The following is a 45,693-nucleotide window of genomic DNA, read 5'->3' as shown; positions in this document are numbered from 1 at the left end:
CTTGGTGTCCTTCGGGAAGCAGGAGCCGCCGAAGCCGGGACCGGCGTGCAGGAACTTGGTGCCGATGCGGTTGTCGAGGCCAATGCCGCGCGCGACCTCCTGCACGTTGGCGCCGACCTTTTCGGAGAGGTCCGCGATCTCGTTGATGAAGGTGATCTTGGTCGCGAGGAACGCGTTGGCGGCGTATTTGATCATCTCCGCGGTGCGGCGTTCGGTGAACATCAGCGGCGCCTGGTTCAGCGACAGCGGGCGATAGATGTCGCCCATCACCTTGCGGCCACGCTCGTCGGAGGTGCCGACCACGACGCGGTCGGGGAATTTGAAGTCGCGGATCGCCGCGCCCTCGCGCAGGAATTCAGGATTCGAGGCGACGACGACGTCGGCCTTCGGATTGGTCTCGCGGATGATGCGCTCGACCTCGTCGCCGGTGCCGACAGGCACGGTCGACTTCGTCACCACGACGGTGAAGCCGGACAGCGACTGCGCGATCTCCTTTGCCGCGGCGTAGACATAGGAGAGATCGGCGTGGCCGTCACCGCGGCGCGAGGGCGTGCCGACCGCGATGAAGACGGCGTCGGCATCCGCAACGGGCTTCGACAAATCGGTGGTGAAGTCGAGCCGCTTGGCCTTCACGTTGGTTGCAACCAGCTCGTCGAGGCCGGGCTCGTAGATCGGAATCTCGCCGCGATGGAGCGCCGCGATCTTCTTCTCGTCCTTGTCGACGCAGGTGACGTCGTGACCGAAATCCGCAAAGCAGGCTCCGGACACCAGTCCCACATAGCCCGTTCCGATCATCGCGATTCGCATGAAAAACCCTGTTTTGGCTTGGTTAACGAAACCCCAATGCGGGGCGGTTTAGCACTTTCCTGACCGGAGGGAACAGTCCGCAGACAAAAACCGGCACGCGAATTGTACCGGTAAAGAAATCGTAAACCGCAAGGCCCCACACTGCATCACGCTCGCACAGAGTCGGGCGGAACACGCCTCGAAACGGGACAGCATGGCACCATCAGGCACAATCGCAGCGAGTGGAGGCGTTAGCGCCCCGGCTGCCGCGCGTGTCGACTGGGTCGACTATGCCAAGGGCATCTGCATCGTTATGGTGGTGATGATGCATTCGGTGCTGGGGGTCGAATTCGCCGCCGGCGAGACCGGTTTCATGCATGTTCTGGTGGCCTTCGCAAAGCCGTTCCGGATGCCGGATTTCTTCCTGATTTCGGGCCTGTTCCTGCCGCTGGTTATCGATCGGGACTGGCGAACCTATCTCGACCGCAAGGTGGTGCATTTCGCCTATTTCTATGTCGTCTGGGTGACAATCCAGTTCGGCTTCAAGGCGCCCGCCTTCGCCGCCGAAACCAGCTGGCGCGACGCCGGCCTGCTGTATCTGGAATCCTTCATCGAGCCATTCGGCACGCTCTGGTTCATCTACCTGCTGCCGATCTTCTTCGTCGTCACAAAACTGACACGACGCATTCCGCCGCCGGCGATCTGGCTCATCGCCGCCGCGCTCGAGACGGCGCGCATCTCGACCGGCTGGACCGCGATCGACGAGTTCTGCGCGCGCTTCGTCTATTTCTATTCGGGCTATCTGTTCGCGCCTTACGTGTTCGCGCTGTCGGATCGCGCGCGCAGCCACCCTGCGCTGGCGCTCGTCGCGCTTGCGACGTGGGGGGTGGTCAATGCCGGCCTCGTCGCATTTGGCGCGAGCGAATGGAAGATCGTATCGCTCGTGCTCGGTTTCGCCGGCGCCTGCGCCATCATCACAATGGGCACGTTGCTCGCGCGCGCGCAGTGGCTCAACGTCTTCCGCTTCTGCGGCGAGCATTCGATCGTGATCTATCTCGCCTTCTTCCTGCCGATGGCGGCGACACGGACGTTGCTGCTGCACACCGGCATCATCCCTGACATCGGCACGGTGTCGTTGATCGTCACCATCGTGGGGGTGATCGGATCGCTCGCGATCTGGCAGGTCGCGTTGCGGCTCGGCGGCAATTTCCTGTTCGAGCGGCCGGAGGCATTCTGGATAGCGCCGAAGAAGGCTGGCGTGCGGTTGCAGGCGGCGGAGTAGCTGCACTCTCGTGTCGTCGCCCGGCTCGACCGGGCGACCCAGTACGCCGAGACGCCAATGATTGAACCGAGAAGCCACGGCGTACTGGATTCCCCGCTTTCGCGGGGAATGACAGCAGGGGATGCGGGGAACGACAGTGGGGATAGCGGCATCCGCAACCCAAAAATCCCCCTTCGAAGGCTGTCAAAACCCGCAAAAATTCATACATTGCGGCCATGCCCAAAACCTCCCCGAAGACCACCGCCAAAGCCGACACCAAGCCCGCTGCCGCGACAGCTGCTGCCAAACCCGTCGCGGCGAAGGCGGCCGGCAAGGGCGACCACATCTTCCTGGTCGACGGTTCCGGCTACATTTTCCGCGCCTATCACGCGCTGCCGCCGCTGAACCGCAAGTCCGACGGTCTTCAGGTCAATGCCGTGCTCGGCTTCTGCAACATGCTGTGGAAGCTCTTGCGCGACATGCCCGCGGACAATCGGCCGACGCATCTGGCGATCGTGTTCGACAAGTCGGAAGTCACGTTCCGCAACAAGATCTATCCCGAGTACAAGGCGCACCGGCCGCCGGCGCCTGACGATCTCATTCCGCAATTCGCGCTGATCCGCGAGGCCGTGCGCGCCTTCGACCTGCCCTGCCTGGAACAGGGCGGCTTCGAGGCCGACGACCTGATCGCGACCTATGCGCGGCAGGCCAGCGAGCGCGGCGCCACCACGACCATCGTGTCCTCCGACAAGGACCTGATGCAGCTCGTGAACGACAAGATCACGATGTACGACACCATGAAGGACCGCCGCATCGGTATCCCCGAGGTGATCGAGAAATTCGGCGTGCCGCCGGAGAAGGTCGTGGAAGTGCAGGCGCTGGCCGGCGATTCCACCGACAACGTGCCTGGCGTCCCCGGCATCGGCATCAAGACCGCGGCGCAGCTGATCGTCGAATATGGCGACCTCGAACAGCTCCTGTTCCGCGCCACCGAGATCAAGCAGCCGAAGCGGCGCGAGGCGCTGATCGAGAATGCCGAGAAGGCGCGGATCTCGCGCCAGCTGGTGCTGCTCGACGACAAGGTCGAGCTGGAGGTGCCGCTGGACGATCTCGCCGTGCACGAACCCGACGCGCGCAAGCTGGTCGCGTTCCTGAAGGCGATGGAGTTTTCCACGCTGACGCGCCGCGTTGCCGATTACTCGCAGATCGATCCAGCCAATGTCGATGCCGATGTGGCGAACAGCAGCGAGGCACGTGGCGGCGACAGCGCACCCAGGACGACGTCGTCCGCGACATCGGGCGATCTCTTCGCCGCTCCTGCGGCGACCGCGACGGGCGGCGACAAGGGCGACAAGTCGGCCAGCGTCAAGGGCGCGCCGATCTCACTCGCAGCCGCGCGCGAAGAGGCCTTGCGAAAACTTCCGGTCGATCGCGGCAGGTATCAGGCGATCAAGACACTCGACGAGCTCAACGCCTTCATCGCCCGCATCCACGATGCCGGTCATGCCGCGATCGAGATCCGTGCGAACTCCATCGATCCGATGCAGGCCGATCTCTGCGGCATCGCGCTGGCGCTGGCGCCGAACGAGGCCTGCTACGTGCCGCTCGCGCACAAACAGTCCGGCGGCGGCGCCGGCCTGTTCGACGCGGGCCTTGCACCCGATCAGGTCAAGCATGCCGATGCGATCGAGGCGCTGCGGCCGGTGCTGGAATCGGCGGGCATTCTCAAGATCGGCTTCGACGTCAAGTTCACCGCCGTGATGCTGGCGCAGCACGGCATCACGCTGCGTAACGCCGACGATGCCAAGCTGATCTCCTATGTGCTCGATGCCGGGCGGGGCTCGAATGAACTCGACTCGCTCGCCGAGCGCTGGTTCGGCCATGCCATGCTGAAGGAGAGCGAGCTGCTCGGCAGCGGCAAGGGCAAGATCACCTTCGACCAGGTGCCGATCGACAAGGCCGCGCCGCTGTCGGCCGAAGGCGCCGACATGGCCCTGCGCGTCTGGCGCGTGCTCAAGCCCCGCCTCGTCGCCGAGCACATGACCACGGTCTACGAGACGCTGGAGCGGCCGCTGGTGTCGGTGCTCGCGCGCATGGAGCGGCGCGGCATCTCGATCGACCGCCAGGTGCTCTCGCGGCTTTCCGGCGACTTCGCCCAGACCGCCGCGCGCGTCGAGGCCGAGATCCAGGAGATCGCGGGCGAGCCGGTCAATGTCGGAAGTCCAAAACAGATCGGCGACATCCTGTTCGGCAAGATGGGTCTCTCCGGCGGCACCAAGACCAAGACCGGCGCGTGGTCGACCACCGCGCAGGTGCTCGACGAGCTCGCCGAGCAGGGCCACGACCTGCCGAAGAAGATCCTCGAATGGCGCCAGGTCTCGAAGCTGAAATCGACCTATACCGACGCGCTGCCGACCTATGTCAATCCGCAGACCCATCGCGTGCATACGACCTACGCGCTGGCCGCGACCACCACGGGCCGGCTGTCGTCGAACGAGCCGAATTTGCAGAACATCCCTGTGCGTACCGAGGATGGCCGCAAGATCCGCCGCGCCTTCATCGCGACGCCAGGGCACAAGCTCGTCTCCGCCGACTATTCGCAGATCGAGCTGCGCCTGCTCGCCGAGATCGCCGACATTCCGGTGCTGAAGCAGGCGTTCAAGGACGGGCTCGACATTCACGCCATGACGGCGTCGGAAATGTTCGGCGTGCCGATCGAGGGCATGCCGAGCGAAATCCGCCGCCGCGCCAAGGCGATCAATTTCGGCATCATTTACGGCATCTCTGCGTTCGGCCTCGCCAACCAGCTCGGCATCGCGCGCGAGGAGGCCTCGGCCTACATCAAGAAATATTTCGAGCGCTTCCCCGGCATCCGCGCCTATATGGACGAGACGCGGGACTTCTGCCGGAGCCACGGCTACGTCACCACGCTGTTCGGCCGGAAGATGCACTATCCGGACATCAAAGCGTCCAATGCCTCGGTGCGCGCCTTCAACGAGCGCGCCGCGATCAACGCCCGCCTCCAGGGCACCGCCGCCGACATCATCCGCCGCGCCATGACGCGGGTGGAGGAGGCGCTGGCGCAGAAGAAGCTCTCGGCGCAGATGCTGCTCCAGGTGCATGACGAACTGATCTTCGAGGTGCCCGACGCGGAGGTCGCCGCGACGCTGCCCGTCGTGCAGCACGTCATGCAGGACGCGCCGTTCCCGGCCGTGCTGCTGTCGGTGCCGCTGCAGGTGGATGCGCGCGCTGCAACGAACTGGGACGAGGCGCATTGAGGCTACTTTCCCCGGATGCTGTGCAGCGCGCCGCCCTTCGCGGCGTGATGCGCTGCTGATCCGGGGCCTGTGCCGCGCCTGCTGGGTCCCGGACGCGGCGCACCGTTTCACGCTGCGCCGCGTCCGGGACACGAGAGATCGAATTGTCCTCCGAGCAATTGCGCGATGGCGAGGCGATCACTCGCATATTAGAACGGTGCCATCTCCCGCCCCGGTTCATCCATGCCCCACACCTCCGCCCTGCTCGGCTTCGCCTTCGTCTCGCTCGGCCTCGTGCTCACGCCCGGGCCGAACATGATCTATCTGATCTCGCGCTCGATCACGCAGGGACCGGCGGCGGGCATCGTTTCGCTCGGCGGCGTGGCGCTGGGCTTCGTGTTCTACATGCTGTGCGCGGCATTCGGCATCACGGCGCTGCTGCTGGCCATTCCCTTTGCCTATGACGCGCTGCGCTTCGCCGGCGCCGGCTACATGCTCTGGCTCGCCTGGCAGGCGGTGAAGCCGGGCGGACGCTCGCCGTTCCAGGTGAAGCAGCTCGCGATCGACAGCCCGCGCAAATTGTTCGCGATGGGGCTCGTCACCAATCTGCTCAACCCGAAGATCGCGATGCTGTATCTGGCGCTGCTGCCGCAGTTCATCGATCCAACTGCCGGCAGCGTGCTGACGCAGTCGGTGGTGCTGGGCGCGATCCAGATCGCGATCAGCGTCAGCGTGAACGCGATGATCGCGCTCGCGGCAGGATCGATCGCGCTGTTCCTGGCGAGCCGGCCGAGCTGGATGCTGGTACAGCGCTGGCTGATGGGCACGGTGCTGGCCGGGCTTGCGGTGCGGATGGCGGTGGAAGCGCGGAAGGTGTGAGGGGCGTCGCTGTCATGCCCCGCGAAGGCGGGGCATCCAGTACGCTGCAGCTTCTCGGCTCAACCACCAGCGTCTCTGGAATACTGGATCGCCCGCCTTCGCGGGCGATGACACCGTCAGCTCAATCCAGCTTCGCGTCCATGCCCCGCTTCACGGCCGGGCGGGCCAGCAGGGTCTCGTACCAGCGCCTGACGTTGGGGAAATCGACCAGATCAACCTTGTGGCGAGGGTGGCGCCAGGCCCAACCGAGAATGGCGAAATCGGCAACCGAGAGGTCGCCGGCGACGAACTCGTGGTCGGCGAGGCGGCGGTCCAGCACGCCGTAGAGCCGGCGGGTCTCGGCCATGTAGCGCTTCAGGCCGTAGGCGCGGTCCGGCTCGTTCTCGAGCGCGATGAAATGATGCACCTGGCCCGGCATCGGCCCGAAGCCGCCCATCTGCCACATCAGCCATTCATAGACGGGGATGCGTCCGGCCAGCGATTTCGGCAGGAATTTGCCGGTCTTTTCGCCGAGATAGAGCAGGATCGCGCCGGATTCGAAGATGCTGACGGGCTTGCCGTCGGGGCCCTCGGGGTCGAGGATCGCGGGGATCTTGTTGTTGGGGCTGAGCTTGAGGAAGCCGGGCGCCATCTGCTCGCCCTTGGTGATATTCACCGGGATCACCTTATAGGGCAGCCCCATTTCCTCCAGCGCAACCGAGATCTTGCGGCCGTTCGGCGTGTTCCAGGTGTGCAGCTCGATGGTCATGCCTTATTTCCTTCCCCAACAGGTTGCCCCTCCACTACTCCAGAAGGTTGCACCCCCACAACCGGCGGGCCGGGATGGCCGACCGTCGGCCGATCCCTGTTGACTGGACCGGTCCCCTCTGGAATGTCGCGGCCTTCGCGGATAAATTCCGCCACTTTCCAAAAATGCTCCCGAGGGACCGCCGTGTCGAAATCTGCCTCCCGCGCCCGCCTGTTCGAAATCATCCGCCGGCGCTCCTTCGGCCGCGGCGAGGTGACGCTCGCGTCGGGCCGCAAGAGCGATTTCTACTTCAACCTCAAGCCGACCATGCTGGATCCGGAGGGCGCCACCCTGCTCGCCGAGCTCACCTACGAGGCGCTCAAAGACGACAATCTCGATTTCATCGGCGGGCTCGAGATGGGCGCGGTGCCGCTCGCCGGCGCGCTGGCGCAGATCTCCTGGATCAAGGGCCATCCGATTGCCGCGTTCTTCGTGCGCAAAAAGCCGAAGGAGCACGGCGCCAAGCTCGCGATCGAGGGCCTGCCCAGGGGCGAGACGCTGGAAGGCAAGCGCGTCGTGATCGTCGAGGACGTCACCACGACAGGCGGCTCGGCGATGAAGGCGGTTGAATCCGTGCGCGAGACCGGCGCCGAAGTGGTGCTGGTGCTGACCATGGTCGACCGCGAGGAAGGCGCCACCGACACGTTCGGCGCGGCCGGCCTGCCGTTCCGCTCGCTGTACAAGGCCTCGGAATTCTTGAAGGCGTAACCCAGCTCTCGTGTCCCGGACGCGTCGCGGCACGAAGTGACGCGCCGCAGAGCGTCCGGGGCACGAGAGTTCGCCAGGAACTGCTCCCTCAACCCCTCATTTACCATCCCGCTCTATGGTGAATCATTCGCTGAGACCACGTTGGTCCCGGCCCGGTTCAGTAGCGTCGGGTGGAGTAAGCGTTGCGTACAGTCATGTCTCCTGCGCGCCGGCGGCGTCGCGCGATGCTTGTGGCCGCCACCCTCGCAGCACCGCTGCTTGCAGCGCCGGCCCCGGTTTCGGCCGAAGGCCTGTTCGACTTCTTCTTCGGGGGCGCGCAGCAGCAGCGGCCCCAGCGTGAGGTGCCGCCGCAGGCGAGCTCCTACGCCGATCCCTTCACCGGCCAGCAGAACGCAGCAACGCCGCAATATGTGCCGCCGACCCGTTCGGCCGCGGCCGGCGGCTCGGGTCCGGCCTTCTGCGTCCGCAGCTGCGACGGCAAATATTTTCCGCTGATGCGCGGCCTCGCTTCGCCGGCGCAGATGTGTCAGGCCTTCTGTCCCGCCAGCACGACCAAGGTCTATTTCGGCTCCTCGATCGACGGCGCCGCGTCGCAGACCGGCGAGCGCTATGCCGACAGCGAGAACGCGTTCGCCTATCGCAAGGCGCTGCGTTCGGACTGCACCTGCAACGGCCGCGAGCCGGTCGGCCTTGCCCCGGTCGATCTCGCGCTGGATTCCTCGCTGAAAGCCGGCGACGTCATCGCCACCACCGACGGCCTCGTCGCCTATACCGGCATCCGCGTCGGCAACGACCAGGCAGCCGACTTCACCCCGGTCGCCTCCTATCCCGGCCTCACCGCGCAGGTCCGCGCGCGCCTCGGCGAGATGAAGGTGGCGCCGGTGCGGGCGGAGACAGTGTCAACGGATGCGCCCGCCTCGGCCGAGATTGTGCGCGAGGCGCTGCCTGACGTGACGGTGCCGAAGACGACGGCGAAACCTGCGAAGCGGGCGGGGTTGGAGTAAGGCCTACCTGTAACCACACCGTCATTGCGAGCGCAGCGAAGCAATCCAGAAATGCCTCCGCGGAGACACTCTGGATTGCTTCGTCGCTTCGCTCCTCGCAATGACGGAGGTTGTTGCACTACCTCCCGATAATCACCCCGATCACGTTCGGCGCGGCGAGATATTTCTCCTCGATCGCCGCGCGCGCCGCGGCGCGGTTTTCGGCCGTGAGCAATCCGCGCTTCTCGGCCAAGATCATCCAGCAAAAACCCCACCAGTCCGTCAACATGCCCTGATCGCCGACGAGGTCATAACCCTGCTCGGCCGCGAAGATGCGCGCCTGCGCCTCATCCAGCGTGTCGAGAAACAGATGGTCCTCGACCGCGAACAGATCGTCGCTGACGTCGTCGATGGTGTAGCCCCAGATCGACTGGCAGACCGCGTTGAACTCGCGGTCGAACTGGTCGTCATCGATCCTCTGGCGCCGCGCGGCCTGGTGCAGCCGCGACAGCGAGCGGGCGAAATCGGCAATCCGGGTGAGGGCAAACTGGTCGAAGGCAACGGTGGACATGTAGTCCTCGCAGAATCTGACAGACGCTAGATATTGTGTCGGCAACGCGCCGAATCACAATGATATATCAAAGACTTGCTAAAGTGTTCTTAATTTGTTCCGAAAGCCGCCGAAATCTCAATAGCAGCGCGAGGCCGCAATGGCGTGGACGCGGCGGTCGCCGAGCAGATGGGCGACAAAGCCGTTCTTCGGAAAGATCTTTGTAAAGGCCGCGTCGCGGATGCTGAGGCCGCCGGCATAGGCGCCGAAGGCGGGCATCACGGCGCGCATTCCATCGCTGGCGAAGCAGCGACGCTCCATCGAGCGGCCACGCGCGGAGACGCGGGCCTTGGGATGGAGATGGCCGGCGATCTCGCCGGGCGCGCCGGTCGGCTCATGGCGGAAGGTGATCGGGCCGATCGCGACTTCGTCGGCGATGGTGCCGCCGAGATCGCGCGGCAGCACCGGATCGTGATTGCCGGAGATCCAGATCCAGTCGCGGCCCGACTGAAGCGCGCCGACCGCATCGCGATCCTCCGGCGACAGACGTCCATGCGCGGTGCGATCGTGAAAACTGTCGCCGAGCGCAACAACAACGCACGGATTATGGCGGGAGATGACAGCAGCCAGCCGACTGAGCGTCGCGATGGTATCGTAGGGGGGCAACAGCACGCCGCGTGTGGCATAGCTGGACCCTTTTTCAAGATGCAGATCGGAGACGACGAGCAGGCGGTGCTCTTCCCAGAACAGCGCGCCGGAGAGGTCGGCTGCGAAAGTCACGCCTGTAATGGTGACATTCGAAACGCGCATGTCGTCGACATCCCCTGAAACCAGCGCGCCTGCCGTCACGTCAAAACCTGCTTCTATCCCATCGCCTCTTTGACCAGCTCGTCGGCGGCTTCCGCCAACAGCTCGTCTGCAGCTTCGCCATAAACTGACTCGCGGCCGATTTCCAGCATCACGGGCACGGCAAGCGGGGAGACACGGTCGAGTTCCCGATGCGTGATGCGGCCCTGGATGCGGGTGAGCATGTCGCTGAGCCGTCGCAGATCGAGCAGGCCGGTGGCGGCGTCCGCTCGCGCGGCGCGCAGCAGCACGTGATCGGCCTGGTGCTTGCGCAGGACGTCGTAGACGAGATCGGTCGAGAACAACACCTGCCGGCGGCTCTTCTCTTCGCCGGTGTGGCGACGGGCAATCAGGCCGGAGATGATCGCGCAGTTCCGAAACGTTCGCTTCATGAGAGCGGATTCGGCGAGCCAGGCCTCCAAGTCGTCGCCGAGCATATCGGGGTCGAACAGCGCATTGAGATCGAGCTTGCCGTTCCGGATCATGAAGGACAGATCGCCGAGCGCCCAGATCGCGACCGCATATTCATTGGCGACGAAGCCGAGCGGCCGTGCGCGGGCGCGCTCCAGCCTGCGCGTCAAGAGCATGCCGAGCGTCTGATGCGCGAGGCGTCCCTCGAAGGGATAGCAGACGATGTAATGCTTGTTGGCGCGTGGAAAGCTCTCGACCAGCAACTCGCGCACCTCCGGCACGCGCGAGACGTCTTTTTGCAGCGACAGCCAGTCGCGCACCTGCTCCGGCAAACCGTTCCACGCACGGCTGTCATCCAGCAGCCGGCGCACGCGCTCGGCGAGATAGGTCGAGAGCGGGAACTTACCGCCCATATAGGACGGCACCTTCGGGTCCTTGTCATGCGCGCGCGAGACATAGACCTGGTCCTCGACCAGGGTTTCGTAGCGCACCACCTCGCCGCTGAACACGAAGGTGTCGCCGGGCGAGAGGCCCTCGATGAAGGCTTCCTCGATCTCGCCAAGCAACCTGCCGCCGCGCGCGATCACGCCGGTGGAACCCGTGCCGCCACCGCGCGAACGCACGAGGCGCACCTTCAGCATGTCATCCTCGACGATGGTGCCGACATTCATGCGATAGCTCTGCCGCACTTTTGGATTGGCGACACGCCACCGTCCTTCCTTGTCCTGCTTGATGCGCGCGAAGCGCTCGTAGGTCTTCAGCGCGTAGCCGCCGGAGGCGACGAAATCGACGACATCGTCGAAATCCTGCCGCGCGAGAGCCGCGTAAGGTGCGGCGGTGCAAATCTCGCCGTAGAGCTCGTCCGACAGGAATGGTTCGCCGCAAGCGCAGCCGAGCACGTGCTGGGCCAGCACGTCGAGCGCCCCGGTGCGGAGCGGCGGCGTATCCTGCGCATTCTCGGCAATGGCGTCGATCGCGACACGGCACTCCAGCACCTCGAAACGGTTCGCCGGCACCAGCACCGCGCGGGAGGCTTCGTCGAGACGGTGGTTGGCGCGGCCAATCCGCTGCATCAGCCGTGACGATCCCTTCGGCGCGCCGATATTGACGACGAGATCGACGTCGCCCCAATCGACGCCGAGGTCCAGCGAGGAGGTACAAACCACGCCGCGCAGTTTCCCGGCCGACATGGCATCCTCGACCTTGCGGCGCTGCGCGACGTCGAGCGAGCCGTGATGCAGCGCGATGGCAAGGTTATCGTCGTTCATGCTCCAGAGATTCTGGAACAGCATCTCGGCCTGGCTGCGGGTGTTGACGAAGACCAGCGTTGTCTTGTTCGCCTTGATCATCTGGTAGATTTCGGGGAGCGCGTGACGCGCGCTGTGGCCGGCCCAGGGCAGTCGCTCTCGCGTATCCAGCATCTCGACCAGCGGAGGTGCGGCGCCGCCGGCGATGACGATGTCGGCCGATTCGGATTTGTCTTTGGGCTGCGGGACGAGAAAACGCGCCAGCGATTCCGGCTCGGCCACGGTTGCCGACAGGCCGATCGCACGCATCTGCGGCGCGAGGCGCCACAGCCGTGCAAGGCCGAGCGACAACAGGTCACCGCGCTTCGACGTCACCAGCGCATGCAACTCGTCGAGCACGATGCGCCTCAGCGAGGAGAACAGGAACGGCGCGTCGTCGGAGGAGAGCAGCAGCGCGAGCTGCTCCGGCGTCGTCAGCAGGATGTCCGGCGGATAGCGCCGCTGGCGTTGGCGCCGCGACACCGGCGTGTCGCCGGTGCGGGTCTCGACCTTGATCGGCAAGCCCATCTCGGCGATGGGACGCTCGAGGTTGCGGGCGATGTCGACCGCGAGCGCTTTCAGCGGCGAGATGTAGAGGGTGTGGAGGCCGGCACTGCGCTGAACGGAACGGCCGGTGGAGACGACGGACTTCGCAGGAGCCGCAGGCGCGGAACTCAACTCCACCAGCGTCGGCAGAAATCCCGCCAGCGTCTTGCCGGCGCCGGTGGGCGCGATCAGCAGCGCGGAGCGATCCTCGCGCGCCTTCTCCAGCAGCGCGAGTTGATGCTCGCGCGGCAACCAGCCGCGGGCCGCGAACCACGCGTTGAAGCGGTCGGGCAGCAGCACGGCCGGCGTGGCCGGGATTTTGAGGATACGGGGCGGCACGGCATCACAGGTAAGCCGTGGGGGTGGGTTCGTCGAGGGGGAGGATATGTGAATAGCAGGACGCCGCTTCCCCTCTCCCCTTGTGGGAGAGGGTGGCTCGCCGCGATAGCGGCGAGACGGGTGAGGGGCTCTATCCGCAATTCAATCTCTTTCGAGTTTGCGGAAAGAACCCCTCATCCGGCGCTTCGCGCCACCTTCTCCCGCAAGGGGAGAAGGAAAAAAGAAACCTACTCCGACATCGGCTTGTCGGAGATGTCCCAGTCCTTGCCGGTGAAGGTGGAGATGAAGAGCGTCTTCATCGGCGTGTAGTCGTCCGGCGTATAGCTGTAATTCACGCCGTCGAGGAAATAGGGCGAGTGGAAGCCGTTGAGGTTCGACGCCTGCTTCAGCACGTTGGCGCGGGTGAGGTCGTCGCCGCAGCGGCGCAGGATCTCACCCATGGTCACGGCCTGGCCGTAGCCGGCGAAGGCGATGGTGTTGTCGGGGTCGATCGCCGGCGTGTACTTCTTGCGCAATTCCTCGAACGCCATCACGTCGGGGTCCTTCTCCCATTTCGGCAGGCCGACTTCCTTGTTGTAGCGGATGGCGACGATACCGGTGGCATTCTCCAGCCCCGCGGCGTTGAGGATCGAGCGGCCGGTCGAGCCAGCCGACAAGAGTTGCAGCGGCTTCCAGCCGAGCTCGACGACCTTGCGGATCGACTGCGACGTCGCCTTGCCGGTGGTGATGTTGTAGAAGACGTCGGCGCCAGACTTCGAGAGATTGATCAGCTGGGAATCGACGGTCGGCTCGGTGAGATCGTAGGTCTGCTCCATGATCACCTGCGCGGTGCCGCCGGCATCGGCCAGCACCTTCTTGAAGGGACCGAGGAAGTCGCGGCCGAAATCGTCGTTCTGGTAGAGGATGCCGATCCTGGCGTTCGGCTTCACGGCAACGACGTGCCGCGCCAGGATGCGCGCCTCGGTCGGATACAGCGGCAGGCCCGCCATCGTCCATTTGAACTCTTTCGGGTTATTCCACTTCGACGCGCCGGTGTTGAGCAGCAGCTGCGGCACGCCCTTCGAGTTCAGGTATTTGTGCACGGAGGTCTGCGGCGCGGTGCCGAGCGAGCCATAGAGCGCGAGCACTTCCTCCTGCTCGACCAGGCGCCGCGTCGCCTCGACGCATTTCGGCGCGCTGTAGGCGTCGTCCATGGTGAGGAACTTGACCTTGCGTCCGTTGATGCCGCCCTTCTCGTTCAGCATCTGGAAATAGGCTTCGCCGACGCGACCGAGCACGCCGTAGAGCGAGCCGGGGCCGGAATGCGGCACGGTCTGCCCGATTTTGATCTCGGTATCGCTGGCGCCGGCATCGTATTTCTTCTCCGCGGCCCAGACATAAGGCGCGGGCAATGTCGATGCCGCGATGGTGGCGAGCGCGCCGGCGCTGAAATCGCGCCGCGATGGATTCTTCGTCATTGTTGTTCTCTCCCTAATGCGCGCATTGTGCTGGCATGGCCGCACGGCTCGCAAGTGGGAAGTCGCAGCTTTGCGACGCAATGACGCCCAAATCACGGAGCGTTAGCGCCTAGACTCAAGTTTTCTCGGCGACGATAACCAGGCCGCGCACAGGCTCGTTGTTCTCGATGCGCGGTGACGCCGGCTCCAGCGTCAGCAGCTTGAGGCCGGCCTCGGCAAGGGCGCCGCGCACATATTCCGCAGAATGGGCATAGCGCAGGCCTTCGCCGAGAACGATGCCGCTGCCGTCATGCGTCTCCAGTGTGAAAGCAAGCACGCCGCCGGATGCGAGCACACGCCTGGCTTCATTCAGCACCGGCGCGAGGTCGGAGAGATAGACGAATGCATCCGCGGCGACGATGAGGTTCGCGCTCGCATCACTCCTGCTACGCAGGCCTTCGATCATGTCGGCGACCTCGAGCTCGGCGTAGAGATCGGTGGCGCGTGCCTCCTTGATCATGCCTGGCGACAAATCGATGCCGGTGAAATGATCGACCTGCTTGGCGAAGGCGGCCGCAGCAAGCCCGGTGCCGCAGCCCAGATCGATGGTGCGCTTGAAGAAAGCCGGCTTCTTCGCGGCAACGCGCGCGGCCAGCACCGCCTTGAAGATCAGGCTGGGTGCACGATAGCCGAGATCGTTGATCAGCGCGTGCTCGAAGCGCGGCGCGTACTGGTCGAACAGCGCCTGCACATAGGCCTTCGGCATTGCGGAGAGTTGAGCATCGCCGAGCCTGATCAGGTGCAGGCCGGCGCCGTGCTGGTCCTCCGGATCGCAGTCGCGTGCTGTCCGGAACGCCGCGATCGCCTTGTCGCGCTCGCCGAGCTGCTGGCGGATTTCACCCAGCGTGAACCAGGCCGAGGTGAAGTTCGGCGCAAGCTCGATCGCCTGCTCGATGAGGTCCGCGGCCGCCGCCAGATCGCCCTTGAGCTGGAGGTCACGCGCGAATTCGAAGCGGCGGTCGGCCATGAGATCGCCGGAGGAGTGGAACAGGCGGAGGGGCATTGGGAACCAGGAAGCGAAGTGGGTGGATGACTCGAAGATGCGGGGGCGCAACCTATATATCAGGCATGCGTCCGCAAGACATCCTGTTGCCAGCTGCTGCCGGCCTGTGCTGCAAGCCCGGCGGTTTCCATATCGATCCTGTCCGCCCGGTCGAGCGGGCCGTGATCACACACGGCCATTCCGACCATGCCCGCGCCGGCCATGGCGCGGTGCTGGCGACGCAGGAAACGCTCGACATGATGCGGCTGCGCTATGGCGAGAATTTTGCCGGATCGACGCAAGCGATCCGCTATGGCGAGGAGATCCGGCTCGGCGATATCAGAGTGAAATTTCACCCCGCCGGCCATGTGCTGGGCTCCGCGCAGGTCGCGGTGACCTGCAAGGATACCTGCATCGTCGCCTCCGGCGACTACAAGGACGCGCCGGACCCGACTTGCACGCCGTTCGAGCTGGTGCCCTGCGACGTCTTCATCACGGAAGCCACGTTCGGCTTGCCCGTGTTCCGGCATGGCGATGCCGCGGACGAGGTGAAGAAGCTGCTCGCCTCGGTCGCACTGTTTCCGGAGCGTGCGCATCTGGTCGGCGCCTATTCGCTCGGCAAGGCCCAGCGCGTGATCAAGCTGTTGCGGCAGGCCGGCTATGACGCGCCGATCTATCTGCATGGCGCGATGGAAAAGATCACACACTACTATCAGAGCCGCGGGATCGACCTCGGCGAGCTCAAGCCGGCGGCCGGGATGAAGAAGGCAGCGCTCGCCGGCACCATCACGCTGGCACCGCCCTCGGCGACGTCGGATCTCTGGACACGGCGCTTTCCCGATCCCGTCACCGCCTTCGCATCGGGCTGGATGCGCGTGCGCGCCCGGGCGCGGCAGCGCGGCATCGAGCTGCCGCTGGTGATTTCCGACCACGCCGACTGGGACGGCCTCACCGCAACCATCGCCGCGACCGGCGCCGGCGAGATCTGGGTCACCCACGGCCAGGAAGATGCGCTGGTGCATTGGTGCAAGTCGCAAGGTCTTCGCGCGCAGCCGCTCGATCTCGTCGGCTATGGCGACGAGGAGGAAAGCGAGACGCCGCTTCAAGGCGAGGCCGAAGCATGAACCGCTTCGCCGAACTTCTGGACCGCCTCGCCTACGAGCCCGGCCGCAACAACAAGCTGCGGCTGATCACCGGCTATTTTCGCGAGGTCGGCGATCCCGACCGCGGCTACGCGCTGGCGGCTCTCACGGGCGCGCTCAGCTTCAAGCACGCCAAGCCCGCGCTGATCCGCGATCTCATCGCGTCGCGGACCGACGAGGTGCTGTTCGGGCTGAGTTACGACTATGTCGGCGACCTCTCGGAGACGGTCGCGCTGATGTGGCCGAAGGCCGCGCTGGCAGCTCACAACAACCCGCCGCCGCCAACCCTCACCGAGGTCGTCACCACGCTGCGCACGCTCGGCAAGACCGAGCTGCCAAAACAGCTCGAACGCTGGCTCGACGAACTCGACGAGACCGGCCGGTGGGCACTTTTAAAACTCGTCACCGGTGCACTGCGCATCGGTATCTCCGCACGCCTTGCGAAAACTGCCGCTGCGGCGCTCGGCAGCAAGGATCCGCATGAGGTCGAGCTGATCTGGCCCGGGCTCGCGCCACCCTATCTCGACCTGTTCGCCTGGCTGGAGGGCCGCGGCGAGAAGCCGGTCAATCGCGACCCCGCGCCGTTCCGGCCGGTGATGCTGGCGCATGCGATCGAGGAGACGGATTTCCAGAACCTCGATCCTGCGGACTACATCGCCGAATGGAAATGGGACGGCATCCGCGTGCAGGCCGTGGCGGGACGCGACGAGCACGGCCACATCACGGCGCGGCTCTATTCGCGCACCGGCGAGGACATCACGGGAAGCTTTCCGGATCTCGTGCCGTCGCTGCGGCTGGCGGGCGCAATCGACGGCGAGCTTCTGATCCTGCGCGAGGGCCGTGTGCAGAGCTTCAACGTCCTGCAGCAGCGCCTCAACCGCAAGGTCGTCTCGCCGAAGCTGATCAAGGAGTTTCCGATCCACCTTCGCGCCTACGATCTGCTCGGCGACGACGAGAACGATCTGCGCGAACTGCCCTTCGCGGCGCGGCGCGCACGGCTGGAGACATTCATCGGCAAGCTTGGCGATCCCCGCATCGATCTGTCCCCCACCGTCCCCTTCGCAAGCTGGGACGCACTCACAGCCGCGCGCGCCGATCCGGCCAGTGCCGGCGCGGGCGAGGATGCGGACGCCGTCGAGGGCGTGATGCTGAAGCGGCGCGATGCGCCGTATCTGCCGGGACGGCCGAAGGGCCAGTGGTGGAAGTGGAAGCGCGATCCGCACATCATCGATGCCGTGCTGATGTATGCGCAGCGCGGCCACGGCAAGCGCTCGTCCTATTATTCCGACTACACCTTCGGTGTCTGGACCGCAGGCGCGGATGGCGACGAACTGGTGCCGGTCGGAAAAGCCTATTTCGGCTTCACCGACGAGGAGCTGTTGCAGATCGACCGCTTCGTCCGCCGCAACACCACCGAAAAATTCGGCCCCGTGCGCCATGTCGTGCACGAGGGCGACAAGGGGCTGGTGCTGGAGGTCGCCTTCGAGGGGCTCCAGCGCTCGCCGCGACACAAATCCGGCGTCGCCATGCGCTTCCCCCGCATCAGCCGCCTGCGCTGGGACAAGCCGCCGCGGGACGCCGACCGGCTGGAAACGCTGGAAGGGATGCTGAAGGCGGAGGTGGCGGAGATTGAGGCGTGAGGCAGTCGATCTCGCCGCAACGGCAGTGCGCCCCCTCTCCCGCTTGCGCGAGAGGTGACCGCGCCCGCGGCTGGCGGCGTGCCCAAATCCAGACGCTGGCGCTTGCCCGAATTAAAATCCCGTAAGCCGATTGACGGCCGGTTACGGGTTCCCCATGTGCCTCGCCGTGCCCTATAATGGGGTCGAATCCGCCAAGGAGTTCGTGATGGTCCAAGACGTCAGAGATTTGCCGGCCGGCCGCAGCGACGGCCTGAACCGCTTTCTCGGCGGCTCGCCGCTGGCGGTCGCGTTCCGCCTGGCCCTGCTCTCGATCCTGGTCGGCGTCGTGCTGGCCACGATCGGCTTCGATCCCTGGAACATCATCTACAGTATCCGCCTCCTGTTCCAGCGGATCTGGGATCTCGGCTTCGATGCCGTGAACTGGCTGTGGCGCTACTTCCTGCTTGGCGCCGTCATCGTGATCCCGATCTGGCTGCTGATGCGCGTGTTCGGCACGCCGCGCCGGTAGAGTTTCGGGAGCCCGCAGCCGATGCAACTGCGTTTCGTCGGCTGCGGTGACGCCTTCGGCTCCGGCGGCAGGCTCAACACCTGCTTCCACGTGTCAGGGCGCGCTGCGAACTTCCTGATCGATTGCGGCGCGTCGGCTCTGCCGGCGCTGAAGCGGCTGGAGATCGACCGCGACGAGATCGACCTGATCCTGATCACGCATTTCCACGGCGATCATTTCGCCGGCCTGCCCTTCTTCCTGCTCGACGCGCAATTCTCGCGGCGGACAAGGCCACTGACGATCGCGGGCCCGCAAGGCATCCAGACGCGGCTGGCGCAGGTGATGGAGGCGCTGTTCGAGCATTCCTCCAGGACCAGGCAGCGCTTCGCGCTGGACGTCGTTGAGCTCGCGGCGGAGCAAAGCCAAAGCTTCGGCCCGGTGAAGGTGACGCCCTACCCGGTCGTGCACGGCGAATCCGGCGGTCCCTTCCTGGCCTATCGCGTCGAGGCCGAGGGCCGCACACTCGCCTACAGCGCCGACACCGAATGGACGGAGGCGCTCATTCCGCTGGCGCATGGCGCGGACCTTTTCATCGCGGAAGCCTATATGTACGAGAAGGTGGTCAAGAACCATCTCAGCCTGAAGACCTTGGAACAGCACCTCCCCGCAATCGGCGCCAAACGCCTCGTCCTCACCCATATGAGCGACGACATGCTGTCGCGCCTGGATCACATCGACCATCTCACCGCCGAAGACGGCATGGTGCTCGTGTTCTGACATGCACGCGCCAATTCCCCTCAAGATCGGCTCCCGCCAGGTGTTCGCCATCGCCGGTCCCGCGATGGTCGCGAACCTGACCACGCCGCTGATCGGCGTGGTGTCGACCACCGCGATCGGCCGGCTCGACGATGCCGCACTGCTCGGCGGCGTCGCGATGGCGTCCGTGATCTTCGACTGCCTGTTCTGGCTGTTCGGCTTCCTGCGCATGAGCACGCTGGCCTTCACCGCGCAGGCGCTCGGCGCCGGTGAGACGCGCGAGCAGACCGTGATCCTGGTGCGCGGCTTCATCGTCGCCGGCCTGATCGGCGCGGCCCTGATCGTGCTGCAATTGCCGCTGGCCGGCGCGCTGTTCGACCTCATGGGCGGCAGCGAGGGCGTCACCCGCGCCGCCAAGACCTACTTCATGATCCGGATCTGGTCGTCGCCGTTCGCTTTCGCCAACTACGTCATTCTCGGCTGGCTGGTGGGACAGGCACGCGCCAATCCGGCGCTCGCGCTCCAGGTCGTCATCAACCTCATCAACATGGCAGCGACGATTTTGCTGGTGCTGGTCTACGATACCGGCATCGCGGGCGCGGCGGTCGCGGCACTGCTCTCGGAAACGACAGGCTTCGTGCTCGGCGTGATCGTGTGCCGGCGCCATGCCGACGGCGGCTTTGCCGTTCCGCGCGCAACGCTGTTCGATCGCGCAAAACTGATGCGGCTGCTGGCGGTGAATTCCGACATCATGATCCGCACCGCGGCGCTGATCGCGGTGTTCCTGTTCTTCACCGCCAAGGGCGCGCGGGCCGGCGACGTCACGCTGGCCGCGAACTCCGTGCTCAACAACTTCCTCCTGGTCAGCGCCTTCTTCCTCGACGGCCTTGCGAATGCGGCTCAGCAGCTTTGCGGCCGCACCTTTGGCGCGCGCGACGCCAAGGGCTTTGCGGATTCGACCCGGCTGGTGCTGCTCTGGGGCCTCGGCTTCGCGCTGGTCGTCGCGGTGCTGTTCGCGCTGCTGGGAACGTCGCTGATCAATGTCATGACCGCGAGCGAGGATGTCCGGCGCGCCGCGCGCGAGTTCCTGCCGTTCATCGTGCTTGCGCCCATCCCCGGCGTGTTCGCCTTCGGCTTCGACGGCATCTATGTCGGCGCCACCTGGGCGCGCGAGATGCGCAATCTGATGCTGGCCTCGCTCGCGATCTTCTTCGGCATCTGGCTGGCGCTGCAATCCCTCGGCAATGCCGGGCTGTGGTGCGCGCTGATTGCATTCTACGTCGCACGCGGCGGCCTGCAGGGCGCACGCTATCCGGCGCTGTACAGGGCGACGTTCGCCAAATCGTAACTCTCGTGTCCCGGACGCGCTGCAGCGTGAAACGGTGCGCAGAGCCGGGGCCCGAGAGCTACACTCCCGGCCAGTCTTCCGCCGTCAGCGTCGCAGCATCCGCACCGACGATTTCGGACAGCGAATCCCGTCCCGTCCGCAGCAGCGTCGACGTCAGGTCGCGCTTGATCTCGTCGACGAGGCCGAGGCCCTTATAGACCAGCGACGAATAGAGCTGGATCAGGCTCGCGCCGGCGCGAATTTTTGTCAGCGCGGCACCACCGGAGTCGACACCGCCGACGCCGATCAGCGGGAACGCACCCTCGACGCGCACATAGGTCTCCGCGACCATGCGCGTCGACAGGCGGAACAACGGCCGGCCGGACAGGCCGCCCTGCTCCTTGGCCCGCATCTCCTCGCGCAACGTGCTTGGCCGCGCGATCGTCGTGTTCGACACGATCATGCCGTCGACCCGGCGCGAGCGCGCCACCTGCACGACGTCGTCGAGCTGGGCGAGGCTCAGATCAGGGGCGATCTTGAGCAGCACCGGCGTGTCGCCGGCCTTCTGCCTGACACGCTCGCGCGCGTCGATCACGCGTGCGAGCAGCTCGTCGAGCAGCGCGCCCTCCTGCAAATTCCGCAGGCCCGGCGTGTTCGGCGAGGAGACGTTGACGGTGAAATAGCTCGCGACCGGCGCGAAGGTCTCGATCAGCTTGACGTAATCGGCGACGCGGTCGGCTGAATCCTTGTTGGCGCCGACATTGACGCCGACGATGCCGCCATGCTGCGCGCGCGCGGCGAGCCGACGCAGTGCGACTTCCGCGCCGTCATTGTTGAAACCCATGCGGTTGATCACCGCCTCGTCACGCTCGAGGCGAAACAGCCGCGGCCGCGGATTTCCGGCCTGCGGTTTCGGCGTCACCGAGCCGATCTCGACAAAGCCGAAGCCGAGCCGCAGCAGCGCGTCCGGCACTTCCGCGCTCTTGTCGAAGCCCGCGGCCATGCCGATCGGATTGGGAAAGTTGAGCCCGAAGGCGCGCACCGCAAGCTTGGGATCGTCAGCGCGCGGCTTGACCGGCGGCAGGAAGCGCAGGCCCTGGATCGCCAGGCGGTGCGCATCCTCCGGATCGAGCCAGCGCAGCACCGGCAGCGAGAAAGCGTCGAAAGCACGGATCACGGCAGGAGCTCCGGAACGTCGTGGCCGCCGTCGGAGCGCATGTTGAGATTCATCACCGAGAGCACCGCGCCGAGATCGAGCTCGCCATAGAGATGCGGAAACAGCTCCTCATTGCGCGAGCGCTCCCAGCGCAATTCGCCGCCAAGCGCATCGCCGTCGACCTCGATCAGAAACAGCGCGCGCTGCCCGGAATAGTGCTTGCGCAGGGTCTCGGGAACCTGGGAGGCGGTCGAGAAATGGATGAAGCCGTCGCGCGTATCGTCCGCGCTGCCCCGGTACACGCCCTGCCGTTCCGCCTCGCGCCAGGCCGAGGCCGGACAGATTTTGTAGATCTTGACCACCGCTTGCGGAGCCCTTTGAGTCTTTTGGGTTTTTTCGTCTATTGCGGGTCTTAAAACCCGGGCGCGACCGTAAAGGCCACCCCCTCCGAACTCAAGAGTTAGCCGCCGCCCCTTGCGCGAAAAACGGAAAACCGGTTGATTTGAGGATAGTTTTCCTGAGTTGCGACGGGCTGGACCTTCCATGGTCAGACAGGCCAAAGCGCAGAGGATACTCTCTCACGACCAGATCTGGGTCGCACTGGATCGGCTGGCGGAGCGCGCCGGGCTGTCGCCCTCGGGCCTCGCCAAGCGCGCCGGGCTCGATCCCACCACCTTCAACCGGTCCAAGCGCGTCACGCCCGACGGCCGCGAACGCTGGCCGTCCACCGAATCGATCGCAAAGGCGCTGGCGGCGACCGGCGCCTCGCTCGACACCTTTGCCAGCCTGATCGGCGATGAGGCCGGCGACGCCCGTTCGGTGCCGCTGCTCGGCTTCGCACTGGCCGGCACGAGCGGCGCTTTCGACGAGTCCGGTTTTCCGGCTGGCAAGGGCTGGACCGAGACCGCGCTTCCCACCGCCGAGGACCCCAATACGTTTGCGCTTCAGATGTCCAGCGATGCGCTGGCGCCCGTTTATCGCGACGGCGACGTCATGCTGATCTCGCCCGGCGCGCCGATCCGCAAGGGGGACCGCGTGGTGGTGAAGACCAGGGCAGGCGAGGTCGCGGTCGCGACGCTGACGCGCCGCACGGCCAAGGCGCTGGACTTGCAGCCGCTCGTTACCTCCCAGACCGGGCGCACCATCGCTGCGAGCGAGGTCGCGTGGGTCGCGAGGATCGTGTGGGTGAGCCAGTAGGTTCGCAAGCGCGATCGCCGTTGCGACTCACCGCGGCTCTCGCCTAGGTTGCGCACACATTGCCGATCAAATTCATCTTGGGGGGAATATGATGAATCGCCGCCACGCATTGAAAGCGCTCGCGGGTCTCGCGCTGTGTCCGCTGTGCAAACCGGCCTTTGCCGCCGAAGGCATGCATTGGGGCTATGAAGGCGCCGGTGCTCCTGCCAAATGGGGCGACCTCGACGCGGCCAACAAGGCCTGCGCGGTCGGCCTGCAACAATCGCCTATCGACATCGAAGCGACGGTGAAATCGCAATTGCCCGCGCTGAAGCTGAGCTGGGGCAGGAGCGCCGACACCATCGTCAACAACGGACACACCATCCAGCTCAACTTCGCCGAAGGCAGCACGCTTCTTCTCGGCGACGTCAAGTACAAGCTGCTCCAGGTACATTTCCACCGGCCGAGCGAGCACATGATCGGCGGCAAGAATTTTCCGATGGAGGCGCATTTCGTCCATCGCAACGATGCCGGCGGGCTCGCCGTGGTCGGCGTGCTGATGGCGGAAGGCAAGCCGAACGCGGCTTTCGGCAAGATCGTCAAGACCATGCCGGCGGCGGAAGGGCCCGCGGTGAAAGCCGACGCAAGCATCGATCCTCACGCCATGCTGCCGCAAAAGCTCGGCTATTTCCGTTATCCCGGCTCGCTGACCACGCCGCCCTGCTCCGAAGTGGTCGAATGGCTGCTGCTGACCACCCCCATCCAGGTGTCGGCGGCCGACGTCGCGGCGTTCGCAAAGCTCTATCCGATGAACGCACGCCCGGTGCAGAAGGACAACCGGCGTTACGTGCTGCGCTCGATCTGAGCGGGACACTTCGGATTTTTAGCCCGGATGGAGCGAAGCGCAATCCGGGCTACGGCCTCACGCGCTCCGCGCCAGCGCGCCGTCGATCATGTTGACCGCGTTCTGCACGCCATAGACCGCGACGAAGGAGCCGAAGCGCGGACCCTTCTCCTGGCCGAGCAGCACCTGGTAGAGCATGTTGAACCAGTCGAGCGTGACGCCGGGGCGGCCGTCCTTGCCCTTCTTGACCTGGTCGAGGAACGGCTCGCGGCGGCCGATCTCGTAGACGACGTTCTGGATGTCTTCGGCCGACGCGTCCTGCGCAAGCTGCGACAGCGCATCGCGCAGGTCCTGCAACGCGGCGCGCTCGGTGTCCGTGGGCACGCGGAACGTCTTCGTCGGCGCGACGAAGTCGCGGTAGTAGTTGATGGCATAGCCGACCATCGCATCGAGCTTGGGATGCGTCTGCGGGCTCACGCCGGGACGATAGCGTCCGATGAAGCCCCACAGCGTCTCGGCATTCTCCGCGTTCGACGACGACACCAGCGTCAAGAGCAGCTGGAACGTGACGGGCATGTCGCCCTTCGGCGGGTGCCCGCTATGGACGTGCCAGACCGGATTGCCGAGCTGCTGCTTGCCGTCCTGCTTGGCAAAGCCATCGATGAACTGCTGGTACTCGTCGACGTTGCGCGGGATGACGTCGAAATACAGCCGCTTCGCCGCCTTCGGCTCGCGGTACATGAACAGCGACAGCGATTCCGGCGAGGCGTAGCGCAGCCATTCGTCGATGGTGAGGCCGTTGCCCTTCGACTTCGAGATCTTCTGACCCTTGTCGTCGAGGAAGAGCTCGTAATTGAAGCCTTCGGGCGGCGTGGCGCCAAGCGCCCTGGCGATCGCGCCCGACAGCTTGACCGAATCGATCAGATCCTTGCCGGCCATTTCATAATCGACGCCGAGCGCGACCCAGCGCATCGCCCAGTCGGCCTTCCACTGGCATTTTACATTTCCGCCGGTGACGGGCGTTTCGACTTCCTGGTTCGTATCCGGATCGACATAGGTGACCGTGCCCGCGGCAACATCGCGGCGGATCATCGGCACCTGGAGCACAACACCGGTGGTCTTGCTGATGGGCAGGAACGGCGAATAGGTGGCGCGGCGATCGGGGCCGAGCGTCGGCAGGATGATCGCCATCACCTTGTCGTAGGCGGCCAGCATCTTGAGCAGCGTCGCGTCGAACCGGCCGGAGGTATAATAGTCGGTCGAACTCGCGAACTCGTAGTCGAAGCCGAAATGATCGAGGAAGGCGCGCAGGCGCGCATTGTTGTGCGCGCCGAACGAGGGGTACTCGTTGGAGAACGGATCCGGCACCCGCGTTAGCGGCTTGCCGAGATGCGCGGCCAGCATCTCCTTGTTGGGAACGTTGTCGGGCACTTTCCGAAACCCGTCCATATCGTCGGAGAAGGCGAGCAGGCGCGTCTTGATCTTGTCCTCGGTCAGCACGCGGAAGGCGTGCCGCACCATCGAGGTGCGCGCGACCTCGCCGAACGTGCCGATATGCGGCAGGCCTGACGGACCGTAGCCGGTCTCGAACAGCACCTCGTCCTTCGGACTTTTCTTCAGCCGCGCGACAATGGCCTTCGCCTGCTCGAACGGCCAGGCGTTGGATTGTTCGGCGAGCGCACGCAGGTCGCTCGGATTCGCGGCGAGATCGATAACGGACATTGAGGAGCCTCCGGGCCGCGGAAAATAGCGATTTTCGCGCGGAATGCAAAAACGGTCTTAATCGTCATTCCGGGGCGCGCCACTTGGCGCGAGCCCGGAATCCATACTCCCGACTGGTGGTTATGGATTCCGGGCTCACGCTTCGCGTGCCCCGGAATGACGACCGATGGCTAGAACGGGCTCACCGAGAAATACCGCAGCCACAGGTCGGTATAGCGGCCTTTTTCCCAGACCCGGAACATCGCCCAGTTCAGCGCCTGGCGCAGCACGTCGTTGCCCTTGCGGACGGCGATGCCGATGCCCTCGCCGAAAAAGCGGCTCTCGACGAAGGGGCCGCCGGCAAAGGCGCAGCAATCGCCGGAATCCGTGCCATTGATCCAGAACGCCAGCGAGATGGCGTCGCCAAAGATGAAGTCGACCTCGCCCTTGCGCAAAGCGGAGCGCATCGCGTCGTCGTTGGGATAGGGGTGCAGCTCGGCGTCGGTGAACATCGCCTTCAGATACGCCTCATGCGCGGAGCCACCGATCACGCCGACCTTCTTGCCCTCGAGATATTCCGGGCGGATCTCCGGCATCACCGCATCCTTGCGCGAGGCGAAGCGCGCCGGCACGCGGTAATAGGGATCGGAGAAGTCGACGCGGGCGCGCAGCTGCGGGCTCACCGCCATCGAGGCGATGATGGCATCGCCCCGGTTCGAGGTGAGCGCATCGACCAGGGTCTCGAACCGGCGCATCTGCACAGTGCAGGTGACCTTGATCTCCTCGCAGAGCGCGCGGGCGAGATCGACGTTGAAGCCGGCCGGATTGCCGTCGGCGCCGGTGTAGTTGAACGGGGGGTAATCGGTCTCGGTCAGGAAGCGGATCACGGTCAGGCGCGACAGGTCTGGCCGCTCCGGCCGCCGCCGCGGGTCCCAGAAGCCGGGCACGGCCTGCGGAGCCGCCTGGGGCGCGACCTGCGGCGTGGCCTGAGGGGCAGCCGGAGGCTGCTTGGCGGGGGCCTGGGCATGGGCGGCCGGCAGGCCTGCGAGCAGGCAGGCGCCAGCGACCAGCCCGAGCAGGACACGGCGCACGATTCTGGGCGATTTTACCTGTCGCGACGGGGCCATCGGCGGGAAATGAACGAATTTCATTGGGATCGGAGGGCGTTATAGACCATCCGGCCGGGAACGCGAGTGGGGAATGCGGCCGTGGTGAAGGTGAACTCCCTCTCCCGCTTGCGGGAGAGGGTCCGGAAGTGCCTCCACGAAGGGACTCCCCCAGAGGAGAGAACCCTCACCCGGCGCCTCGCGCCGACCTCTCCCGCGAGCGGGAGAGGTTACACCGAGGACGCCGCGCGATAAGTCCGCCAAACTCAGAGATACCGCTTCAGATCCGCCGCGGCCTCTTCCGGGGTCCGCTTCAGGTTGAACGGCGAGACGAAGCGGCCGTCGCGGTCCATCAGGTAGATCAGCGCGGTATGGTCCATGGTGTAGTCGCCATCCTTGGTCGGGACCTTCTTGGCGTAGACCCGGTAGGACTTGATGACGCCTGCGATCGCGTCGGGATCGCCGCTGAGGCCTTCGAGATGCGGATCGAAACTCGACAGATAGTCCTTCATCGTCGCCGGAGTGTCGCGCTCGGGATCGACCGAGATGAAGACGGCATTGACCTTGTCGGCGTCCTTGCCGAGCGCGCGCAGCACTTCCGAGATCTCGAACAGCGAGGTCGGACAGACGTCGGGGCAGTGGGTGTAGCCGAAGAAGATCAGGGTCGGTCTGCCCTTGAGGTTCTTGTCGGTAACGGCCTTGCCGTTCTGGTCGGTGAGCTGGAACGGGCCGCCGATCGCGGCCGGCTGCGCCACCTTGCTGACCCCGCCCATGGCCCAGAACACGATCAGCAGCCCGACGACGAGGCTTGCGGCGAAGGCGGTCGCGATCACCAGCGGACGGGCGGTGGCATTCATGAGCGGAAAACTTCCTGTCGCGGGTCAGAAGCAGGCGGCAAAGCCGGTCCTGATCATTTCGAAGAACACCTGGCTGCCGTAGTGGAACCACAGCGCCAGCGCGCCGAGTACGACGAGACCGCCAACGCCCGCGCCAATCAACAGCAGCACGGACGGCAGCCGGCCGGCAGTGGGCGAATTGTCCGATACAGGATGTGCCGGGTGCAGTGGTTGAGCCATGACAATGGTCGGAGCAAAGGGTTCCCTGCCTCTGAAATAGGCGTTCGCGCGGGGCCGGGCAAGCGCGGCGGGGGCGGCCGGGATCACGTGGTGGTGCTCTCCGTCGCCCCGTTCTTGCGGGGGAGGATCGGGGTGAGGGGCTCTCTCCATACGGGAGGTGTTGCCGATAGACCTGTACCCCTCACCCGGATCGCATCTTGCGATGCGATCCGACCGCTCCCCGCAAGCGGGGAGAGGTGAAACGAGAGTCCTGCAAACGAATGAGCCTTACCTTGACGGCGGCTTGTTGGCCGAGGCCTGCGCGTCCAGATAGCAAGGCTTGTACATGGCCTGGAGCTGCTTGCCCTTCAGGAACAGCATGTGCGGGGTGAGGCCGCCGCGCTGGTTGATCCAGCGCTTCACCTGCGAAGGGTACATCGCATAGAGCATCTGGGTTGCTTCGGAATTGGTGACGGCGCGGCCGTTGGTGCCGAAATCCCACGCGGCGTGGAAGCCGAGCGTTGCGTGCGAGGTCACGCAGATCCGGTCAGCCGGGATGGCGCCGAGCACGATGGTGCACGCGGAGGCGCAGAGACCGTCGATGATGACGGTTTCGCCGGATTGCCTGAGGTCCTGGTATTTGTCGACGTAGGTTCCAATCCGGCCACCGCGGTCATCCGCGATCCGAACCACTGCGTGAGAAGCCCCCATGCCCGCGATCAGGAGAACCGCCGCAAGCAACCCCGTCAGAAACTTCATTGTCCCCCGCCCCAGTCGAATTCGAATCTGCGTGTCAGGTGGTGATGCAAGGCCAGCGTCTGTCGTAACCGCGGTTTTGTCTAGGCAGGCCGGCTCGCTCAAAACAAATTCAAATCCAGTGTTGCGTCGGCGCTGCACTCAGGCCCGGCTCCATCCCAAAGTGGAACAAGTTAACGGTGTCTTACGCGACAAACCCTTGATCTCAGTTGCAACCGCTGGCTTCAATCCGGGCAACTACAGGGGGGAACTCAATGACTGAGCAGGCGGACGTGATTGTCGTCGGCGGAGGACTATCCGGACTGGTGGCGGCAACCGAGATCGCCGATGCCGGCAAGCGCGTGATCGTGGTCGACCAGGAAGGCGAGCAATCGCTCGGTGGCCAGGCGTTCTGGTCGTTCGGCGGATTGTTCCTGGTCGATTCGCCGGAGCAGCGCCGTCTCGGCATCAAGGACTCCTACGACCTCGCGATGCAGGACTGGCTCGGCACCGCCGGCTTCGACCGCGACGAGGATTTCTGGCCGCGCCAATGGGCCGAGGCCTATGTGGCGTTCGCGGCGGGCGAGAAGCGCGACTGGCTGCGCGCGATGGGGCATCGCATTTTCCCCGTGGTCGGCTGGGCCGAGCGCGGCGGCTATGACGCGATGGGTCACGGCAATTCGGTGCCGCGCTTCCACGTCACCTGGGGCACCGGCCCCGGCATCGTCGAGCCGTTCGAGCGCCGCGCGCGCGAGGCGGTGAAGAGCGGCCGCCTCACCTTCAAGTTCCGCCATCGCGTCGATGCGCTTTCCATCACCAACGGCACCGTGGACGGCATCAGCGGTGCGATCCTCGCCCCTGACACGAGCGAGCGCGGCAAGAGCTCGTCGCGCAACGTCGTCGGCGAGTTCGCACTGAAGGCGCAGGCCGTGATCGTGGCGTCCGGCGGTATCGGCGGCAATCACGAGCTGGTGCGGCAGAACTGGCCCAAGCGGCTTGGCGAGCCGCCGAAATTCATGATCTCCGGCGTGCCCGAGCACGTCGACGGCCGCATGATCGGCATCACCGAGACATCGGGCGCGCGGCTGATCAACCGCGACCGCATGTGGCATTATGTCGAGGGCATCCAGAACTGGAATCCGATCTGGCCGCGCCACGGCATCCGCATTCTGCCCGGCCCCTCCTCGATGTGGTTCGACGCCACGGGCACGCGGCTGCCCGCTCCGCTGTTCCCCGGCTCCGACACGCTCGGCCAGCTCCAGTACATCATGTCCACGGGCTATGATTATTCCTGGTTCATCCTGACCCAGAGCATCATCAAGAAGGAATTTGCGCTGTCGGGATCGGAGCAGAACCCCGACCTGACCGGCAAGAGCTGGCGCATGACCCTGCGCCGCGCCACCAACAAGGGCGCGCCGGCGCCGGTGGAGGCGTTCAAAAGCCATGGTGTCGACTTCATCGTACGCGACAAGATCGAGGATCTCGTCGCCGCCATGAACAAGCTCGCCGGCAGCGACCTCCTCAAGCTCGAGCACATCAGGATGCAGATCGAGGCGCGCGACCGCGAGATCGCCAATCCCTATGTGAAGGATGCGCAGGTGATGAACATCCACAATGCGCGCCGCTACATCGGCGACAGGCTGATCCGCACCGCCTCCCCGCACCGCATCCTCGATCCCGCCCAGGGGCCGCTGATCGCGGTCAAGCTCAACATTCTCACCCGCAAGACACTCGGCGGCTTCGAGACTGATCTGGACTCCCGCGTGTTCGGCGGCGAAGGCAGCGTCATTCCCGGCCTCTATGCGGTCGGCGAAGCCGCCGGCTTCGGCGGCGGCGGCGTGCACGGCTATCGCTCGCTGGAGGGTACATTCCTCGGCGGCTGCCTGTTCTCGGGCCGCAATGCGGGCCGCGCAGCGGCGAAAGCGGTGGGCTAGATCATGCGGCGGTGGATGCAGGTCGGAGCGATTCTTGCGAGCCTCGCAGCCGCCCCGATGGCGTCCGCCGACACCATCGACGTCAACGGCGTGATGCGCTCCTACACCGTGCAGTTGCCAACGAAGCGACTCGTACCGCTGGTGATCGTGCTGCATGGCAAGACCCAGCGCGGCGCCGACATGGTCGCGCGGACGGCGTGGCCCCAGGTCGCAAAGCGCGAAGGTTTTGCCGTGGCCTTTCCCGATGGGCTCAACCATGCCTGGGCCGATGCGAGGACCAAGGCGGGACCCGCGCTCCGCGGGCCGCCCGAGGGCACCGACGATGTCGCCTTCATCGCGAAGCTCGTCGAGAAGCTGGTGACGAACGGCACGGCCGACCCCGGCCGCGTCTATGTCGCCGGCATCTCCAACGGCGGCGCCATGGCGATGACGCTCGTTTGCGCCCGCGCCGATCTGTTCGCGGCGGGCGCGAGCGTGATCATGAACCTCACTGACGAGGCTGCGATCACCTGTCATCCGTCGCGGCCGCTGCCGATGCTGATCATGAACGGCACCGCCGATCCGCTGGTCCCTTACAAGGGCGGACGCGGATCGAGCTATTTTGCCGCAGACGGGTTCTGGTCGACCGAGGAGACACTCGCGTTCTGGCGCAAGCTCAACGGCTGCGAGACCGATGATGCCGAAACGGCTGAAATGCCCGACAAGGCGCCCGCAGATCAGTCAACGGCCACGCGGATTTCCTCACGCTGTCCCCAGGGGCACGACGTCGTGCTCTATCGCATCAATGGTGGCGGCCACCGCATGCCCGGATTTGCGCCGGATGCCCGCTTCCCGAAGGTCGCAACCGGCCTGCTCGGGCCGCAGAATGGCGACATCGACGGCGCCGAGACGATCTGGGCGTTTTTCAGCCGGTTTCCGTGACGCATGCATCGGCGACAACGCATGCGTGCCCGGGGTGGCAGAGCGCGAGGCACTGCGCTAGACAGGGCCGCCATTCCATCAGGAGACCCCCAATGAGCATTCAGCGTTTTGAAACCGGCCCGCGCATGAGCCAGGCCGTCGTGCACGGCAACACCGTCTATCTCGCCGGTGTCGTCGCCAGCAACGCCGCCGGCGAAAGCGTGACCAAGCAGACCCAGGACATTCTGAAGACCATCGACGGCCACCTCGCCAAGGCCGGCACCGACAAGTCGAAGCTACTCTCGGCCACGATCTACATCACCGACATGAAGACCTTCGGCGAGATGAACGCGGTGTGGGACGCCTGGGTCTCCCCCGGCAATACCCCGGCCCGCGCCACCGTCGAGGCCAAGCTGGCCGCGGCGCAGTACACCGTCGAGATCATGGTCACGGCCGCGAAGTAATCTTCACGAAAAAAATCGCGCGCGCTGATGACCTCCGAGGTAATCGATCAGCGCGCGTGAACCTTCGATAGTCAGGGACAGCCGAACCAACGGCGTCTATCGAAGGAGAAGACCATGACCGACCCCGTCACCATCGCCCGCCGCTACATCGAACTCTGGAACGAACGCGCGACGAGCCGCCGGCGCGAACTGCTGAGCCAGAGCTGGACGGCGGATGCAAGCTACGTCGATCCCCTGATGAAGGGCGACGGCCCTGATGGCATCGACGCGCTGATCGCGGGCGTGCAGCAGCGCTTTCCCGACTTCAGTTTCAAGCTGATCGGCGAGCCCAACGGCTACGGCGACCATGTCCGCTTTTCGTGGGGGCTCGGCCCTGACGGCGTGGACAGCCCGATCAAGAGCACGGATTTCGCCGTGCTGAAAGACGGACGTATCAGGAGCATCACGGGATTTCTGGATCAGGTACCCGCGGGTGCGTGAGAGGCACGCATTACTGTGCCCTCTCCCCTTGCGGGAGAGGGCAACTCCGCTGGCAGACACAGGCTCACCGGGATGAGGGGTATCTCTCGGCACGCTTGTCTTGAGAGTTGAGTTCGCGGTTCACGCTATCGGCAACCGATACGCAGCCTTCGCATTCACCCCGAACGCCTTCTCACACACCTGCGCACCCAGCTTCGCCAAGCACGCCTCCAACGCGCCCTTGATCTCGCCGTAGCTTCCAGCCAGCAGGCACACCGGCCAGTCGGAGCCGAAGATCAGGCGATCCTCCCCGAAACAATTCGCGGCATGTTCGACGAACGGAAACAGCCGCTCCGCATCCCAGTCATTCCATTTCGCCTCCGTCGCGAGGCCCGAGATCTTGCACCAGACGTTGCCGCAGGCCGCCAACGCCTTGATGCGGTCGGACCATTCGGCGCTGCCGCCATCTGCGATCGGCGGCTTGGCGGCATGATCCAGCACGAACCGCGCTTTCGGAAACGCTTGTGCCGTCGCGATCGCGGCGGGCAGCTCGCGGGCGCGGACGAGGAAGTCGTAAGTGAGATCGCGGGCGGACAATGCGGTGAGGCCGCGCTGCACGTCCGCGCGCAGCAGCCAGTCGGGATCGGCCTCGTCATGGACCTGGTGGCGGATGCCGACCAGCTTGTTGCCGCCCGGCGAGGCGCGCAGCCGGTCGAGGGTTTCGCCGACGGCGCCGTCGGTCAGGTCGACCCAGCCGACCACGCCGATCACGAACGGCGTCTCGTGCGCAATCCGCAAAAATTCCTCGGTCTCGTCCAGCGCGGAGCGACACTGCACCACGATGCTCGCGTCGATGCCGTTGGCTTTCAGCAGCGGCGCGAGATCGGCGGGACCGAAAGCGCGGCGGATCGGCGCGAGCTCGGGCGCGTCCATCCAGGGATAGTCGGCGCGCGCGGGGTCCCAGAAATGCTGATGACCGTCGATGACCATCTTTACGCTCCGCCCGGAAGCGGCGCGCGTGCGTCGACGAGGTTTCGCGCGCGCAATTCCTGCCAGAAGGCCGGCGGCACCGCCGTCTCCGACATCGCGATGTTGTCGGCGACCTCACCGGCGTTGCGCGCGCCCATCACGGCGACCGTGACCGCCGGGTGGGCCATGCAGAACTGGAGCGCGGCGGCTTTCAGCTCGGTGCCGTGCTTGCGGCAGAGCGCGTCGAGCGCGAGCGCGCGCGTCACGAGCGCCGCGTCGGCATCCTGATAATCGAACTTTGCGCCCGGATGCGGATTGGCCAGGATGCCGCTGTTGTAGATGCCGCCGAGCAGGATGCCGATGTGCCTGGCCTGGCAGACCGGAAACAACGCATCCAGCGCGCCCTGGTCGAGCAATGTGTAGCGTCCGGCGAGCAGGAAGCAGTCGACCGGCACAGCCTCGGCGAAACGCACGAGCATTTCCGACTGGTTCATGCCGGCACCGATCGCCTTGACCGTGCCCTCGCTGCGCAGCCGCTGGAGCGCACGGAAGGCGCCGGCGACGGCGTCGTCATAGTGATCGTCGGGATCGTGCACGAGCAGGACGTCGACACGGTCGAGCCTGAGGCGACCCAGGCTTTCCTCGACCGAGCGCATCACGCCGTCATAGGAGAAGTCGAACACCGGACGCTCGCGCTGCCCGCTCTTGTAATAATCGTCCTCGGCTGCGCCCCCATCGGGCGCGCGCAGCAGGCGGCCGACCTTGGTCGAGATGACGTAGGAATCGCGGGGCTGCTGCCGCAGGAACGCACCGAGCCGCCGCTCGGCCAGGCCGAAACCGTAGAGTGGCGCGGTGTCGTAGAAGCGGATCCCGGCCGACCAACCGCGTTCGAGCGTGGCATGCGCATCGGCATCGCTGACGGGGCTGAACAATCCGCCGAGCGGGGCGGAACCGAGGCCGATTGAGGTGACGTCGAGGGTGCCGAGCCGCGATCGTTTCATTCCAGGTCCTTCCAACAGTCCAAAATCATCTCTCCCGCTTGCGAAAGCCGCAAGCGGGAGAGGCTCGCAGGAGCGCGGGGCTGGCGGCGCTCCTACTTCAACATCTGCGCGACGTTGTCCTTGGTGACGAGATCGAGGCCGGTATAGACGATCTCCGGCACCTTCTCGCCCTTCTTGATGGCGAGCAGCGTGTCCATCGCCTTCTCGCCCATCTCGAACGGACGCTGGCCGACCAGCGCATTGGCATAGCCGTCACGCAGCAGCTCGAGCTGCATCTTCAGCGTATCGGCGACAACAAGCGTGAACTTGCCGCTGTCGATGTCTTTCTTGGATCTCGAGGCAAAAGCCTTGAAGCCCTCAGGGGCGAACATCGGCCAGCCGCCGATGGGGACGATCGCGGCAAGGTCAGGCGTCGAGGTCCGCACGTCGGTCATCTGCTGGACCGCCAGCGCGGGATCGTCGTTGCAGAAGGTCGGGGAGCCCGCGACCTCGGTCCATTTCGAGCCCTTCAGCGCCTCGCGGACGCCGTCGACGCGCTCGGCGAGATTCTTGGCGCCGGGACCGCCCGAAACCATCGCGTACTTGCCGCCATCGGGCCGGAGTTTCAGCAATTGCTTGCCGAGCGCGACGCCAAACTCCTTGTTGTTGGTGCCGATATAGGCGATGCGCTTGGAGCCCGGCGCATCGGCATCGAATGTGATGACGGGAATGCCGGCCGCGGTGGCCGCCTCGATCGACTTGGTCATGGCGGCAACGTCGGCGACCGAGATGGCGAGGCCGTCGACCTTCTGGGTGACGAAGTCCTGGATGATCTGCGCCTGCGTCGCAGGCTCGTGCTCGACCGGCCCCTTGTAGATGCACTCGATATTGCCGAGCTCCTTGGCGCGCTTCAGACAGCCGTCGCGCGCGAAGTCGAAGAACGGATTGTTCATCGCCTTGGGCACGATCACGAAGCGGTAGTTCGCGGCGAACGCCGGTGTCGCCATCAGCGCGACCGCGATACCGGCAAGAAGAAATTTCCTCATGGTCTCCTCCACCCTTGCTTGGCGCCCGTCCTCTCAAGATCGTCCGGGAAGCGGACAGGCGGCATTTTCATTGTCCTCCCGAACGACGTCACTTTCAGATCATCTTTGAGCGGACGCGGTCGACCAGCACGGCCAGGATGATGATCACGCCCACCAGCGTCTGCTGCCAGTAGGAGGAGACCTGCGCCAGCACGAGCCCGTTACGGATCACTTCGAGCAGCACGCAGCCGACGATGGCCCCGAGCGGGCCGCCGATGCCGCCGGCAAGGTTGGCGCCGCCGATCACGGCCGCCGCGATCACGTTGAGCTCGTAGGATGTCGCCATGTTGGCCGGCGCCGATCCGAGCCAGCCGGAGATGATGATGCCCTGAAGGCCCGCGGCGAGCGCGCAGATCACGTAGACCTCGATCTTCACCCGCACCACCGGAATGCCGGTGAGCTCGGCCGCCTTCTCGTTGCCGCCGAGCGCGAAGACATGCCGGCCGAACGCCGTGTGGTGCAGGACCACGGCCATCGTCAGGGCGAGGACCACGAGATAGATGAACGGCACGGGCACGCCGAGCACGTCACCGGAGGTCGCCGCATAGAAATAATCGGCGTCCGGCCCGCCCGGAAAGCTGCCGCGACCGTTGGAGACGACATAGCCGAGCCCGCGCAGGATCGAGAGCATGCCGAGCGTGGTGACGAAAGGCGACAGGCCGAGCACGGCGATGCAGAAGCCGTTGACGAGACCGGCAATCAGCGCGACGCCGAGGCCCGCGACGATCGAGACCAGCAGGATGAGGCCTGGCACGTTGGCCAGCACGGTCTTGCCATCGGCCGCCATATGCACGAACAGCGAGGCGCCGAGCCCGCCGGGCGTCGACACCTCGGTCATGACCATCGAGGTGATCATGGCCGAGAAGCACATCATCGAGCCGACCGAAAGGTCGATGCCGCCGGTGATGATAACGAAGGTGACGCCGAGGGTGGCGATGGCGATGAAGGAAAAATTCTTCGCCACGTTCTGCATGTTGCCTTCGGTGAAGAAATAGGGGCTGGCGAAATGCATGACCACCAGCAGCACGGCGAGTGCGAGCAGCACATAGCCGGTCTGGGAGGCGAAAATGCCGCGCTGCCACCATCTGATCTTGCCGACATTCGAGAACGTGATCGGGGATTCCAGGGGCATGGCCATTACGCCGCCTCCTTCGCGCCGGTGATGAGGGCGGTGACTTCCTCGGGCGAGGTTTCGTGGATCGGCTTGTCGGCCCGCTTCTCGCCGCGGCGCATGACGATGACGCGGTCGCACACCGCGAACACGTCGGGCATGCGGTGCGAGATCAGCATCACCGCGACGCCCTGCTCCTTCAGCCGGTGGATCAGGCCGAGCACCTGCTCGACCTGGCGGACCGAGATCGCGGCGGTCGGCTCGTCCATCATCACCAGCCTCGCATTGGAAAGGCGCGTTCGCGCGATCGCCACCGCCTGGCGCTGGCCGCCCGACATCTGCTTGACGAGATCGTCGGGCCGCGTTTCCGAGCGCAGCTCACCGAACAATTCCAGCGCACGCGCCGCCATTGCCTTGTGGTCGAGCAGGGCGAGCGGACCGAACTTGCGCTTCAGCTCACGCCCGAGAAAGACGTTGGCGGCCGCGGTCAGATTGTCGGCCAGTGCCAGATCCTGATAGACCACCTCGATGCCGACTGCACGGGCATCGACCGGCCGGCTAAAGTGAACCGCATCGCCGGCAAAGCGGATCTCGCCATGGCTGGGGCGGAAATTGCCGGCGATGATCTTCACCAGCGTCGACTTGCCGGCGCCGTTGTCGCCCATCAGGCCGACCACCTCGCCCGGCAACACCTGCATGTCGACGCCATGCAGCGCGCGGATCGCGCCGAACTCCTTGCCGATGCCCTGGAGTTCGAGGACCGGTGTTGCGTCAACGCTTGTCATCAGCGGCTTCCCTCAAAGGTAGCGGTTGACCAGGGATTCCAGATATTCCTGCCGGCCCGAACACGGCTGCGGATCGAAGCCGGGGCCGAGCGCACGATCGGCGAGATCGGCGAGCGAGCGCTGGCCGGCGAGAATGGCGCGGCCCTCGGAGCCGGCCCATCCTTCGTAGCGCTTCTCGAGCGGCGCTGTGAGAGCGCCGGCATCGCGCATGTCGGCGGCGGCGAGGAAGGCGCGCGCGCAGGCGTCCATCGAGCCGACATGGGCATGGATGAGATCGTCGGGGTCGATCGACTGGCGGCGGATCTTGGCGTCGAAATTGAGCCCGCCCGAGGTGAAGCCGCCCCGGTTCAGGATCTCGTGGAACACCAGCGTCAGCTCACCCACATTCATCGCGAACTGGTCGGTGTCCCAGCCGAGCAGGTCGTCGCCGCGGTTGATGTCGAGCGAGCCGAACACGCCGAGCGCCTCGGCCAACGCGACCTCGTGATGGAACGAGTGGCCGGCGAGGATGGCGTGGTTCTGCTCGATGTTGAGCTTGACGTCCTTGAGGAGATCGTAGCGTTCGAGGAAGCCGTAGCAGGTGGCGACGTCGAAATCGTATTGGTGCTTGGTCGGCTCCTTCGGCTTCGGCTCGATCAGGATCGGGCCCTTGAAGCCTATTCTGTGCTTGTGCTCGACGACGAGCGAAATGAATCGGCCGAGTTGATCGAGCTCGCGCTTGAGATCGGTGTTGAGCAGCGTCTCGTAGCCCTCGCGGCCGCCCCACAGCACGTAGTTCTGGCCGCCGAGCCGGTGCGTCACCTCCAGCGCGGCACGGACCTGGCCCGCGGCATAGGTGAAGATCTCGGGGTCCGGATTGGTCGCGGCGCCCGCCATGTAGCGGCGATGCGTGAACAGGTTTGCGGTGCCCCACAGCAGGCGGACTTTTGCGGACGCCATCTTTTCTTCAAACAGATCGGCAATCGCGTTGAGATTGGCGACGGACTCGCTGAGTGAGCTGCCTTCCGGCGCGGCATCGACGTCGTGGAAGGTGAAAAAGGGCACGTCGAGCAGGCGGAATAGCTCGAAGGCGACATCGGCCTTGGCCCGTGCCATTGCCATCGCATCTGAGCCGTGATGCCAGGGCCGCAAAAAAGTCTCGCCACCGAAGGGATCGCCGCCCGGCCAGCACAGCGAATGCCAGTAGCAGACCGCGAAGCGCAAATGGTCCTCGAGCCTGCGGCCATGCACGAGCCGGTCCTTGTCGTACCAGCGGAAGGCGTGCGTGTTTGCCGCATCCTTGCCGGCGAAGGCAACGGGCGCGCTTGCATCGAAGAATTTGGCTGACGCGTTCACTTAAGCGGTCTCCTTCAACGCGGGATAAAGCGCACGCCAACGGCGATAGGCCTCGTCATAGGCTGCGGCCACGGATGCGCGGGGCGCGAAACTCGCGAGCCGGCGCGGGCGGGTACAGACATCCGCCGGCTCTTCGCCGGTGGCGGCAAGGCGCCCGAGCCGCGCGGCGCCGAGCGCCGCCCCGACCTCGCCTTCCTCGACGCGGTGGACGGGAATGCCGAGCACGTCGGCACAGATCTGCGCCCACAGCGGCGAGCGCGAGCCACCACCGACGAGATCGAGTTCCGTGACGGGTCCGCTCGCCGCGCTCAGTGCCGCGAGGTTGTCGCGCGCTGCAAACGCGACGCCTTCGAGCACGGCCTGGACGATCTGGGAGCGCCCGGTCGCGCCACGCAAACCAAGGAAGGCACCGCTCGCGGCGGCGTCGTTGTGCGGCGTGCGTTCGCCATCGAGATAGGGCAGGAATTTTATGGGGCTCGGCCCGTCGACGCGCTCGCCGAGCGGCGCCAGCAGCGCTGGGGCGGGGATCTCCATGACACCAGCGAGCCAGGCCAGCGAGGCCGCAGCCGACAGCATCACGCCCATCTGGTGCCAGAGGCCAGGCAGTGCGTGGCAGAAGGCATGCACGGCCGAAGCCGGCGCCGGTGCGAACCGGTCGGTGACGCGGAAGACGACACCCGACGTGCCCAGCGACAGGAACGCATCGCCTGGCGCAATCGCACCGAGCCCGATCGCGCTCGCGGCATTGTCGCCGGCGCCGCCGGCGATCACGACGTCTTTCGCCATGCCCCAGCGCTGCGCAAGTTCCGGCGCGAGCACCGCGCTGGCCGCGCTGCCCTCGACGAGGCGCGGCATGTGGTGGAGATCAAGCCCTGTGGCATGAAGCAGCAGGGCCGACCAGCGACGCTGGCCGACGTCGAGCCACAGCGTACCGGCCGCGTCCGACATGTCCTCGACCATCTCGCCGGTCAGGCGATAACGCACATAGGCCTTCGGCAACAGCACCTTTGCGACGCGCGCGAAGATTTTTGGCTCGTGACGCGCGACCCAGAGCAGTTTTGGCGCGGTGAAGCCGGGCATCGCCAGATTGCCGGCGATCGCGTGCAGCGACGGGCAGCGCCGCTCCAGCGTAACGCATTCAGCCTGCGAGCGGCCGTCGTTCCAGAGAATTGCGGGACGCAGCGGCCGTCCATCCTCGTCCAGCAGCGCCGCGCCGTGCATCTGGCCTGACAGCCCGATGCCGCGGACCTGTGCCACCTCGCGCGGATGGCGATTTGCGAGATCATCGACCGCGCCGGTCGCCGCCTCCACCCAGGCGTCGGGATCCTGCTCGGACCACAGCGGCGCGGGATGCGACAGCGCAAGCTCGCGCGCCGCCATCGCGACGATCGCGCCGGCTTCGCTCATGAGCACCGCCTTCACACCTGATGTGCCGACGTCCAGTCCGAGATACACGCCGTCCTCCCTTTGCCTGTCGCGGTGTGCGAGCTTGACGTCGCTTTTTCCGCCACCTGCCGTTCAAAGTCCCGCTGCTGCTACGGCAGATTGTCCCGCATCACGATGTCGATCCTGATCTTCTCCTGCTCGCGCAGGATCGGCTCGCCGCGGGCGAGCGCGAGCAGCACGCGCACGGCGGCGCGCGCCTCATGCCCCGGATTCTGCGAGATCGCGGCATCCATCACGCCCTGCAACAAAAGCCGGCGCGTCAGCGCGGTGACGTCGTGGCCGATGAACACGACCTTGTCGCGGCCGGCCTTGCCCAATGCGTTTGCAACGCCCTGTGTGCCGGCACCGACATTGTACAGGCCGACAATGTCAGCATGCCTGCCGAACAGCCGCGCGAGCTGCTGCTCCGAACGTTCGTCCTCGTCGCGCCCTTCCAGCACCGGCAGCACGCCGAGACCGGGGAATTCCGAGGCCATCACCTGATTGAAGCCGAAGATGCGCTCGGCGTGGTCGCGCAGGCCCCGGGAGCCGGCGACGATGGCGACCTTGCCGGGCCGCCCGCCCACCAGCCGCCCAACCAGCGCGCCGGCGGTGCGCCCCGCGGCGATGTTGTCGATGCCGACATAATGGTGACGGCGCGAGGACGGCACGTCCGAGACCAGCGTGACGATTTTGGTACCGGCGTCGACGAGGTCGTTGATCGCGGCGCGGACGCCGGGATGATCCAGCGCCACCACGGCGACGCCGTCGTAATCCCCGGAGAGCGCCTCCAGCGAGGCCGCGAGCACGGACGGATCGAACACGTCGGTTGCGACCATCTCGACATGCAGGCGACGCGCCGAGAGCCAGGCCGACATCTCGCCGAGATAGGCCTCGATCTGCTGCATGAACGGGTTCGGCCCCGACGGCATCACGAAGGCAAAGCGGCGGGCTCGGCCGCGGGCGAGCTCGGCCGCCGCCACATGCGGCTGGAAAGAATTGCGCGCGATTGTCTCCTGGACGCGCCGGACCGTGTCCGGCCGCACGCCCGGGCGGTTGTGCAGGACCCGGTCCACGGTCGCGAGGCTCACGCCCGCCTGGCGGGCGATGTCCTTCAGCGTCAGCGCGTTGGCAGCGAGCGTGTCGGCCATGCCTGAAGGCTATCAGAGGTGTTTTGAGGTGCGCAACTCATTTTGAGGGCGCAAGCGCATTTTCATGCACGGCTGACTGTGTGCGCCGCCTCACGCGCGAGGTCGGCCGTCGGTCGAACGCAGGACGCGCAACACTGCCCTGTTCCCTATGGTTCCATTCATTGACAGGTCCGACGCAGCACCAGCGTTCGCGGGCGAGATGACGAAAGAGAGTACGATGAAGTGGTTGCTTGATATTTCCGAGGAATACCGGTCCCACCTGCGCGAAGGTCCCTTTTTCAGACAGATCAGCGGGGCGACCCTGCCGAATGATCTGCAATGGGTTCACCAGCTCATCCACCAGTCGCGCGAATTCACGCAGGCGCTTTGTCTGCGTTCCTCGCTGTGCCAGGACAAACGCTATCAGCCCGTCTTCGCCGAACACGCGATGGAAGAGGCCGACCATCCCGATCAACTCATCGCCTGGATGAAGCAGCACGGGTTTCTGCGCGACACCGAACCCGGCGACGTCCCGCCGACGATGGAAACGCTGAACACGATCTCATACTGCTGGCGCAGCGCGATGCGCGATCCACATGACGTGCAGGTCGTCGCCCTGAACGTGCTCAGTGAGGGCGTCGCGTTCGATTTCTATTCGACCGTGATACCCGTGCTGGACCGGCTCAGACTCCTGAGCGGGCGCTACTGGAAGATCCACACCGACGTCGACGCCCACCATCTGTCCATGGGGCTCGATCTTTGCGGCGAGGTCTCGCGGCACTCGGACAGGGGCAAGCTGTATCAACGCGTGCTGTGGCAATCCGCTACGCTGTATCACCAGATGCTCAGCTCCTGGGTCGGCGAACGGGTCGAGCCGCTGCCGCAATTGGCCTGAGGCCACGCGCCGATCGCAGCAGAGCCGGTGCTGCTCAGCGGTCCAGGTCGAGCGTCAGGAACAGGCTGTTGGGGTCTTCGGCATAGCCCTCGAACGGACCGCAAAGCACGAAGCCGTGCGCCTGGTAGAGCGCATGCGCGGGCTTGAAATAGTCCCACGAGCCGGTCTCGAGGCTGAGCCGCTTGAGGCCGCGCGCGCGGGCCTCGGCGATGATGTGGCGGAGCATCTGGCCACCGAAGCCGCGCCGCCGCGTGGTCTGAAGCGTGTGCATCGACTTCACCTCGCCATGACCGGCCGAGAGCGTCTTCAGCGCGCCGGTGGCGACCAGCGTGTCGCCGTCCCAACCGGTCCAGAACGCGACGTCGCTGGCGCGCAGGCCCGCCAGGTCGAGCGCGTGGGCGCTGCCCGGCGCGGTCTGCGCCCGCGCCGCCGTGACGTGATGGTCGAGCAGCGCGATCACGCGGGGATCGGAGGTGTCGCCGGTCCGGATCTGCATGGTCAGGGTCGCACTCCATTGGCAAGGTTCTTCTGCATGAAGACGAGATCGAGCCAGCGACCGAACTTGCAGCCGACTTCCGGCATGCGGCCGACCTCGGCAAATCCCAGCGAGGCATGCAGGGCGATCGAGCCGGCATTGGCAGCCTCGATGCCCGCGATCATGGCGTGCTTGTTCAGCGCAGCGGCACGCTCGATCAGCGTGGCCATCAGGCTGCGGCCGACGCCGAGCCGATGATACCGCTCGCCGACATAGACCGAATTCTCCACGGTGTGGCGATAGCCGGGAAACGGGCGGAAATCGCCGAACGAGGCGAAGGCGACGACGTTGCTGCCCTTCATCGCGACCAGCACGGGATAGCCGGCGTCCTGTCGTGCGCGGATCCACGCGCGCCGCGAGGCCAGATCAGCCGGGCCGTCCGTCCAGACCGCCGTGGTGTTGATCGCGGCGTAATTGTAGATGGCCAAAATGTCTTCGGCATCCTCCGGCGTGGCGTCCCGCACGATCAGCGACATCACATTTTCCCGTATGACGTTCCGCGCCGCGTGATGATGACGTAGCGCGCATCCTGTTTGGTTTCGTTCTCGAAGGTCACCGCGCGCATGACGTCGAAATCGAGACAGTCGCCCTCGCGCAGGCGCACCGTCTTGGCATCGATATGCACGCAGACCGCGCCCTCCAGCATCAGCAGCTGCTGGGTGAAGGCATTGCGCCCCCAGGGGCTGTAGGAGACGCGTGCGCCCGCCGGCAGGTCGACGACGATGATCTCGATGCCGCTCGCCGCATCCGGCGGCGAGGCATGACGTCGCCGGTAACCGCTGTCGGGATCGCGCCAATGCGGCTGGTCGGCCAGCCGCATCAGCCGCTCCGGCGGCTTCTCCGCGAGCGCGACGACGTCGCTGAGCGTGACGTCCAGCGCCGCGCAGAGCTTGTTGAGCAGCGCAGCGGTGGCACTGCTCTGCGCCCGCTCCACCCGCCCGATCATGGCCCGGCTGACACCGGAGCGCGCCGCAAGTTCGTTCAACGTCATGCCCGCCTGCGTCCTCAACGTCTTCAAGCGACGACCGATCGCACGGTCGAGTTTCTGCTGGTCCATCTCGTTGCAGGTCCTGGTCTTCATCCGAACATCGCCCGACACGAGGACCGCACCCGCCGGGGTGAACGAAGCTTAGGCCGGGCGATGCGCACGTGCCGGGAGCGAGGGGCTAATATATTAGAATCTTTGTCCGGCGCGCGAGCGCGCCTTGCGCGCGTCAGATCAGATGAGAATGCAATCGGGAAAGCTTGGAGCGGGCGAAGGGAATCGAACCCTCGTATGCAGCTTGGGAAGCTGCCGTTCTACCATTGAACTACGCCCGCGGATGCGCTCTCACGCCCGTTCTGATTAGCCGAGACGGCGCGTCCCGCCAAGCGGTTTGGCGCGTCTCTCCGGACGGATGTTAACGTCCTGGCAAGATTCCAGGTGCGCCGAATTGTGGCGGTGTTATGATCGGCCTGTCGGGGGAGCAACGTGCACTGAGTGGGGCGTGTGCATGGTGGGGCGTGGCTATACGATATTCGACACGGCGATAGGGCGCTGCGGCATCGTCTGGAGCAATTCCGGCGTAGTGGCCGTGCAATTGCCGGAGGCGCGGGAGATCGACACTCGCCGCCGGATTTTCGCGGTTCATCCGGAGGCGCGCGAGCAGCGGCCTCCGCTCAATGCCGAGCTGGCGATCGAGGGCATCGTGGCCCTGCTGCAAGGCAGCGATCCTGATTTTTCCGATGTCAGCCTGGATGCCGGCGGTGTGCTCGCCTTCAGCCGGCGGGTCTACGAATACACCTGCACCATCCCGCGCGGCGAGACGCGGACCTATCACGAGATCGCCAAGGCGCTGGGTGCCTCCGGCGCCTCGTATTCGGTGGCGCAGGCAATCGCCAGGAATCCCTACATGCTGATCGTGCCCTGCCACCGGGTGCTGGAGACCGGCAATTACGCCGACCGGATCTCACCTTATGGCGGGGTGATCTCCAAGCGGCGACTGTTGTCGCTGGAGGGCGCCCATCCGGTCGCCAGCAAGACGCTGTTCGAGGTGCTGCTGCCCGTTGCTCCGCCGCGAGCGCCCACCTAGATAGGTGGGATGGACGCGACCACACTGCTGACGTCAGGCGCGATGACGGTCTCCGAGTTTCGCTGCGACGCGGGACCGGACGACAAGCCGTTTGCGGAATGCCGCACCGGCCATTCCATTGCCTATGTCCGTTCCGGCAGTTTTGGCTGCCATTGCCGCGCCGGCTTCTTCGAGCTGGTGGCGGGCTCCATGCTGGTCGGTGCGCCCGGCGACGAATACACCTGCACGCATGAGCATGTCAGCGGCGACGTCTGCCTCTCGTTCTTTCTCAGCGAGGATCTCGTCGATACACTCGGTGGACGCCGCGAGGCCTGGCAGGTCGGCGCGACGCCGCCGCTGCCCGAACTGATGGTGCTGGGTGAGCTCGCCCAGACGGCGGCAGATGGCAACAGCGACCTCGGCCTCGACGAGGTCGGCCAGATTCTCGCCGGTCGCTTTGTGGATGTCGTCTCCGGCAAGGCGCGCAAGCAGGCCGCGCCGACCGCGCGCGACCGCCGCCGCGCGGTGGAGGCCGCACTTTGGATCGACGACAATTCGCACGCCGAGGTCGATCTCGAGCAGGCCGCCAAGCAGGCGGGCCTCAGCCCGTTCCACTTCCTGCGGCTGTTCTCGAGCGTGCTCGGCGTCACCCCGCATCAATATCTAGTCCGCTCGCGACTGCGGCACGCCGCGCGCTTGCTGACGGACGACGACATCGCGGTCACCGACATCGCCTATGACGTCGGCTTCGGCGATCTCTCGAATTTCGTCCGCACTTTTCGTCGCGCCGCCGGCGTGTCGCCGACGAAATTTCGCCAGGCCTCGCGCGGGGAGCGCAAGATTCTCCAAGAGCGGCTTGCCCTCAACTGACTAGGGTCGTCCCCGGCGCGCGCCATTTGCGGCGCGCTTTGCAATGGAGACGATCATGTATGACCACATCGGACTGCGCGTTGCCGACCTCGACGCCGCCACGCGCTTCTACACAGCCGTGCTGGCGCCGCTTGGCTACGTCCTGTGCTCCAGCGGAGACGGCTATGCCGGCTTCGGGCCGAAGGGCGAGCCCGCGTTGTGGCTGCATCTGAACAAGGGACGCAAGGCCGACGGCGCGCATATCGCGTTTCGCGCCAAAGACCATGACGCAGTCAAGGCGTTTCACAGCGAGGGCCTGGAGAGCGGCGGTCGCGACAATGGCGGCGCCGGGCCACGCAAGGATTACAGCCCGACCTATTACGCGGCGTTCCTGATCGACCCCGACGGCAACAATGTCGAGGCGGTTTGCGTGTGAGCGCTCGCCGCTAGCTCCGTCATTGCGAGGAGCCCTTGCGACGAAGCAATCCAGACTGCCTCCGCGGAAACATCTCTGGATTGCTTCGCTTCGCTCGCAATGACGGTG

45 protein-coding genes and 1 tRNA gene are annotated in these 45,693 nt (G+C 65.5%); 20 read left to right on the top strand and 26 right to left on the bottom strand.

What is annotated here, in order from left to right; genetic code table 11:
- Positions 1 to 807, bottom strand: an 807-nt coding sequence (locus PMI42_RS17715; RefSeq protein ID WP_008136522.1) for a UDP-glucose dehydrogenase family protein, incomplete at its 3' end; no start/stop codon positions are given.
- Between the two features lie 193 nt (positions 808 to 1,000).
- On the opposite strand from PMI42_RS17715, the gene PMI42_RS17710 reads away from it, so the two are divergent.
- The 3 genes from PMI42_RS17710 (at position 1,001) to PMI42_RS17700 (ending at position 6,183) form a co-directional block, all read left to right on the top strand.
- Positions 1,001 to 2,068 (top strand): acyltransferase family protein, encoded by a 1,068-nt coding sequence (locus PMI42_RS17710; protein ID WP_008136520.1) that lies wholly within the window; start codon positions 1,001 to 1,003, stop codon positions 2,066 to 2,068.
- A gap of 215 nt (positions 2,069 to 2,283) precedes the next feature.
- Positions 2,284 to 5,325 (top strand): DNA polymerase I, encoded by a 3,042-nt coding sequence (gene polA / locus PMI42_RS17705; protein ID WP_008136518.1) that lies wholly within the window; start codon positions 2,284 to 2,286, stop codon positions 5,323 to 5,325.
- Positions 5,326 to 5,547: 222 nt separating this feature from the next.
- Complete coding sequence (locus PMI42_RS17700) at positions 5,548 to 6,183, top strand: LysE family translocator (RefSeq protein ID WP_008136516.1); 636 nt, start codon at positions 5,548 to 5,550, stop codon at positions 6,181 to 6,183.
- A 121-nt stretch (positions 6,184 to 6,304) separates the two neighbouring features.
- On the opposite strand, the gene PMI42_RS17695 is transcribed toward PMI42_RS17700, so the two are convergent.
- Complete coding sequence (locus PMI42_RS17695) at positions 6,305 to 6,931, bottom strand: glutathione S-transferase family protein (RefSeq protein ID WP_008136515.1); 627 nt, start codon at positions 6,929 to 6,931, stop codon at positions 6,305 to 6,307.
- A gap of 183 nt (positions 6,932 to 7,114) precedes the next feature.
- Here PMI42_RS17695 and pyrE point away from each other — a divergent pair, with 183 nt between their 5' ends.
- A complete protein-coding gene (gene pyrE, locus PMI42_RS17690; RefSeq protein ID WP_008136514.1) occupies positions 7,115 to 7,678 on the top strand; it encodes an orotate phosphoribosyltransferase in 564 nt (187 codons plus the stop codon).
- 224 nt (positions 7,679 to 7,902) lie between these two features.
- The gene (locus tag PMI42_RS17685; protein ID WP_008136513.1) at positions 7,903 to 8,682 is read left to right on the top strand and encodes a DUF2865 domain-containing protein; all 780 of its coding nucleotides are present in this window, start codon (positions 7,903 to 7,905) and stop codon (positions 8,680 to 8,682) included.
- Positions 8,683 to 8,800: 118 nt separating this feature from the next.
- On the opposite strand, the gene PMI42_RS17680 is transcribed toward PMI42_RS17685, so the two are convergent.
- The 5 genes from PMI42_RS17680 to PMI42_RS17660 form a co-directional block, all read right to left on the bottom strand.
- Entirely contained in the window at positions 8,801 to 9,232 is a 432-nt protein-coding gene (locus PMI42_RS17680) for a hypothetical protein (RefSeq protein ID WP_008136512.1), read from the bottom strand.
- Positions 9,233 to 9,349: 117 nt separating this feature from the next.
- The gene (gene pdeM, locus PMI42_RS17675) at positions 9,350 to 10,021 is read right to left on the bottom strand and encodes a ligase-associated DNA damage response endonuclease PdeM (RefSeq protein WP_050994387.1); all 672 of its coding nucleotides are present in this window, start codon (positions 10,019 to 10,021) and stop codon (positions 9,350 to 9,352) included.
- Positions 10,022 to 10,074: 53 nt separating this feature from the next.
- On the bottom strand, positions 10,075 to 12,639 hold the full coding sequence (locus tag PMI42_RS17670; protein ID WP_008136510.1) for a ligase-associated DNA damage response DEXH box helicase: 2,565 nt from the start codon (positions 12,637 to 12,639) through the stop codon (positions 10,075 to 10,077).
- Between the two features lie 227 nt (positions 12,640 to 12,866).
- Positions 12,867 to 14,096: an ABC transporter substrate-binding protein gene (locus PMI42_RS17665; protein ID WP_008136509.1), complete on the bottom strand. Its 1,230-nt coding sequence runs from the start codon at positions 14,094 to 14,096 to the stop codon at positions 12,867 to 12,869.
- A 115-nt stretch (positions 14,097 to 14,211) separates the two neighbouring features.
- Positions 14,212 to 15,138, bottom strand: coding sequence for a class I SAM-dependent DNA methyltransferase (locus PMI42_RS17660; RefSeq protein ID WP_008136508.1), 927 nt, complete (start codon positions 15,136 to 15,138; stop codon positions 14,212 to 14,214).
- Positions 15,139 to 15,203: 65 nt separating this feature from the next.
- Between PMI42_RS17660 and PMI42_RS17655 the strand changes: the two genes are divergently transcribed.
- The 5 genes from PMI42_RS17655 (at position 15,204) to PMI42_RS17635 (ending at position 20,490) form a co-directional block, all read left to right on the top strand.
- Entirely contained in the window at positions 15,204 to 16,241 is a 1,038-nt protein-coding gene (locus tag PMI42_RS17655; RefSeq protein WP_008136507.1) for a ligase-associated DNA damage response exonuclease, read from the top strand.
- Positions 16,238 to 17,899 (top strand): cisplatin damage response ATP-dependent DNA ligase, encoded by a 1,662-nt coding sequence (locus PMI42_RS17650; RefSeq protein ID WP_008136506.1) that lies wholly within the window; start codon positions 16,238 to 16,240, stop codon positions 17,897 to 17,899. The genes PMI42_RS17655 and PMI42_RS17650 overlap by 4 nt, the downstream gene beginning before the upstream one ends.
- A 205-nt stretch (positions 17,900 to 18,104) precedes the next feature.
- The gene (locus PMI42_RS17645) at positions 18,105 to 18,407 is read left to right on the top strand and encodes a DUF6460 domain-containing protein (RefSeq protein WP_035966013.1); all 303 of its coding nucleotides are present in this window, start codon (positions 18,105 to 18,107) and stop codon (positions 18,405 to 18,407) included.
- A 21-nt stretch (positions 18,408 to 18,428) separates the two neighbouring features.
- The gene (locus PMI42_RS17640; RefSeq protein ID WP_008136502.1) at positions 18,429 to 19,163 is read left to right on the top strand and encodes an MBL fold metallo-hydrolase; all 735 of its coding nucleotides are present in this window, start codon (positions 18,429 to 18,431) and stop codon (positions 19,161 to 19,163) included.
- A gap of 1 nt (position 19,164) precedes the next feature.
- A complete protein-coding gene (locus tag PMI42_RS17635) occupies positions 19,165 to 20,490 on the top strand; it encodes an MATE family efflux transporter (RefSeq protein WP_008136500.1) in 1,326 nt (441 codons plus the stop codon).
- Between the two features lie 58 nt (positions 20,491 to 20,548).
- Here the strand turns inward: PMI42_RS17635 and PMI42_RS17630 are convergent, their stop codons facing one another.
- Complete coding sequence (locus PMI42_RS17630) at positions 20,549 to 21,646, bottom strand: quinone-dependent dihydroorotate dehydrogenase (RefSeq protein ID WP_008136498.1); 1,098 nt, start codon at positions 21,644 to 21,646, stop codon at positions 20,549 to 20,551.
- Positions 21,643 to 21,987, bottom strand: a complete 345-nt coding sequence (locus tag PMI42_RS17625; RefSeq protein WP_008136496.1) for a DUF952 domain-containing protein — start codon at positions 21,985 to 21,987, stop codon at positions 21,643 to 21,645. Before PMI42_RS17625 ends, PMI42_RS17630 begins: the two co-directional genes overlap by 4 nt.
- A gap of 181 nt (positions 21,988 to 22,168) precedes the next feature.
- On the opposite strand from PMI42_RS17625, the gene PMI42_RS17620 reads away from it, so the two are divergent.
- Both PMI42_RS17620 and PMI42_RS17615 read left to right on the top strand, forming a co-directional pair.
- Positions 22,169 to 22,822: a S24 family peptidase gene (locus PMI42_RS17620; protein WP_008136494.1), complete on the top strand. Its 654-nt coding sequence runs from the start codon at positions 22,169 to 22,171 to the stop codon at positions 22,820 to 22,822.
- A gap of 91 nt (positions 22,823 to 22,913) precedes the next feature.
- Entirely contained in the window at positions 22,914 to 23,666 is a 753-nt protein-coding gene (locus tag PMI42_RS17615) for a carbonic anhydrase (protein WP_008136492.1), read from the top strand.
- Between the two features lie 57 nt (positions 23,667 to 23,723).
- On the opposite strand, the gene PMI42_RS17610 is transcribed toward PMI42_RS17615, so the two are convergent.
- From PMI42_RS17610 to PMI42_RS17590, 5 genes are all read right to left on the bottom strand, one after another.
- Positions 23,724 to 25,367 (bottom strand): lysine--tRNA ligase, encoded by a 1,644-nt coding sequence (locus PMI42_RS17610; RefSeq protein ID WP_008136490.1) that lies wholly within the window; start codon positions 25,365 to 25,367, stop codon positions 23,724 to 23,726.
- A gap of 170 nt (positions 25,368 to 25,537) precedes the next feature.
- Positions 25,538 to 26,473: an ABC transporter substrate-binding protein gene (locus tag PMI42_RS17605; RefSeq protein WP_035966009.1), complete on the bottom strand. Its 936-nt coding sequence runs from the start codon at positions 26,471 to 26,473 to the stop codon at positions 25,538 to 25,540.
- Between the two features lie 245 nt (positions 26,474 to 26,718).
- Positions 26,719 to 27,309, bottom strand: a complete 591-nt coding sequence (locus PMI42_RS17600; RefSeq protein ID WP_008136487.1) for an SCO family protein — start codon at positions 27,307 to 27,309, stop codon at positions 26,719 to 26,721.
- A gap of 24 nt (positions 27,310 to 27,333) precedes the next feature.
- Positions 27,334 to 27,528, bottom strand: a complete 195-nt coding sequence (locus PMI42_RS17595; protein WP_035966002.1) for a hypothetical protein — start codon at positions 27,526 to 27,528, stop codon at positions 27,334 to 27,336.
- A gap of 267 nt (positions 27,529 to 27,795) precedes the next feature.
- Positions 27,796 to 28,266, bottom strand: a complete 471-nt coding sequence (locus PMI42_RS17590) for a Clp protease/crotonase-like domain-containing protein (RefSeq protein WP_008136483.1) — start codon at positions 28,264 to 28,266, stop codon at positions 27,796 to 27,798.
- Positions 28,267 to 28,517: 251 nt separating this feature from the next.
- On the opposite strand from PMI42_RS17590, the gene PMI42_RS17585 reads away from it, so the two are divergent.
- The 4 genes from PMI42_RS17585 (at position 28,518) to PMI42_RS17570 (ending at position 32,020) form a co-directional block, all read left to right on the top strand.
- Entirely contained in the window at positions 28,518 to 30,176 is a 1,659-nt protein-coding gene (locus PMI42_RS17585) for an FAD-binding dehydrogenase (protein ID WP_008136482.1), read from the top strand.
- Between the two features lie 3 nt (positions 30,177 to 30,179).
- Positions 30,180 to 31,097 (top strand): CE1 family esterase, encoded by a 918-nt coding sequence (locus tag PMI42_RS17580; RefSeq protein ID WP_008136480.1) that lies wholly within the window; start codon positions 30,180 to 30,182, stop codon positions 31,095 to 31,097.
- Positions 31,098 to 31,189: 92 nt separating this feature from the next.
- A complete protein-coding gene (locus PMI42_RS17575; protein ID WP_008136479.1) occupies positions 31,190 to 31,540 on the top strand; it encodes a RidA family protein in 351 nt (116 codons plus the stop codon).
- Positions 31,541 to 31,654: 114 nt separating this feature from the next.
- Positions 31,655 to 32,020, top strand: a complete 366-nt coding sequence (locus PMI42_RS17570; protein WP_008136478.1) for a nuclear transport factor 2 family protein — start codon at positions 31,655 to 31,657, stop codon at positions 32,018 to 32,020.
- A 120-nt stretch (positions 32,021 to 32,140) separates the two neighbouring features.
- Here the strand turns inward: PMI42_RS17570 and PMI42_RS17565 are convergent, their stop codons facing one another.
- The 8 genes from PMI42_RS17565 to PMI42_RS17530 form a co-directional block, all read right to left on the bottom strand.
- Complete coding sequence (locus PMI42_RS17565; protein WP_008136477.1) at positions 32,141 to 32,989, bottom strand: amidohydrolase family protein; 849 nt, start codon at positions 32,987 to 32,989, stop codon at positions 32,141 to 32,143.
- 2 nt (positions 32,990 to 32,991) lie between these two features.
- The gene (locus PMI42_RS17560; RefSeq protein WP_008136476.1) at positions 32,992 to 33,969 is read right to left on the bottom strand and encodes an aldo/keto reductase; all 978 of its coding nucleotides are present in this window, start codon (positions 33,967 to 33,969) and stop codon (positions 32,992 to 32,994) included.
- 92 nt (positions 33,970 to 34,061) lie between these two features.
- The gene (locus PMI42_RS17555; protein ID WP_008136475.1) at positions 34,062 to 34,994 is read right to left on the bottom strand and encodes a sugar-binding protein; all 933 of its coding nucleotides are present in this window, start codon (positions 34,992 to 34,994) and stop codon (positions 34,062 to 34,064) included.
- 94 nt (positions 34,995 to 35,088) lie between these two features.
- Positions 35,089 to 36,171 (bottom strand): ABC transporter permease, encoded by a 1,083-nt coding sequence (locus PMI42_RS17550; RefSeq protein WP_008136474.1) that lies wholly within the window; start codon positions 36,169 to 36,171, stop codon positions 35,089 to 35,091.
- The gene (locus tag PMI42_RS17545) at positions 36,171 to 36,929 is read right to left on the bottom strand and encodes an ATP-binding cassette domain-containing protein (RefSeq protein ID WP_008136473.1); all 759 of its coding nucleotides are present in this window, start codon (positions 36,927 to 36,929) and stop codon (positions 36,171 to 36,173) included. Before PMI42_RS17545 ends, PMI42_RS17550 begins: the two co-directional genes overlap by 1 nt.
- Positions 36,930 to 36,941: 12 nt before the next feature.
- Positions 36,942 to 38,264: a xylose isomerase gene (xylA, locus tag PMI42_RS17540; protein WP_008136472.1), complete on the bottom strand. Its 1,323-nt coding sequence runs from the start codon at positions 38,262 to 38,264 to the stop codon at positions 36,942 to 36,944.
- Positions 38,265 to 39,719, bottom strand: a complete 1,455-nt coding sequence (gene xylB / locus PMI42_RS17535; protein ID WP_008136469.1) for a xylulokinase — start codon at positions 39,717 to 39,719, stop codon at positions 38,265 to 38,267. It lies immediately after the preceding gene.
- An 80-nt stretch (positions 39,720 to 39,799) separates the two neighbouring features.
- Positions 39,800 to 40,840 (bottom strand): LacI family DNA-binding transcriptional regulator, encoded by a 1,041-nt coding sequence (locus tag PMI42_RS17530; protein WP_008136467.1) that lies wholly within the window; start codon positions 40,838 to 40,840, stop codon positions 39,800 to 39,802.
- A gap of 217 nt (positions 40,841 to 41,057) precedes the next feature.
- Between PMI42_RS17530 and PMI42_RS17525 the strand changes: the two genes are divergently transcribed.
- On the top strand, positions 41,058 to 41,714 hold the full coding sequence (locus tag PMI42_RS17525) for an iron-containing redox enzyme family protein (RefSeq protein WP_008136466.1): 657 nt from the start codon (positions 41,058 to 41,060) through the stop codon (positions 41,712 to 41,714).
- A 34-nt stretch (positions 41,715 to 41,748) separates the two neighbouring features.
- On the opposite strand, the gene PMI42_RS17520 is transcribed toward PMI42_RS17525, so the two are convergent.
- The 4 genes from PMI42_RS17520 to PMI42_RS17505 all read right to left on the bottom strand — a co-directional run bounded on the left by PMI42_RS17520 (position 41,749) and on the right by PMI42_RS17505 (position 43,569).
- The gene (locus PMI42_RS17520) at positions 41,749 to 42,210 is read right to left on the bottom strand and encodes a GNAT family N-acetyltransferase (protein ID WP_008136464.1); all 462 of its coding nucleotides are present in this window, start codon (positions 42,208 to 42,210) and stop codon (positions 41,749 to 41,751) included.
- 2 nt (positions 42,211 to 42,212) lie between these two features.
- Positions 42,213 to 42,725 (bottom strand): GNAT family N-acetyltransferase, encoded by a 513-nt coding sequence (locus tag PMI42_RS17515; protein ID WP_008136462.1) that lies wholly within the window; start codon positions 42,723 to 42,725, stop codon positions 42,213 to 42,215.
- Positions 42,725 to 43,306 (bottom strand): helix-turn-helix domain-containing protein, encoded by a 582-nt coding sequence (locus tag PMI42_RS17510; protein ID WP_008136460.1) that lies wholly within the window; start codon positions 43,304 to 43,306, stop codon positions 42,725 to 42,727. Before PMI42_RS17510 ends, PMI42_RS17515 begins: the two co-directional genes overlap by 1 nt.
- Positions 43,307 to 43,495: 189 nt before the next feature.
- Positions 43,496 to 43,569, bottom strand: a tRNA-Gly gene (locus PMI42_RS17505).
- 173 nt (positions 43,570 to 43,742) lie between these two features.
- Here PMI42_RS17505 and PMI42_RS17500 point away from each other — a divergent pair.
- From PMI42_RS17500 to PMI42_RS17490, 3 genes are read left to right on the top strand one after another with little or no spacing between them, the layout of a single operon-like run.
- Positions 43,743 to 44,321, top strand: coding sequence for a methylated-DNA--[protein]-cysteine S-methyltransferase (locus tag PMI42_RS17500; protein WP_008136459.1), 579 nt, complete (start codon positions 43,743 to 43,745; stop codon positions 44,319 to 44,321).
- Between the two features lie 9 nt (positions 44,322 to 44,330).
- Positions 44,331 to 45,170: a helix-turn-helix transcriptional regulator gene (locus PMI42_RS17495; protein WP_008136458.1), complete on the top strand. Its 840-nt coding sequence runs from the start codon at positions 44,331 to 44,333 to the stop codon at positions 45,168 to 45,170.
- A gap of 55 nt (positions 45,171 to 45,225) precedes the next feature.
- The gene (locus PMI42_RS17490) at positions 45,226 to 45,585 is read left to right on the top strand and encodes a VOC family protein (protein ID WP_008136457.1); all 360 of its coding nucleotides are present in this window, start codon (positions 45,226 to 45,228) and stop codon (positions 45,583 to 45,585) included.
- Positions 45,586 to 45,693 lie beyond the last annotated feature (108 nt).

It is taken from the genome of Bradyrhizobium sp. YR681 (assembly GCF_000282615.1).
Lineage (GTDB): Bacteria > Pseudomonadota > Alphaproteobacteria > Rhizobiales > Xanthobacteraceae > Bradyrhizobium.
This window is presented reverse-complemented; position numbering and strand designations above follow the sequence as displayed.

What these genes read in the sequence shown, in the direction of transcription:
- PMI42_RS17710 (WP_008136520.1), top strand. Translation starts at nt 1,001, where the DNA reads ATGGCACCATCAGGCACAATCGCAGCGAGTGGAGGCGTTAGCGCCCCG.
- polA (WP_008136518.1), top strand. Translation starts at nt 2,284, where the DNA reads ATGCCCAAAACCTCCCCGAAGACCACCGCCAAAGCCGACACCAAGCCC.
- PMI42_RS17700 (WP_008136516.1), top strand. Translation starts at nt 5,548, where the DNA reads ATGCCCCACACCTCCGCCCTGCTCGGCTTCGCCTTCGTCTCGCTCGGC.
- PMI42_RS17695 (WP_008136515.1), bottom strand. Translation starts at nt 6,931, where the DNA reads ATGACCATCGAGCTGCACACCTGGAACACGCCGAACGGCCGCAAGATC.
- PMI42_RS17685 (WP_008136513.1), top strand. Translation starts at nt 7,903, where the DNA reads ATGCTTGTGGCCGCCACCCTCGCAGCACCGCTGCTTGCAGCGCCGGCC.
- PMI42_RS17680 (WP_008136512.1), bottom strand. Translation starts at nt 9,232, where the DNA reads ATGTCCACCGTTGCCTTCGACCAGTTTGCCCTCACCCGGATTGCCGAT.
- pdeM (WP_050994387.1), bottom strand. Translation starts at nt 10,021, where the DNA reads ATGCGCGTTTCGAATGTCACCATTACAGGCGTGACTTTCGCAGCCGAC.
- PMI42_RS17665 (WP_008136509.1), bottom strand. Translation starts at nt 14,096, where the DNA reads ATGACGAAGAATCCATCGCGGCGCGATTTCAGCGCCGGCGCGCTCGCC.
- PMI42_RS17660 (WP_008136508.1), bottom strand. Translation starts at nt 15,138, where the DNA reads ATGCCCCTCCGCCTGTTCCACTCCTCCGGCGATCTCATGGCCGACCGC.
- PMI42_RS17655 (WP_008136507.1), top strand. Translation starts at nt 15,204, where the DNA reads ATGCGTCCGCAAGACATCCTGTTGCCAGCTGCTGCCGGCCTGTGCTGC.
- PMI42_RS17650 (WP_008136506.1), top strand. Translation starts at nt 16,238, where the DNA reads ATGAACCGCTTCGCCGAACTTCTGGACCGCCTCGCCTACGAGCCCGGC.
- PMI42_RS17645 (WP_035966013.1), top strand. Translation starts at nt 18,105, where the DNA reads ATGGTCCAAGACGTCAGAGATTTGCCGGCCGGCCGCAGCGACGGCCTG.
- PMI42_RS17640 (WP_008136502.1), top strand. Translation starts at nt 18,429, where the DNA reads ATGCAACTGCGTTTCGTCGGCTGCGGTGACGCCTTCGGCTCCGGCGGC.
- PMI42_RS17635 (WP_008136500.1), top strand. Translation starts at nt 19,165, where the DNA reads ATGCACGCGCCAATTCCCCTCAAGATCGGCTCCCGCCAGGTGTTCGCC.
- PMI42_RS17620 (WP_008136494.1), top strand. Translation starts at nt 22,169, where the DNA reads ATGGTCAGACAGGCCAAAGCGCAGAGGATACTCTCTCACGACCAGATC.
- PMI42_RS17615 (WP_008136492.1), top strand. Translation starts at nt 22,914, where the DNA reads ATGAATCGCCGCCACGCATTGAAAGCGCTCGCGGGTCTCGCGCTGTGT.
- PMI42_RS17610 (WP_008136490.1), bottom strand. Translation starts at nt 25,367, where the DNA reads ATGTCCGTTATCGATCTCGCCGCGAATCCGAGCGACCTGCGTGCGCTC.
- PMI42_RS17605 (WP_035966009.1), bottom strand. Translation starts at nt 26,473, where the DNA reads ATGGCCCCGTCGCGACAGGTAAAATCGCCCAGAATCGTGCGCCGTGTC.
- PMI42_RS17600 (WP_008136487.1), bottom strand. Translation starts at nt 27,309, where the DNA reads ATGAATGCCACCGCCCGTCCGCTGGTGATCGCGACCGCCTTCGCCGCA.
- PMI42_RS17595 (WP_035966002.1), bottom strand. Translation starts at nt 27,528, where the DNA reads ATGGCTCAACCACTGCACCCGGCACATCCTGTATCGGACAATTCGCCC.
- PMI42_RS17590 (WP_008136483.1), bottom strand. Translation starts at nt 28,266, where the DNA reads ATGAAGTTTCTGACGGGGTTGCTTGCGGCGGTTCTCCTGATCGCGGGC.
- PMI42_RS17585 (WP_008136482.1), top strand. Translation starts at nt 28,518, where the DNA reads ATGACTGAGCAGGCGGACGTGATTGTCGTCGGCGGAGGACTATCCGGA.
- PMI42_RS17580 (WP_008136480.1), top strand. Translation starts at nt 30,180, where the DNA reads ATGCGGCGGTGGATGCAGGTCGGAGCGATTCTTGCGAGCCTCGCAGCC.
- PMI42_RS17575 (WP_008136479.1), top strand. Translation starts at nt 31,190, where the DNA reads ATGAGCATTCAGCGTTTTGAAACCGGCCCGCGCATGAGCCAGGCCGTC.
- PMI42_RS17570 (WP_008136478.1), top strand. Translation starts at nt 31,655, where the DNA reads ATGACCGACCCCGTCACCATCGCCCGCCGCTACATCGAACTCTGGAAC.
- PMI42_RS17565 (WP_008136477.1), bottom strand. Translation starts at nt 32,989, where the DNA reads ATGGTCATCGACGGTCATCAGCATTTCTGGGACCCCGCGCGCGCCGAC.
- PMI42_RS17560 (WP_008136476.1), bottom strand. Translation starts at nt 33,969, where the DNA reads ATGAAACGATCGCGGCTCGGCACCCTCGACGTCACCTCAATCGGCCTC.
- PMI42_RS17555 (WP_008136475.1), bottom strand. Translation starts at nt 34,994, where the DNA reads ATGAGGAAATTTCTTCTTGCCGGTATCGCGGTCGCGCTGATGGCGACA.
- PMI42_RS17550 (WP_008136474.1), bottom strand. Translation starts at nt 36,171, where the DNA reads ATGGCCATGCCCCTGGAATCCCCGATCACGTTCTCGAATGTCGGCAAG.
- PMI42_RS17545 (WP_008136473.1), bottom strand. Translation starts at nt 36,929, where the DNA reads ATGACAAGCGTTGACGCAACACCGGTCCTCGAACTCCAGGGCATCGGC.
- PMI42_RS17530 (WP_008136467.1), bottom strand. Translation starts at nt 40,840, where the DNA reads ATGGCCGACACGCTCGCTGCCAACGCGCTGACGCTGAAGGACATCGCC.
- PMI42_RS17525 (WP_008136466.1), top strand. Translation starts at nt 41,058, where the DNA reads ATGAAGTGGTTGCTTGATATTTCCGAGGAATACCGGTCCCACCTGCGC.
- PMI42_RS17520 (WP_008136464.1), bottom strand. Translation starts at nt 42,210, where the DNA reads ATGCAGATCCGGACCGGCGACACCTCCGATCCCCGCGTGATCGCGCTG.
- PMI42_RS17515 (WP_008136462.1), bottom strand. Translation starts at nt 42,725, where the DNA reads ATGTCGCTGATCGTGCGGGACGCCACGCCGGAGGATGCCGAAGACATT.
- PMI42_RS17510 (WP_008136460.1), bottom strand. Translation starts at nt 43,306, where the DNA reads ATGGACCAGCAGAAACTCGACCGTGCGATCGGTCGTCGCTTGAAGACG.
- PMI42_RS17500 (WP_008136459.1), top strand. Translation starts at nt 43,743, where the DNA reads ATGGTGGGGCGTGGCTATACGATATTCGACACGGCGATAGGGCGCTGC.
- PMI42_RS17495 (WP_008136458.1), top strand. Translation starts at nt 44,331, where the DNA reads ATGGACGCGACCACACTGCTGACGTCAGGCGCGATGACGGTCTCCGAG.
- PMI42_RS17490 (WP_008136457.1), top strand. Translation starts at nt 45,226, where the DNA reads ATGTATGACCACATCGGACTGCGCGTTGCCGACCTCGACGCCGCCACG.